A 53,820-nucleotide genomic window follows, 5' to 3' on the forward strand; every position below is an offset into this window, starting at 1 on the left:
GCAATTGCAGGGCCGAACCGAAGAGGCGCTGTTGCAAGCACTCGGCTTTGTATTGCGGTTGTGGCCGGTTTTCTCGGTAACGCATGTTGCCCCGTCTGCCGTTGTTTCGATTGCAGCCTTAACGGGAAGGGGTAACTATCCTGTTACTCAGGGGATAATGGGGGCGCATCACTCCTGAACCGGATTGGTGTAATCGCTTGCGGTGAGGACAATTTCCACCCTTGCAGGCCCGATGACATCTTCCAGCCGGGCGGAGAGAATGTCGCGGAACGTGTCTATGTCTTCGGCACGAACGGGTTTTTCGGGGTCGAGATAGACGGCCACCCAGTGCATGCGCCCTGCCTGAAGGACAGCTGCCCGATGCAGGCGATAGCCTTTTTCGCGGGCAAGGTCCCTGGCAGCCCGGGCGACCTTGGCATAAGTGCTGCTGGGGGCGCTGACGCCGGCAAGATCTGCCAGCGTCGTGCGGAAGGTCGAAAGCGGCTGCCAGATGATCGCCAGGATCAACACCAGAACGATGAGGGCATCGCCGATCGGGACAAATGGTCCGAGAACCGTATCTTCCAGATAGGGCAGCGACAGAAGGGCTGCTCCCGATCCGACGCTGAGCGCGCCGTCGATGAGGGCGGCACGGGCTTCGGTCTTCAGGATGGCGCTGCGCTTGCCGGTTTTCCGGTAGGCACGGTGAAAGTTGAATGCAAGGCCAAGGCAGATGCTGACGATGACGACTGCGTAGACCGCGATCGGACCAAACACCAGTTCCGGGACAATGCCTCCGGAAAAGAAGGTCCAGATTTTCGAGATGGAGACAAAGGCTGCGAAGACCAGCACGCCGATGAGGATGAGGCTCCGGAAGGTGACATAGAGCACCTCGTCGAAATCGTGTCCCCAGGGTCTGGAGCGTGTCGGTGGCAGGCCAACCCTTGCCCCGATACGAGCGGCCGCAATGGCGGAGATGAAGTTGACCGCCGAATACAGCCCGTCCACCAGCATGGCGTCGGACCGGGATACCCAGGCGGTCAGAAGGCCGGCAACGGCCATAAACAGGTTGGCCCATTTGCCGATGACAAGCGCCTTGCGCTCGGTCTCCAGATTTTGGGCCGCGGTTGCCGGCATCGCTTTGTCTAGTTGCCTCTTTTCAGCGAACCGAGCAGGCCCCGAACCAGCGCACGGCCGAGCGAGGAGCCGAGACTTCTGGCTGCGGACTTGAGCCCGGCTTCCAGGGCCGTGTCGCGCTGGCCACGGCGGTTGCTGCGCCGTTCCCGGCTTTCCTGACGCGGCCTGTCATCGCGTCCGAAGTCGGGCAGCTGAAAACCGGATCGCGAGCGCCGGGGCTCGCCATGTTTCCTGGCGTAGCTGTCTTCCTTTTCCTGGCGCCGCTGTTCCTGTCTCTGCGCTTCCTGCGCGCGCCCCATCAGGACTTCGTATGCCGACGTCCGGTCGCGGGTGCGCTCATAAGTGCCAAAGACGGGGCTGGACTGGATCAAGGCCCGTCGTTCGGCCTGAGTGACAGGACCCAGCCGCGAACAGGGCGGACGGATGAGCGTGCGCTGAACAACGGACGGAATGCCTTTGCCTTCCAGGGTCGAGACCAGTGCTTCGCCGACACCGAGTTCCGTGATGACCCGTTCGGTGTTGAGATCCGGGTTGGGACGGAACGTTTCCGCAGCTGCCCTGACAGCCTTCTGGTCGCGCGGCGTGAAGGCACGCAGGGCGTGCTGGATGCGGTTGCCGAGCTGGGAAAGCACGGTCTCCGGTACGTCCAGCGGGTTCTGAGTAACAAAATAGACGCCGACACCCTTGGAACGTATCAGCCGGACTACCTGTTCCACCTTCTCGATAAGTGCCTTGGGAGCATCGGAAAACAGAAGGTGGGCTTCGTCGAAGAAGAACACCAGCTTCGGCTTTTCCGGATCACCGACTTCGGGCAGTTCCTCAAAGAGTTCAGACAGCATCCAGAGCAGGAAAACGCCATAGAGCCGGGGGGCGGACATGAGCTTGTCGGCAGCGAGAATGTTGACGACGCCCCGGCCGTCCGGTGCGGTGCGGATGAAGTCACGGATGTCGAGGGCCGGTTCTCCGAAGAAGTGTTCTCCGCCCTGGCGCTCCAGCACCAGAAGCCTGCGCTGAATGGCCCCGACGGACGCCTTGGAAACGTTGCCGTAGATCGTGGAAAGCTCGGAGGCACGTTCTGCCACGTGGGCAAGCATTGCCCTGAGGTCTTTCAGATCCAGCAGCAGCAGGCCTTCATCGTCGGCCAGCTCGAACAGGACGTTCAGTACACCTTCCTGCGTATCGTTGAGTTCCAGCAGTCTGGCGAGGAGCAGGGGCCCGATCTCGGAAACAGTGGTGCGGATCGGATGGCCTTGCTCGCCGAGCAGGTCCCAGAAAACCGCGGGGAACGCTTCGTAGGTGTATTCGTCGGCGATCCCGACATCGCTGGCGCGTTTTTCAAGAAAGTCCTTGGAAACACCCGCGGTTGCAAGTCCGGACAGGTCGCCCTTGATATCGGCGCAGAACACGGGAACACCGGCCTTGGAAAAGCCTTCGGCAAGGATCTGGAGTGAAACGGTCTTGCCGGTGCCTGTTGCTCCGGCAATCAAGCCATGGCGGTTTGCGAGCTTGAGCGTGAGGGTTTCTTCCCTGGTGCTGGCACCGATGAAAATACTGTCTTTTACCGTCACGATTACCCCCGAATCCCTGCATCTCGCCGCAGCCTAGAGCCTTTCGCTGCCAGATTGAAACATTCTGTTGCCGGGCGGCATTGGACGAGCGTGCGGGCTGCATGCGGCATAGTCGAGCAGAAAAGACATTGCCCATCGACGTGGGCACCTCGAGACTTGTATAGAGAAGCCAAGCGGGCGCCGGATGACAGGGCGTCAGTCATTTGATCAGGAGATTTTCATGGACGAGCTCATCCAGCGGATCATGGCGGCAGCAGGCATCGAGGAAGATGTCGCCAAGAACGCCATCGGCATCATTCTGGGCTTCTTGAACAAGGAAGGTCCGGAAGACAAGATGCAGCTCATCTTCGACGCTTTGCCTGGAGCGAAGGATCTTGTCGATGCGCGTGCGGAAGCCGGTTCCGGCGGCGGGTTTTTGAGCGGTCTTGGAAGCATGATGGGCGGTGGCATGGGCGCCATGGCGGCACTCAATGAATTGACAAATGCGGGCCTCGACATGGATGGCGTGCAAAGTGTTGTCAAAGAACTCGTCTCCTATGCTAAGGAAAAAGCAGGGGACGATGTTGTGAATGAAGTGGTTTCACAAATTCCGGGACTGAGCCAGATCGTCTGACTGTCCCAGGTTCGGTTGCCGGTTGATTAGGGAGTTCTGAGCGCATGTCTTATTCCATCGATGAAATCGAAGGTATCGGCCCAACCTATGCTGCAAAGCTGGGTGAAGTCGGCATCAAGACAACGGAAGCTTATCTGGAGCGTGCGAAGGACCCGAAAGGTCGCAAGGCGCTGGAAGAAGAAACCGGCATCGACGGCAAGCGGATCCTGAAATGGGCCAACATGGCGGATCTGATGCGCATCAGCGGCGTTGGTGAGGAATATTCCGAACTCCTGGAAGCTGCCGGCGTCGACACGGTGAAGGAACTGAAGCATCGCAATGCCGCCAACCTGGCGGAGAAGATGCAGGAAGTGAACGAAGCCAAGAAGCTTGTTCGCCAGGTGCCGAGTGAAAGCCAGGTTACCAAATGGGTTGATCAGGCCAAGGAATTGCCGCCGATGATGACCTACTGAGGCCGGCAAGCTAAAAATGAAATGACAAAAAAGGCGTGCGGAAAGCGCGCCTTTTCCTTTTTGCGATTGGCATTTTGACGTTGTTGCCCGGCGTGCGTGCCTGGCGTGGTCTCATCTGACGCATGTTGTTTTGCATCCGCGCCAGAACAAAAAAGGCGCACCGAAGTGCGCCTGTTGTTAGCCCCTTGAAGCTGTTGGCTGGAGAAGCAGCGTTATACGCTGATCTGGCCGTAACGAAGCGCTTCGACCACGGTGTGGGTCTTGTTGGAAGCGTTCAGCTTGACACTGGCATTCTGCAGGTGAGCATGGACAGTCCGCTGGGAGATGTCGAGCACGTCTGCGATTTCGCCGGCTGTCTTGCCATAGGCCGTCAGTTCCAGCACCTTGCGCTCACGGGTCGACAATGCGCCCGGTCGCTGTCCGGAAATCACGCCAAGTTCGCGCAGGCGCGAGAAGGCAGCAGCTGCAAGAGCTTCCAGGTTGGAAAGATCGTATTTGTTGACCTGAAGAGCAGGGCCGCTTGCAAACACGAATGCCTGGAAAGGATAGAGTTCCGTTACCGGGATGACGAGAACTTGACTTCCTTCCCCGGCTGACGCGAGAAGGTCGGAATGTTCCATGTCACCGGCGGAGATTGTCCAGACGCGAGCCCGGTTTGAACCGAGGCCAAGCATCAAGGCGCTGTCATTTGCAGAAAGCGAAGTGCTTTCAATTCCGTCATTGCGTTGATCTGGCCACCGGAACCGTTGAACGAGGTTGTCGATCGGGCGGTTCGGCATCGGCAGGCCGGTAATGAGGATATGCGTCGCCCCCATGCGGCGAAGGTTCGATTCCAAAATATCGAGAACATGATGGGCGGCATTTGCTTCCGAGATTGCTCTCAGCTTGCTCTTCAATTCCGTTTGATCAAGCATTGTGCACATCCTTTGCGGCTTGGGTGGCCGCGTCTTTGCGGGTGTCCGTACGCGAGCCGGAACATCCGCTGATGGGTGAAACCCGTTCCCGCCAAACCTATTCAGGTAAGTGTCGGATCCGGACGCCGCGCATTTCTTATGAGGGTAGAATTTCCCATGCGTCAGCAGCTATACGCTACAATACAATTGATGATCGTACCAATAGGGAAAACTGGCAAATTTAGCTTATTCCGCCAAAAAATTGACAAGTTGGCGCCTAGAAGAGGCCAAATTGTCTTTCTGAGAAGTGTTTAACGTCTTCGTAAGTGTAAGTCGAAAAACGCAATTTGTAGATAAATTTTTATTTTGCGCGTCTAATTAATTCTACGAGCGAATCGCAAGTCGGAACTGGCTCCCGGTTTCACCTGATTCAACTGTCCGAGACCTTGTGAACTTCAAATCCTTACCCATTCTGCTGAGTTGCCAAGCTTCGGGCCCAGGGACTAAAACGGGGCCAGGGAGTACGTGCGATGCCGAACAGCTTTACTGGACCTGAAAGTTTTTATTCTGCCGACGCGGAGGCCTGGTGGGCTGCCGTCGACAAGGCCCTGAAGGGGAGTGCCCGGCAGAAGCTTTACGGGAAAACCGAAGATGGACTGGATATCGCGCCGCTTTATGAGCGCAGGACAGATAGTCCGGCGCGCGCCCTTCGGGCTGCGGCAGGCGACTGGTCCGTGGTCCAGCGGATCGACATTCCCGATCCTGCCGCCGCAAACGCACAAATTCTGGAAGATCTTGAGGGTGGCGCGAGCGGCCTTGACCTGGTTTTCCGCGGTGCTGCCGCATCATACGGCAATGGCATCCGGGTAGACGATCTATCCGGTGTCGACCGCCTCCTGAAAGACGTCGAACTGGATCTGATTGACCTGCGCTTTGAGGCGGGACGGGAAAATGTCGAAATTTTCGCCTCCATTCTGGCATTGCTCGAAAAGCGCAAGATCGATCCGGCAAGCGTTCGCCTGACCGCCGGGATCGATCCCTATGGCTGGGTGGCAGTCAATGGTGTCGCACTTGCCGACATGGAAAACGCCTACAGGCATTTCCGCGATCTGGTGGTCGCAGCGCATGATTTTGGCAGCCCGGCACGGGTAATGAAGGCCGATGGCCGCATATGGCACGAAGCGGGGGCAACGCCTGCGCAGGAGCTTGCGCTTGTTCTGGCTTCCGCCACAGCTCACATGCGCTTGCTGGAAGGCACGAGACTGGCGCCCGAACAATGGGCTGACAGAATTTCCTTCAGCCTGATCGCGGAAGCCGACCAGATCGGAACGATCGCCAAGGCCCGCGCGATCCGCTCGCTCTGGGCGTCGGTACTGGACGGTGCAGGACTGCCGCAAGCGGCCCTGCCGTTGCATATGTCGACTTCCTACAGAATGCTGACCCGCCGTGATCCCTGGGTCAATCTGCTGCGCAACACGGTGGCAACCTTTGCAGCCGGTGTCGGTGGTGCAGACAGTGTCTGTGTCCTGCCGCATACGCTGGCTGTCGGTTTGCCCGACGGCTTTGCCCGCAGGCTGGCGCGCAATACGCAGTCTATCCTTCTGGAAGAAAGCAACCTAGCGAAGGTGACCGATCCGGCCGCCGGCTCTGGCGCCATTGAAGACCGGACGGATACAGTTTGCGAGGCCGCCTGGAGCCTCTTCCAGGATATCGAGGCGGCCGGTGGCCTGTTCGAGGCGGTGCGCACGGGCCTCGTGCATGATCGTATCGGAGCTGCCAGGGCCGGTCTTGCCAAGAACATCGCCACAAGAAAGCGTCCGATCACCGGCGTAAGCGAGTTCCCGGACCTTGCTGAAAAGCCTGTTGCGGTGCTGAAGTCGAGCAAGGAAGATCTCGCAGGCGTGAGCGCACCGCGTGAGGACCTGCCGGAACCGGGAGACGGCGAGCGCTTTGCGACCCTGCGCAAGCTTGCCCTTCAGGGAGTGCCCCTGAGCGAGCTGGGCATGCGGCTTGACCTTCTGCCGCGCGACTATTCCCTTCCGAAGCTGGAAACGGCCCGGATAGCGGAGCCCTTCGAGCAGCTTCGTAGCAGGTCAGAAGCCTTCGAGCAGGCCGCGTCGACAACGCCAGCGGTATTCCTGGCGTCTCTCGGCAGTCTGGCCCAGTTCTCGGCGAGAGCCACCTGGACGGCAAACGCCTTTGCGGCGGGCGGGTTGAAACCCGTCGGACCGGCTGTCTATGGTTCTCTTGAAGATCTCGTTGAGGCCTTCCGGCAAAGCGGGGCGATGCTTGCCTGTCTCGTCTCCACGGACGATGTTTACGAGGCGCAGGCGGAAGAGGCAGCTCAAGCCCTGAAAACGGCAGGGGTGGATTACCTCTACCTTGCAGGGCGCCCTGGAGACCGGGAAGATGCCTATCGCAAAGCCGGTGTGGACGCTTTCGTCTTTGCCGGATGCGATCTGCTTGCACTCTTGAAGGATGCATTTGACCGGCTGGAGACCCAACAAGGGGTCGAGCCGAAAGATCTGGAGGTCCAATCATGAGCAGGATCCCGAATTTCGCTGACAAGCCGTTCCGGAAAGTCGTGAAGGCTGCGGACGCCGGCTCGCAGGAGAGCTGGCAAACGCCGGAAGACATCGTTGTGCCGCCTGTCTATGGGGCGCAGGATCTTGATGGACTGAAACATCTGGATACCTGGCCGGGCCTGCCGCCGTTTCTGCGCGGTCCTTACCCGACGATGTATGTCCAGCAGCCCTGGACAGTGCGCCAGTATGCCGGGTTCTCAACGGCCGAAGATTCAAACGCCTTTTACCGGCGTAACCTTGCCGCCGGTCAGAAGGGCCTTTCGGTGGCCTTCGACCTTGCCACGCACCGCGGCTACGACAGCGATCATCCGCGTGTTTCGGGTGATGTCGGCATGGCAGGGGTGGCGATCGATTCCATCTATGACATGCGTACGCTCTTTTCCGGCATACCGCTGGACAAGATGAGCGTCTCCATGACCATGAACGGCGCGGTGCTGCCGGTGCTGGCGCTTTACATCGTGGCAGCGGAAGAGCAGGGCGTTGCGCAAAAGGACCTCTCGGGCACCATTCAGAACGATATTCTGAAGGAGTTCATGGTCCGCAACACCTATATCTATCCGCCCAAGCACTCCATGCGGATCATCTCGGACATCTTCAAATACACGTCCCAGAACATGCCGCGCTTCAATTCAATCTCCATTTCCGGCTACCACATGCAGGAAGCGGGGGCGACGGCGGATCTGGAGCTGGCCTACACGATTGCCGACGGCATCGAATATGCCCGCGCCGGTGTCGCCGCCGGCATGGACATCGACCAGTTCGCACCGCGGCTGTCCTTCTTCTGGGCGATCGGCATGAACTTCTTCATGGAAGTTGCCAAGCTGCGTGCAGCGCGCCTGATTTGGGCGACCCTGATGGAAGAAAACTTCCAGCCGAAAAACCCGAAATCCCTGTCGCTGCGCACCCATTCGCAGACCTCCGGCTGGTCACTGACGGCACAGGACGTCTTCAACAACGTCATTCGAACCTGTGTGGAAGCCATGGCGGCAACGCAGGGGCATACGCAGTCGCTGCACACGAATGCGCTGGACGAGGCGCTGGCTCTGCCGACCGATTTCTCCGCACGTATCGCCCGCAACACGCAGCTGTTTCTGCAGCAGGAAAGCGGCACGACACAGGTGATCGATCCCTGGGGCGGTTCCTATTACGTCGAGAAGCTGACGGCAGACCTTGCCGAGAAGGCCATGGCGCACATCCGCGAAGTGGAAGAGCTTGGCGGCATGGCGAAGGCCATCGAGAAGGGCATTCCGAAGCTGCGGATCGAGGAAGCAGCCGCCAAGACACAGGCGCGCATCGACAGCGGTGCGCAAACCGTGGTGGGCGTCAACAAGTTCAAGCCGGAAAGCGAACAGGCGATCGACGTTCTGAAGGTCGACAACGCCCAGGTGCGCGCCGCCCAGATCGACAAGCTCAAGCGCCTGCGTGAAGAGCGCAACGAGGCCGAGACCCAGGCCGCCCTGGAAGCGTTGACCCAATGTGCCGCATCCGGTGACGGCAATCTGCTGGATCTTTCGGTCAAGGCCGCACGGGCCAAGGCAACCGTGGGTGAAATCTCCCTGGCAATGGAGAAGGTGTTCGACCGGCACAAGGCCGAGATCAAGTCGATTGCCGGTGTCTACAAACGGGAGGCCGGAGCCATGTCCGGAACCATCGAGAAAGTCCAGAAGCTGGTGGAAGCCTTTGAAGACAACGATGGCCGCCGACCACGTATCCTGGTCGCCAAGATGGGGCAGGACGGACACGACCGCGGTCAGAAGGTGATTGCTTCGGCGTTCGCCGATCTCGGTTTCGACGTTGATATCGGGCCCTTGTTCCAGACCCCGGAAGAAGCTGCCCGCCAGGCGGTCGAAAACGATGTTCACGTGGTCGGCGTGTCATCGCTTGCGGCGGGCCATCTGACACTGGTGCCGGCTCTGAGGCGGGCGCTGGCGGAAGAAGGCCGGGAAGACATCATGATTGTCGTTGGCGGTGTCGTGCCTCCGCAGGATTATGACGAACTCTACAAGTCCGGGGCAGCGGCGATCTTCCCACCGGGAACCGTGATTGCGGAAGCGGCCATCGGTTTGATCGGCAAACTCAACGAGCAATTGGGATATGGCTCCGCTGAAGCAGCTGAATAAGGCCCGTGTCGGCAGTCGTCAGGTATCCTGGAACTTGCTCACCGGGACCGGTGGTTCCAGGTACATGCCGAAGAGGTAAGGACCCATGCGCCAACGGATTTCCGTAAAGACCCGGGTCAGTTCCTTGTCGTCATCGATCAGCACCCGGTCCGGCACCGGCAGGTCCGGGTCCTGAACGACGATGCCGATGTCGCCGTTCTCAAGGTCGTAAAGCGTGCATTCGCTCAGGTGCGTGCTGTCGAGATTGAGCAGCTTGCCTGATCGCAGCCGCGCTCTTGTTGCAGGCACAGGCCTGCCTTCAAGGGGGGAATTTGATCGAGTCATGGCTAAAGACCGCTCGCTCCGTCGGACCTGTTGAAATTACGGAGGATGTTCTAGGCAGCGTAGCTTGCGCAGGACTGGAAGGTGTTTCGGGTCCGATGACCTTCCGGCCGACACCACCCAGGGCGTGCCGTGTCGCAGGGACTGTTTCCAATTCACGCGGGCTGACATGCTGAAGGACACCATCAAGACCTGGGCAAAGCGCATCAAGCGAGATCTCCATGCCCTTTATCTGGCTGGAAGGGATCCGAGGGTTCCCTGGTATGTGAAGGCCCTGGCCATCGCAACCGCAGCCTATGCTCTGTCACCCATTGACCTGATTCCGGATTTCATTCCGGTGATCGGATATCTCGACGATCTGCTTCTCGTGCCGCTCGGCATCTACCTGGTGGTGAAGCTCATTCCACCGCAGGTGATGGAGGACTGCCGGGTGGAAGCTGACAGGAGATCGGAAAAGCTGCCTGCCAGCAAAATGGCGGCAGTCCTGGTTCTACTGCTCTGGATCGGTACGGCTTTGGCTGCACTTTTGTGGTTCTGGCGGCGTGTTTCTGTCTAATCTTCCGGAGTTTTTTCGGGCTCGTAAATCAGAATGTCGCCGGGTTGGCAGTCGAGCACGTCGCAGATCTTTTCCAGGGTCTCGAAACGGACACCCTTCACTTTTCCGGACTTGAGCAGCGAAACATTCTGCTCGGTGATGCCAATGCGTTCGGCAAGCTCCTTGGACCGCATCTTCCTGCGGGCGAGCATTACGTCCAGTTCAATGATGATGGGCATGAAGGGACCCCCGGCGCTGTCGCTTGCTTATTTTTCGATTTTCTTCTGCGAGCTGGACGGCCTTACGCAAGAGAGAGATGAGCAAAGCATGAGTGTCCCGAGAATCATGCCTGATATTTCACTGCCATCAGCCACGGCGTCAACAATCCTTTGTTCTTGTGAAAGCTTCCGGCGTACAAACGCGACTGGCCGTGGATGACCGGGAGCCTTGTTGCTTGCAAAGGCTGAGAGAAGGTGCGGAGGCTGAAGACATCTGCCCACCTCGGTGCCACCGTGCATGAGGCCGAGTTGCCGGAGACAGGCAACGCCATTGATGTTCAGCATTCGCAACGCTCCATGGTCCACCTCAAATGAACTGCTGGTTCTCGTCTGCAATAAGCGCAGCCTCGCGAAGGATCCAGCCGAACAGCAACATCAAGGCACCAAGGACGAGAAAGAAGATCTCGCCACCATCCAGACTGATGTCGACGGTGCGCTGGCCCGGGGGAAAGTCATAGGTCAGGAGGACCGAGCCGATCGGATCGCTGATCAGGTCGAAGACCGCGAACACGATAAGCCAGATGCCGAAGGAAAACACGTTTGCAAGCGTCTTAGGCGAGAAGAACTCCATCTTCTGAAACCGCTTGAAGACCTGGCGGATGTTCCAGCCCACCGCCAGCAGCAGACTGAAGGCAATGGCTGCCAGTATGGATATTCCGATGCGCTGCACATGCGGAATGTCACCCAGCATGCGTTCGGTATCGGCGACATCAAATGTTTCTTGCGCACCGATCATCAACTCGTTCGGCAGGGCGATACCGATCGTGACGACCACGCCCAGACCAAGCAGGATCAACAGAATGATGGTGACAGCCCATTTCATGAACGCGGATACACGCCGGATCCGCGTCAGTCGCTTCTCCCGTTCCGCCCATTCAAGTTCGCTCATCGGTTACTCCGCATCGTGTCATTGCGGCATCGTATCTAGTTCATCTGTCGGGAAAACACAAATTCAAAAACATTGCTATTGACAAAAAAATTATTGCCATCAATTTTCAAATTATCGTTTTACATTAATTTTTTGAATTTGTGATGCGATGAGATTGTCATACATGAAGTGAGATCACTGATGGTAAGTTCCTTTGCCAATTATGTTTTTCGTGCGCCACCGGCCATCGGGCGCGGTCGCTCCAGGCAACGCCCCGGTGTGATCAGGCGTGTTCTGCGGAGCCACTGGCTGTTGGAGCCTCTGGTTCTGTGCGCCGTTCTTGGTGTGCTTGTCGTTGGGGCGAGTGCTGCCGATCTGGAGACTTTTGACGCTCCTGTCTATTCGCAAGCGCCACAGTCGCTCTGGGCTGGGCCTTATCTCGGCTTTGAAGCAGGTGTTTCGCAGACTGTGACAGACGTCAAATCAGGGGGGCGATCGAAGGATTTTTCAAGGGTCGACGCAGCGTTCGGTCTTTTCGGCGGCTACAACTGGGAAGTTTCCCGCTTCGTCTTGGGTGTCGAAGGCGGTGCGGCCTATCTCGGCGGCCGTGAAAAAGGCAACCATCCGACGCTGGGCACCATCGAGACAGGATCCAAGTGGACGATCAATGCCAAGGCCCGGGTCGGCGTGCCGATCAACAACGTCATGCCTTATCTCAGCCTCGGTATTGCTGCGACAGAACACAGCCTCAAGGCGAACGGGACGGAGAGAAACTCCGTTTCGATTGGTCCGGTGATCGGCGGGGGTGTCGAGGTTGCGGTAACGGATGCGTGGCATCTCAGGGCGGACTACTCGATGACCGGGATCCTGGACGAGAAGGCCGGATATGGCGGTGCGAAGGTAGATCGGACGGCCGGTAACCATCGGCTCATGATCGGGCTCTCCCGTTCGTTCTGATCTGTCTCCTGACAAGCCAACCCTGTCGGGCACATTTGTCCGGCAGCATGGAACGGCTGCGCTTTTCCCACTGAGCGCAGCCGTTTCCCTTTGTCTTTGTTGGCTCTGTTATCCGTAGACTAGGTTCGGCAACCAGGTGATCAGTCCGGGGAACAGCATGCACAATGCCAGTCCAAGCACCTGGAGCGCCAGAAAAGGCAGGGCAGACTTGAAGATGTCTGTCATCGGAATGTCCGCCGGAGCGACGCCTCGCAGGTAGAAGAGTGCGTAGCCGAACGGTGGTGACAGGAAGCTCATCTGCATGTTCACAAGATAGAGAACACCGAACCACAGTACCAGATCGTCCGGGCTGTCGAGCCCGAAGGAGGCTGCTCCGAGCGCCTTGATGATCGGCACGAAGATCGGCACGCACAGGAGCAGGATGCCGACCCAGTCCAGGAACATGCCCAGGACGACAAGCACGATCTGCATGATGATCAGAATGCCCCATGGGCCGAGGCCGGTGGCTTCCAGCGCGCCTTGCACGAACTGCTGACCGCCTTCCAGTACATAGAGACCAACGAAGATGGTCGCGCCGAACATGATCCAGATCACCATGGCCGAAGCCTTCAAGGTGGTCAGCGAGGCTTCGCGCAGTGTCTGCCAATCGAGATTGCGGTGGATGGCGGCCACGACAATGGCGCCGAAGGTGCCGATGCCGGCCGCTTCCACCGGAGTTGCGACGCCGGTGAAGATCACGCCCAGCACGATCACGATCAGCGCGATCGGCGCAGACATGTTCGACAGCAGCCGCACCTTTTCCTTGAACGGAATACGTTCTTCCTCCGGGATCGGCGGGCCTTTTCTGGGGTCGATCATGCAGCTGACGATCACATAAAGGATGTAGAGCCCGGACAGCAGCAGGCCGGGAATGACCGCGCCGATGAAGAGCTCACCAACGGACTGTTCGGCCACGACGGCGTAGATGATTGCCAGGATCGACGGCGGGATCAGGATGCCGAGCGTTCCGCCGGCCATGATCGAGCCCATGGCGATCTTCGGGTCGTAGTTTCGCTTCAGCATGGCGGGAAGGGCGATGATGCCCATCGTGACAACAGCCGCCCCGATGACACCCACCATGGCCGCCAGAACGGTGGAGGCGATGATGGTGGCAGCCGCCAGGCCGCCCTTCACGCCGCCAAGCACCTTGTAGATGACATCGAACATGTCGTTGATGATGCCAGCCCGTTCCAGCATCGATGCCATGAATATAAACAGCGGGATTGCCGATAGCTGGTAGTTGGTCATCAGCGGAAAGATGCGCGACGGCACGATGTTGAGCGCCCGCTCGTCACCCAGGACGAACAGGAACACACAGGCGAGCCCTCCCGTAACGAAGGCCAGCGGCAGCCCTGCCATCAAGAGGACCAGCAGCGAGCCGAACATGATGAGTGTCAGCCACTCGATTCCGATTTCAAGTCCCATCGATCAAGCCCTGCCCATCACTGCGCGGATGTCCTGCGCGAATTTGGAAATTCCCTGGAGCACCAGCAGCAACCCGCCGAGCACCATGACCCACTTCATTGGCCAGAGCGGCACTTCCCATTCGTTGAAGCTGATTTCGCCCCAGCGGATGTTCGGATCGGTCCATTGGGCCAGGTTCCAGCTTGCAACGACATCGCTGAAGCCGATTTCACCGCGTGCCCAGTCAGATACCAGCGAGTTGCCGGAGGGAACCGCGATGGCATCGAAGGCGAAGATCCACGAAGTCACCAGCAGGGTGCCGGCGAAGATGAAGAAGAAGACGGATGTCAGTAGATCGACAATTGCCTTGCGGCGCGGCGACAGCGGCGCATAGAAGACATCGACCCGTACGTGGGATTCCGTCAGCATGGCGTAGGAACCGGCGATCAGGTACTGCATGCCGAACATGAGGTACATCGCCTCGTGAGCCCAGTTGGTCGGGCTGCCGAAGACGTAGCGGCTCATGACCTCGAAGTAGTAGACAAGAACGGCGATCACCGCCCAGTAGCTGACAAACTCGCCACAGTAGAGCGAGAGCCGGTCAATCCAGCCGGTCCAGCCGGAAGAGACGTGATCCGCATCGTCCTTGCGCTCGGCTTCTTCCAGCTCCTTGAGCTTCTTTTCCGCCTCGCTGAGTTCCGGGTCCGGTGGCAGGTTTTCGTTTGCTTTGGAAACCAGCCGGGGCAGGAGGAGTGCGTCGACCGCCACACCTGCAAGCAGGAGCCAGAAGGCGTACTTGGCAACATTGCCCCAAAAATCGAGGGTTTCGCGAGCTGTTACGGCAGCCGGGCGGGCGGTCTCCAGAGTTGCCTCGGCCTCGGCAACCCGGGTCTTGCCCTGTTCGACACGTTGTTCGGCGCGCTGGACATCCCGTTCCGCGCGGCGCTTGGCAAAGCTGCCTTCTTCGGCCTGCGCTTCCGCCTCGGCGAGCTTTTGGCGCAAGGCAGGAAGATCGGCCTCTGCGGTCTTCACCCTTTCGCCTTCGCGCTCGAGCGTCCGCTCCGCCTGTCGCACTGCGTTGGCCATGTCCGAGACAACCGCGCGCGCATCCTGGCTCTGCGCGTTGGCGTAGAGGATCAGCACGAAGACCGGGATATAGACCAGCCCGATCAGGCTTTTCAGGTAAAGCCGATGCAGGCCCAGGATGCCGCCGGTGACAAGAATGAAATAGCCGAGCACCAGCGAGTAGCGCCGTTCAGTCGGCTTCGGCCGCTTGGCAAGGGCAGCGGCGATCAGCGGAAAGATGATCAGCCCCAGCCAATAGGCCCAATGCGGCAGGGTAAAGTCCAGATGAGGCATGCCTCTCCCTTCCCCAGGGGAAACAAGCCCCTGTTGAGTTGAACAGGACCCGCGCGGCTGGCCGCGCGGGTCCGTTTCCCGAGACGTCGTCTGGGATCAGAGGTCGAGTTCGAGGCCTTCGACCTGCTCCGGCGTGACGTAGCCGAGTGAACCGGACATCATGTAGTCGAGCTGAATCTTGAAGAGGCGCGCGCTGTCCTTGTCCCGGTTCGCATAGTTGAACCAGATCGGAACGGCGACTTCGGTCATCAGTTCGACATCGTCCTGGCTGAGCCGGGTGATTTCGGTGCCGTCGGCCTCGAACTTCGCCCAGGCTTCCTGGTCTGCCTTCTGGATGGCTGCATGGTGCATGTCGGAATAGACGTGTGTTTCCATCTCGACGAACTGCTGCATCTGCGGGCTGAGCGCATTCCAGGCATCCATGCCGACGGTGATGTCCATAAGGTCGACCGGCTGATACAGCGACATGAAGCCCGGAGGGCCCATTGAGATGTATTTGGTGACCTGGCTGAAGCCGAGGGCATAGTTGACCGCCGGACCGACATAATCGGCGACGTCGATGGTGCCTTTTTCAAGTGCGGGGAAAATCTCCGATCCCGGAAGCACCGTCGTTTCCGCGCCGATCTCTGTGAAGACTTCGGCGACCATGCCACCCGGCAGGCGCATCTTGCGGCCGCGGAAGTCATCGATGGAGCGGATCGGCACTTTGGAATGGATGATGTTGGGGCCGTGATGCACCGGTCCGACAAACATCATGTTCTGTGCGGCGTAGAGTTCACGGGCGATTTCGAGACCGCCAAGGGAATAGTAGAACACGTCCCATTCGTGCGGGTTGCGCATACCGAGCGGATAACTCGTCAGGAAGGTGGCCGCGGGGATGATGCCCTGCGCATAGATCGTGAACGGGTTGACCGCGTCCAGAACGCCGTTCTTGACGGCGTCGAACAGCTGGAAATCGCCCACGACGTCGTTGGCGCCGAATGGCTGGAAGGCGAGCTCCCCGCCTGTCTTTTCGGCAATAGTTGCGCACCAGTCCTTGAAGATCTGCAAACCGGCGCCGCCTGGCCAGGACGTCTGGATTTTCCAGGTCGTCGTCTGGCCTTGTGCCGAAGCGATATGCGGCGCAGCGAGTGTCGCTGCTCCGACCGTGCCGGCACCTGCGAGCGTCCGCAGGGCCTGCCTGCGTGTCGTAAGTTGTTTCATGGTATCCTCCCAAATAGGTCTGGGAGCAAATGAGCGCTCGCGCGGGGAGTGTTTCAACGCCCCTTCTTCTTCGCGGAGACAAACCAGCTGTTTGTGTTCTTAAGCAGTTGTTTTGTAACTGGTTCGGGATGACCTCGAGGAAGTCTGTCGCTCTTCTTTTCCTCCCAACCAAGGGAAGGATATTACACTTACAGAATCCTGCAACCTTGCCGGACGCTCAAAACATCTTTTCTTTTTTGGAAAAAATGGCCGGAACTGTTTTGAAAATAGAGAAACACAAAGCTAGCGCTGTCTCCTCTTCCTGAAGGGAAGTGGTGTCAGGTCAGCCGAGTGTGGCGAGCCCTGTCAGATCCGCCAGAACCGCCTTGGGAGAAAGGTCCGGATATTCGTCAGGCATGCCCATCCGGTTCATCCACACGGTACGGAACCCGAATGCGGTAGCACCGGCAATATCCCAACGGTTTGAAGACTGGAAGGAAACCTCTTCCGGATAGATCCGGAAATGGGTCGTGACCATTTCATAGACCTGCGGATCGGTCTTGAAGGTTCGAAGCGCGTCGACGGAAAAGATCTCGTCGAAAAGTTCCGTCAATCCGGCGGCCTTGGCGGCAGCTTCGAGCATGGCCGGAGATCCGTTGGACAGGATCGCGATTTTAGCGCCGGTTGCCTTGAGGTTGGTCAGCACCTGCGGCACTTCCGGGTAACAATCAAGTTCCCAATAGGCGCTGAGAAGATCTTCGCGCAACGACTTGTCAGCGGAAGGCACCAGGGCGAATGCGGTGTCCAGGCCTTGCTGGGTCAGTTCCCAGAAGTCCAGATACTTGCCCATGAGGGCGCGCACCCAGGAATATTCAAGCTGCTTTTCCCGCCAGAGAGACGACAGTCTCTGGGCATCCGGTCCGAGCTTCTCCGCATGTTTGCGGACGGCGGCATGCACATCGAACAAGGTTCCATACGCATCGAACACGTAAGCTGCATGCGCCATCTTCAAGACCTCCAAGCCCTTTCACGAAACCGCGGAAGAGAACAGCCTGCGGCCTCCTGCGTCAAGCGCAGCTATCTGCGACAAAGGTCGCAGGCAGGACTTATACAACAATTGTGCCCTGCTATTGGACTGGAGGCAGGGTGATTGCGCCATCCTCTTCCACCGGCCAGAACGGGTTATAGGCAATCTCGAGCAGGTGACCGCCGGGGACTTCCACGTAAGAGGAATACCCGCCCCAGAAGGCTTTCTGGGGTTCCTTGACCGATCGGGCGCCCGCGGCGAGCGCTTTCAGGAAGCTTGTGTCCACCTCTGCTTCCGACCTGCCGTTCCAGGCGAGCGTCACCGCACCGGTGGGGTTGCCGGTGACAGAGCGTCCGATTTCCTCTTCCAGGGAGGCGCGGCCATAGAGGGCAAATACACTGCCGGGAACCTGGAAAAAAACCACTTCGGGGCCCGGCGAGGAATGAACCTGCCATCCCAGGCCGTCTTCGAAGAAGCGGCGTACCTCGACAACGTCTTCAACCACGAGCGTCGTCACGGAAATGCGCTGTTCCATCCTGAACTCCCAAAATTGCCACAGGAACATATAGTGAACTTTGTGTGACGAGAGTCAATGGTTCGAGGGCGGGGGCATTGTTTCCAAGCCAGGGGTCGGTGAGGGGATCCACATCTTGTCATTGCAGAACCCGACTTGAAAAATTGATGTCGCTCAAGTGGGTGTTTTGGTGATTTTTATCCTGATTTCACCGTATCTTGCGAAGAATGACAGCAACTTTCCTCAATTTCGCGGTAAGCTATTGACCTGCCGGGATGAGCGGTGTTGTTTCGGCGGACAGACTGCACAACCGCAGCGCAGAAAAGGGAAGAGACATGAGCGGATGGAGTGACACCTGGACCTGGATCGACGGGACTTGGCACGAGGGCAATCCGCCGATCATGGGCCCGCGCACACATGCTTCCTGGCTCGGTTCCAGCGTTTTTGACGGCGCCCGCTTCTTTGAAGGTGTGATGCCGGACATCGATCTCCACTGCAAACGCGTCAACGACAGTGCCGTGGCGCTGGGCATGAAGCCGACCATGAAGGTTGGTGAAATGGTCGAGCTCACCAAGGAAGGCTGTGCCAAATTCGGTGGTGACCAGCAGATCTACGTCAAGCCCATGTACTGGGTCGAAAGTGACGGACCCGGGGTGATCGTGGGCGATCCGGACAGCACGCGGTTCTGCCTGTGCCTGTTCGATGCGCCGATGGCACCCAAGGATGCGGCGATGAGCATCACGCTGTCTCCATTCCGCCGTCCGACTGTTGAATGCATGCCTGTCAATGCCAAGGCCGGCTGCCTTTATCCCAACAATGCGAGAGCGATGCTGGAGGCCAAAGGGCGCGGCTTCGACAACGCGGTCGTTCGCGACATGCTGGGCAATGTCGCTGAACTGACATCGGCCAATATCTTCATGGCCAAGGAAGGCAAGGTACACACGCCGGTTCCCAACGGCACCTTCCTGAACGGCATTACCCGTCAGCGCGTTATTCAGCTGCTGCGGTCCGTTGGCTATGACGTTTTCGAGCGCACCATGGACTATGGCGAATTCCTGGAAGCCGACGAGATCTTCTCGACCGGGAACTACAGCAAGGTAACGCCGGTCAAGCGGATCGAGGAACGCGACCTGCAGCCGGGTCCGATCGCGGCTCGCGCAAGAGAACTCTACTGGGAATTCTCCCACGCCTGAGTGGGGAGTGTCATCTGACGACCAATGCCGCGGCTATCACAAGCGCCGCGGCGGCTGCCAGGGATGAAGCCGTAAAGGACCCGGTCAGATGGTGCATCTGGCCGGCAACCCAAGGCCCGGCCATCTGCCCGACGCCAAAGCTTGCCGTCAGTACCGCAAGCATCTGACGGATTGCAGCCGGTCCGTCCCGGCTGACTTCGCGCCGTGCCTCCATCAGGCCAAGGGCGGTGATACCCATGAAGGTTGCCCCGAGGAGCGCTGCGCCGAAAAGGAAGAGCGCAGGCGCTTTGCTCACCGCCGTCAAGGCAACCCCTGCCGCTTCCAGCACACAGGCAAGAGCGAAGCCCTTTCGAGTGCCCATGCGTGCGGCAATCCTGTTCCAGACGTAAATCGAAGGCGCAGCGCACAGCCCAACTGTCAACCAGACGAAGGCTTCGGTTGATTGAAGCGCCGGATTGGCGCGTGCGATCGTATTGACGAAAGTCGCGGTGATGACATAGCCGAAACCGAACAGGCCGTAGGCCAGGATCAGGCGGATGCGGCTGGCAGAGCCAAACGGAGATGCCTGGGCTTCGTCGGGGGAGCTTTGCGCAGGTGTGGTGACTGGCTGGGGAGACGGCTCGGACGGCACCAGAAATGCAGCCACCAGAAGAAAACAAAGCGTGGCAGCGCCACTGGCCAGCCAGAGCCCACGCCAGTCTGCCCCCAGATGCGCCAGAAGGGCGACCAAAAAAGCGGAAAAGGCAATGCCGCAGCCGACCCCGGCAAAGTGGAGGGCGCTCAAGCCGCCGCGACCGGCTGCCGTCAGCCGCTCCAGGATCAGGCTGGTTGAAAAGACCAGCGCAAAGGCGCTTGCGACCCCGCTGGCGAAGCGGATCAACAGAAACACAGACAGGGAAGTGGTCAGCGCCATAGCGGCACTGGTCAGGGCGCTGGCAAGAAGCCCGCCGAGAAACCACAGCCGGGGATTACCGGGCAGGGACCTTGAGGCGCCGGCAAGAGCTCCGGCCAGATATCCGAGAAAATTTGCGGACGCGATCAGGCCGGCATCATCAGGCGGCAACTGCAGGCCGTCGGTCATGAAGGGCAGGATCGGGGTATAGACGAACCGGCCGATGCCCATCGCGGCAGCAAGGGCGAGCAGACCACCGAAAGCCAATGCGGCAGGAGAGCGCGAGATGGGTGACATGGGGTTCCGGTCGTGAGGCGATAGGTGAAAACTGACAAGCAGTCGTTGCTATCTTGCACGATCGCTCTGCTTTGTCATTTCAAGGAACGCGTTGAAGTAGGGTTGGTGCAGGGCAGGGTGAAGGCCAACAGTTTCCGGTGCGCACAACAGCGGCGACAAGACGAGTATTGGTGCGTATTGCCTTCCGCAGGGCATTGGTTCGCATCGACTGGACCTTGGAACCGGGAAACCGGGTCATGCTGGCCTTATCGATACCGTCGCAATGATCTATGCTCCAGCGTAGCAACTGTTCGGGTAGCCGCAGGCCTTGTCGTTACACCATGAAATCCAGTTGTTGTAGCATTCGCCAAGAGCACTGCTGTTTCAGAGGCTGGCCTGAGAGGTGGTAGTGGCAGAAGGGAAATGTTTCTTGAGAAAAGAAGTTGTATTTTCTATTTATTATCTAATAATGTCTAGATCTAAACTCGATAATGATCGAAGTTATTTTCGTATTCTTATATAATTCTAACTTTTTAAATTTTTTTTCGTTAAAAATAACGGAGCTTTTCTTTCAAAAATTACTGATCACATTCCCGTGAGTGGCGCAACTGCAGCCGTGTGGACGCGTTCCCCTCGTGGGAAGTGTCAACGGCAGATCGTACGTCCTAAAATAAAAAGAAAAAATTTCTTTATTTTGGGGATCGGCGCTTGCCGTGACGGCCCAGCAATCCTATTTTGCCGCTCGACGCGGCCGTTCCTGCATTCCTTCATGAAGCAGGAACGTCGCCGCCGGTCACCGACCTTTTAAGGAGTTTGTCATGTCTTTCGAATTGCCTGACCTGCCGTATGCATATGACGCGCTGGCCCCTTACATGTCTGCTGAAACTCTCGAGTTTCACCACGACAAGCACCACCAGGCCTATGTCACAAAAGGCAACGAGCTGCTCGCCGGCAGCGGCCTGGAAGGCAAGTCCCTGGAAGAAATCGTGAAGGAAAGCTTCGGCAAGAACGCTCCGCTGTTCAATAATGCCGGTCAGCACTACAACCACATTCACTTCTGGAAGTGGATGAAGAAAGACGGTGGCGGCAGCTCGCTTCCGGGTGCGCTGGCTTCCGCTATCGACAGTGATCTTGGTGGTTTCGACAAGTTCCGCGCCGACTTCATCGCCGCAGGTGTTGGCCAGTTCGGCTCCGGCTGGGCCTGGCTCGCAGTCAAGGACGGCAAGCTGGAAATCATGAAGACCCCGAACGGTGAAAACCCGCTGGTACACGGCGCAGCGCCGATTCTCGGCTGCGATGTGTGGGAACACTCCTATTACATCGACTATCGCAATGCGCGTCCGAAGTACCTCGAAGCTTTCATCGACAGCATGGTCAACTGGGACTACGTGCTGGAAATGTACGAAGCTGCAACGAAGTAATTCGGGAAACATCCCGTTTTGCGAAACCCCGGCCTGAACAGGCCGGGGTTTTTTGTTTGGCTGTTTCGTCAGCGTTGACGCTGTGTTCACCGAACATGGCGCACATCACGCGACCGTGATTTTCAGACCGAGCGGTACATGGGCTGTACTCGCACTGGTGAATCATTGCCGAAGGCAATTTCCACGAGAGGGAGAGAACGATGCGAATGATCAAATCGGCTGTTGTATTGGGTCTTGCGGCCGGGATTGGCCTTGCCGGTTCCATTGCTCAGGCGTCTGACGATCCGATTGCGACCCGGCAGGCCATCATGTCGTCGGTCGGCGCGGCGGCCGGGCTCGGTGGAGGCCTGATGAAAGGGGAGATCGCCTATTCTCCTGCTGCCGGTAAGGCTGCCATCGCAACGATGAATGCAGCAGCCCTGACATTCGGAGACTATTTCCCTGCAGGTTCCGATCAGGGTGAAACCGGTGCCGCTGCCGCCATTTGGGAAAATCCGGACGGATTTTCCGCTGAGCTGGCCAAGTTTGCGGACGCGACTTCAAAAGCCTTCGAAGCATCCGGCAAGGACGGTCCTGCGGATGTCGAGGCTTTCAAGGCTGCGATGGGCCCCGTGTTCGGCTCTTGCAAATCGTGCCACGAAACTTACCGTAAGAAAAACTGACCGGCGGCACTCCGGGGTCTACCGCACACAGACTGCAACAGGCAGGCTCCAGACTGTGAGACAGATCAGCGGCTTTTCACCCTGTCCGGGTTGAAGAGCCGCTGTTTTGGCGTTTCGGTGCCAGGAAGACCCAGGGAGACCTCATGAAAAAGGCTGTCATCGTCCTCGTCGTTCTTGCCGTTGTTGCGGCAGGTGCGGGTTGGTTCCTGTCCGCGCCGACGAAGCTGAGCGAAGCCCAGCTTGCCGCCATTGCCCAAGGGGATGCGTCGCAAGGGGAACTTGTATTCTGGGCCGGCGGCTGCACGTCCTGCCATGCGGCCAAAGATGCTGCGGGAGACGAAAAGCTGAAGCTTGGCGGAGGCCTTCGCCTGGAGACGCCGTTCGGGGTGTTTGTTGCCCCGAACATTTCGTCCAGCACGGCAGACGGTATCGGAGCCTGGTCGCTTGCTGATTTCGCCAATGCCATGACGCATGGCACATCACCGGACGGGCAAAACTATTACCCGGCGTTCCCTTACACTTCCTATGCCCGCATGTCTGGCGAAGACATTGGCAATTTATTTGCCTTCATGAAAACGCTGCCGTCCGTCAACGGCAAGACGCCACCTCATGAGCTCGGCTTTCCGTTCAATATCCGTCGGGGGTTGGGGCTGTGGAAACGGCTGTTCCTGGATCCGTCACCCGTCATAGCCGCCCCTTCAAGCGGGAACGAGGTCGACGCTGCCCTTTGGGACCGCGGGCGATATCTGGTGGAAGGGCCCGGCCACTGCGGTGAATGCCACACGGCTCGAAATCTTGCAGGGGGACTGGATCTGGCGAAATGGCTTGGTGGCGCACCGGCTCCCACTGGTGAAGGCCGTATTCCGGACATTACGCCGGTAGACGGTGGTTTCGGCAGTTGGAGCGCAAGCGATATTGCCTATTATCTGGAAAGCGGCTTCACGCCTGAATATGATTCCGTCGGTGGTGAAATGGTGCATGTTCAGGAAAACATGGCCAAGCTTCCTGCCAGTGATCGTGAAGCGATCGCCGCCTACCTGAAAGCTATCCCGCCCGTTGCGCCGACAGCCAACTGACGACATCACGCGGACCTTTTGTCATTCCATGATTCAATCGCAGCAAATTTCGATCGTACCCGTTTCAACCGAAAACGACCTGGCGCCGATCCGGCACCTGTTTCGTGCCTATGTCGACTGGCTCGGCATCGACCTTTCCTACCAGGGCTTTGAAGAAGAGCTTGCAGGTCTGCCGGGGAAATACGCGCCGCCGTCCGGGGCGCTTTTCCTGGCAAAGGATGAGGAAGGCTCGGTTCTCGGTTGTGTTGGCCTGCGGGCGTTCGGAAAAGACGGTGCGTGTGAAATGAAGCGGCTTTACGTCCTGCCGGACGGACGCGGCAAGGGTGTTGGTGGTGCGCTGGTGGAGGCTGTAATCGCAGCGGCGGTTGACGCCGGCTACCGGGAGATGCTGCTGGACACGCTGCCAAGCATGACGGGTGCCATCAAGCTCTATGAAGCCGCGGGGTTTGAGCAAGTTGGCGCCTATTACGATACGCCGATCCTGGAGACGGTTTTCTTCAGAAAGCAACTGAACGGGTAAACAACTGACGCTTTCAAACAAAACCACCTGCGAGCAGGTGGTCAAGTTTCGCTTTTTATTATTGGGTCGTTTTGGCCGTGCACAGTTATTCGAGAAATTGGAACGCGTATCTCCAGAAAGTTGTAGAGCCGGTCCATTGCTATTCAACTAAGGGATAATACGTATTTCTCAATCCGGTTGCAAGTCGTTCATCGATCAGGTTGCAATGATCGCTTCAACTTCGACCCTCAGCTGTGGGTGAAACAGTGCGGCAACACAGACCAGCGAGCTAGCAGGAACCTCATTTTCATAGAGTTCTGCAAGGGCTGACCGGATTTCAGGCAAGTCGGTCATGTCGGTGACGAACACGGTTACTTTCACCAGATCTTTCAGTGATCTTCCGTAGTAGGCGGCGATAGTGTTCAGTTGAGCGAACACTGCCCTGATTTGCGGGCCGGCCGAATCGGCCTGAGCAGGTGTGCCGAAAGCTGTGAAACCGGATGTATAGACTGTCTGTCCATGCCGAACGGCGTGAGTATAGGGGCCTGCCGGCAGGCCCAGTTCCTCGAAATTCTGTCGGGCAAGAGGCATCGTTTTTCCTTTTCTGATTACGGCAGGCGGGCTGAAAGGAACAGCGTTGCCTTTTGCACGGGCGGGCCAAGAAAGAAGGCGATGACGGCAGCGGCGGGCCATGCCAGGCGAAAGGCATTCATCCATTGCCAGAAGAACCTGTCGCTCCAGCCGAGGTTCAGGAATGTGACCCAGCACGACATCAAGAGCGACAGACCCAGCGACATCAGCAACGTCGCGATCAATCGGTTCTTCATGACTGACTACCTTTTGATCGCTTCGCTGGTGCCGATTTCGCCCAGTTCTTCAATGTAGCTGACCTGTGTCAGGTTCTGCGCGAGATAGGCCTTGGTGTGCGGCATTTCGAAATGGGCAGCCAGGGCGTCCTTGTCTGTCCAGCTCTCCCAAAGGGTGAACTTGTCGGGATCCTGCAGGTTCTGCCGGATTTCAAAGAAATTGCAGCCGGGTTCGTGTTGGGTTTCTGCCACAAGTCGGCGCAGTTCCGTCTCTGCCCTGGTCCGCTCCGCACCCTGTTGCAGTTCGATACCAGCGCTGATGAAGTAATTGCCCATGAGTGTCTCCGTTGCGTTTAAGGACGAAGACAGACTTATTGATTTCTCTAATCTCAATCTATATCGAATAATGAGAGTTTAAATTTTGAAAATGAAATCATGCTCGATGACATCGCCTTGTTTGTTCATATCGCGCGCAATCGAAGCCTGGCAAAGGCTGCCGCGCATCTCGGATTGCCTGCGGCAACGGTGACCCGGCGCCTGGCGAAGCTGGAGGAAACCATAGGCACGCAGTTGGTCTTCCGCTCCGCGCGGAAGTTCGATCTGACGGTGGCGGGTGAAGCGTATTTCGAGGCCTTTGCCGACCTGGTTCAAACCGCTGAGACGACATTGGACGGGTTAAGCACCGATCTGCACGGTCTTCGGGGAGCGTTGAAGGTGGCGGCGCCCACCAATATTTCCATCGGCATCCTGCAGCCCATGTGGTCGGAATTTCTCAAGACCTTTCCGGAGATCCAGCTGACGCTGACGCTCAGCAACGAGAACAAGGATCTGCTGGAACACAGGGTCGATATTGCCCTCCGAGCCGGACCCCAGACCGATGAGCGGCTTTACCAGAAGCGTCTCGGGGTGGTGGCAACGGTTCTCGTTGCGGCGCCTGCTTATCTCGAACAGGCGGGTGCCCCGGAAAGTCCGGACCAGATCGGCCGGCACAAGGTGGTGCGGGTGTCCACGCTTCCGCAATGGCAACTGACAAATCGGGAAACGGGCTGCCGCGAGACCGTGCCTGTCGATGCGCGTGTCGTTGTCGATGACATCAGTCTTGCCCGGCAGCTGGCCGGCGACGGTCACGGGCTCGCTCTGTTGCCTGCGAGTGAGATTTCCGATGACCTGATTTCAGGTCGCCTCAAACCTGTGCTCGCAAACTGGCAAGGCCAGCAACGGGATATCTTTGCGGTATGGCCCACCGGGCGGCTGCTCAATGCCCGGGCGCGCTGCCTGCTTGATTACATGGAACCGTTCATGGCAGCGCTTCCCGTGTTTCAGGGGACTGTCGTCCAGCGTGATCCTGCAAGATCTGCTTGATGTCCTATGCAGTGTAGGGATTGCAGCGGATGTAGCGCGGCTGATCGATGTAGCTGGACATGACCGCAAGCCATGCGTTGCATTCGCCTTGAGTCTTGAAGCAACCAGCCTGGGAAATGATGTATTTCTGGCTGAAATTGAAGACCTTGCCACCGGCAATGCCTTTCCAGCCGCTGCCGGTAAAGGTGCGGCAGTCATAAGCTGTGTTGTAGGTGCTGGGAATGTCCTGCCGGTTCTTGGTGAATGTGGGGGAGAACAGCAGCGTTTCCACCACGTTGCCGCCGGTCGTGTCGTAGGACTGGCATGCGGCAAGGCTCAGCGTGGCGGCCATGACCGGAACCAGGCGCAACCCCTTTTTCAGCCCATCAGCAAGGCGGTGCGGAAGTGTGTGGTAGCAGGTCATCACGGGCTCCAGTGAACAGCATCGGTACGGTCCAGGACCGTTCAATTGATTGATTTGCAACAACTCTCACATGAGCCGAAGACTTGGTCAAAATCAAGTCACGTTCGCTCGGGTGGTACCCGCAAGGGCGTGTGAAAGGAATTTAGGTTCCTGGGCGTGCGAACTGCTCCGCACGCCCGGAAAATCCTCGGGTCTGACGAGGTGTCAGGCCTTGTCGGTCACCAATAGGGCAAAGGCCTGGGTTTCGGCGACTTCCTTCAGCCGGTCGAAACGGCCGGAAGCGCCGCCATGACCGGCTTCCATGTTGGTTTTCAGCATCAGCAGCTTGTCACCTGTGCCGGTTGCCCGCAGCTTGGCAACCCATTTGGCCGGCTCCCAGTAGGTCACGCGTGGATCGGTCAATCCGCCTACCGCCAGGATGGCCGGATAGGCCTTTGCCTCGACGTTGTCATAGGGCGAGTAGGACGCGATGTAATCGTAGGCTGCCTTGTCCGTGATGGGGTTGCCCCATTCCGGCCATTCCGGCGGCGTGAGCGGCAGCGTGTCGTCCAGCATGGTCGACAGAACGTCGACAAACGGAACTTCGGCAATGATGCCGCCGAATTTTTCCGGTGCCAGATTGGCAATCGCCCCCATCAGCATGCCGCCGGCCGAGCCGCCCTGAGCGACGATGCGGTCGTGCGAGGTGAAGTTTTCCGCAACAAGATGGTCTGCCGCGGCTATGAAGTCGGTGAAGGTATTCTTCTTGTTCTCGCGCCGCCCATCCTTGTACCAATGGAAGCCCTTGTCCTTGCCGCCGCGAATATGGGCGATGGCGTAGACGAACCCCCGGTCGACCAGCGACAGGCAGTTGGTGTTGAAGCTCGCCGGAATGGTGATGCCGTAGGAACCATAGCCGTAAAGCAGCAGAGGTGCGGAGCCGTCGAGCCTGGTGTCCTTGCGGTAGAGCACAGACACCGGCACGGTTTCGCCGTCGGCTGCGGGAGCCATCAACCGGCGGGTGACGTAGTCGTCCGCATCATGGCCGGAAGGCACTTCCTGTTCCTTGCGCAGAATACGCTCGCGGGTCTCGACATTGTAGTCGAAGGTCTGCGACGGCGTTGTCATCGAGGAATAGGTGAAGCGGATCGTGCTCGTGTCGAACTCGTAGCCGCCGCCAAGGCCGAGCGAATAGGCTTCCTCGTCGAAGGCGATGGAGTGCTCGATGTTGTCTGCAAGCCGTCGGATCACGATGCGCGGCAAGCCGTCTTCGCGCTCCAGCCGCGTCATGAAGGACTTGTAGACGCAATGCGACAGGATCAGGCATCCTGCCTTGTGGGGCACAAGATCGGACCAGTTTTCGCGGCCGGGAGTGCCTTTCGGCGCAGTGACGATTTTGAAGTCCTCGGCGCCGCCTGCGTTGGTCAGGATGTAGAGTGTGTCGCCGTGATCGTCGATCGAGTACTCGATACCGGTCTCGCGCTCTGCGACAAGCACCGGTTCGGCGGTCGGGTCGGTGGCCGGGATCATCCAGACTTCGGACGTCTCGTGATCATGAATGTCGATGACGATGGTGTCGCCGGACTGGGTCTTGCCGACGCCCATGAAGAAGCCGGCATCCTTTTCCTCGTAGACGAGAACGTCGCTCGCCGGGTCGGAACCGACTTCGTGACGGAAGAGTTTCGAGGGCCGGTGGTTGGCGTCGAGGCGAACGTAGAAGACATAGCGGCTGTCTTCCGAGAAGACGCCGCCGCCGCCCGTGTCCTCGATGGCGTAGTCGAAATCCTTGGCAGACTGGGCGTCGCGCAGCTTCAGTGAATAATATTCCGAGCCCTTGTCGTCATAGGCCCAGGCGATGAGCTTGTGATCCGTCGACTGGCTGACGCCGCCGATCCGGAAATATGCCGTTCCTTCGGCTTCCTTGTCGCCATGGAGAAGAACCGTTTCCGCGCCGCCGTCACGCGGGGTGCGAAAGAAAACCGGTTGCTGGCCGCCGGTTTCATACTTGAGGCCGTAAGCGAAGGGCCCGTCGGGCGCAGGAACCGAGCTGTCGTCTTCCTTGATGCGGCCGCGCATCTCCGCAAAAAGCTTCTCCTGCAGAGCCTTCGTCGGTGCCATCTGCGCTTCGTGATAGGCATTTTCCGCTTCCAGATAGCTGCGGATGTCGGCATCCAGCACGGACGGGTCCTTCATGACCTCCTGCCAGTTGTCCGCCCTCAGCCAGGCGAAGTCGTCCTGGCGGGTAATGCCGTGGGTCTCAAGGGTGAGGGGGCGCGCTGCGGCGCGCGGGGGAAGGGCATCCTGTTTCATGGATCGGAGGTAAGATTTTTGAGCCTTGAAGGCAAGGGTCAATACTGCCGAGGCGGCTGGGTGTTTCCGCTTCCAGGCAATCCTGTCGTGCTTCCAGACAAGAGCAGCGACCCGCAAAAGTCTTTGACATTTTTCAGGCGTTCGCGCACTTAGGAAGAGATGGTTCCCGACTCCGAACTCCGGACCGGGATTAAAAGGGAACACGGTGCGACGAGCCCGAAAGGCTGCAAATCCGTGACTGCCCCCGCAACTGTGAGCGGTGAGCAAACCTGAAAGCGCCACTGGGGAGACCCCGGGAAGGATCAGGCAAGCAATGACCCGCAAGTCAGGAGACCTGCCATTTCACCTTAAACCTTAACCCGGGCGGGGTGCCCCGGAGGAGTGAGTGACATGGCCAATCGGCACCTGCCGGCAAAGTTGCACATTCGGTTCCTAACTGCCCCGCGAAATCGCGGAGGGCGATATGAACCGGAAATTTTCTGCTGAATTCTCAAGACTTGCCAACCTCCTGACCGAGGCTGATCCGCTGGCGACGCGCGCAGCACGCGCGATGGTTCCCGATGGGCTGCAAAAATCTGTTGTCAGCAAGAACATGGGTAATGTAATAACATTACATGATGATTGTGCCAAACGTACCCGATCCGGCCGTGCCCTGTGCAACGAGGAAAGCAATGCCTTTGCTTTTCCGCAGCCTCCTGTCGGTTCACTGGCAGAAGCCGTGGAGGCGCGTCATGAGCAATGATCCGCACAAGATATTTGTCTGCACGACCTGTCGTCACAATGGGCAGACTTGCCATCCCGGATATGGGCTGATCTGCAAGCTGAAGAGTGCAATGGCACAGGCAGTGCCTGTCGTTGGAGACGAATTCGAAATCAGTGGAACAGCCGACATGGAGAGCTGTTCGAGACCTTGCACGCTGGCATTCAAGGCCACCGACAAGGCGATCTACCTCTTTGGGGACATTGAGGACGATACGGACATCGACGACCTGGTCGACTACGCCAATCGGTATCGCCAGATTGAAAATGGATGCGAGGTGACCGAGGAAAGCCACGGCAAGCGCTGGAGCGCATCGCAAGGCCGGCTTCCGGCAGCGATGATCGTTTCGGAAGCTGACGGGACGGCGTTCTCATGACGGGGATCGATCTGTTTGTCCGGGAGGTCAGCTGGAAGACGGGGCAGGGCAAAACCATTCTGCATCCGCTCAGCTTCGGTCTGCCTGCCGGTGAGGTTCTTGGAATTGCCGGCGCCAATGGTGCCGGCAAATCCACCCTGTTGCGGCTGCTCTATCGCTTCCTGAAACCGAAAACGGGCGAAATCCTTCTGGATGGCACGGATCTCTGGCACATCAGTGCCAGGGAGGCCGCCAAAACGATCGCCGCCGTGCTTCAGGAGCAGCCGACCGACTTTGCCTTGTCCGTGCGCGAGATCGTCACACTCGGTCGGCGTCCCCATGCAACCGGTATTGCCGGCGCAGGCAAGCGGGACGCCGAGATCGTCGATGACTGTCTCGGGAAAATGGATCTGCTGTCCTATGCAAAAAGAGCCTTCGGCACATTGTCAGGGGGGGAAAGGCAACGGGTGATGGTGGCCCGGGCGCTGGCGCAAGAACCAAGGCTTCTGGTGCTGGATGAGCCGACGAACCATCTGGACATCCGTCATCAGCTCGAGATCGTCGAGCTGATTGCCGATCTGGACATTACCATTGTCACCAGCCTGCACGACCTCAACCTGGCAAGCCGTGTCTGCGACAAGGTCTTGCTGTTGCATGAGGGCCGACTGGTTGCCCAGGGAATGCCGGAGACGGTGCTGACCCCCGGCAACATTGAGCAAGCCTATTCGGTACAGGTCCGTCTGGAGCAACTGTCTGCCAGCCGCGAGCGCTACCTGACCTTCCATCTTTGAATTTCTGGAGACTTAATATGAAAAAAATTGCCCTGGGCCTCGCGCTCACCTTTCTGTCTGTACCGGCAATTGCGCAAACGACGGTGGAAAGCTGCAACCGCACGGTGACCTTCGACACGCCGCCCAAAGCAGCCGTTTCGAATGACGTCAACCTGACCGAGATGATGCTGGTACTTGGCCTGCGCGACCGCATGGTTGGATATACCGGCATTTCAGGCTGGAAGACGCTGGACGCGGAAATGCGTGAGGGCGTTGCCGAACTTCCCGAACTCGCGTCGAAATATCCGAGCAAGGAAGTGCTGATCGGGGCCGACGCCGATTTCTTCTTCGCCGGCTGGAACTACGGCATGAAGGTGGGTGGTGAAGTGACGCCTGAAACGCTGGAGCCGTTCGGCATCAAGGTCTACGAGCTGACCGAATCCTGCATTCATATCGGCGACAAGCCGAAGGCGTCTCTGCAGGATCTCTATAACGACCTCCTCAACCTCGGAAAGATCTTCGGTGTTGAAGACACCGCGCACGATCTTGTTGCGGCCTACAAGCTGGAGCTGGACCGGATCGCGGCAACGGTGCCTGCTGGTGAAGAGCCGCTGCGGGTCTTTGTCTACGACAGCGGCGAGGACAAGCCCTTCACCGCCGGACGATATGCCATGCCGACAGCGCTTATCGAGGCAGCCGGCGGCGTCAACGTGATGGACGAATTTGAAAAGAGCTGGGCGACCGTCGACTGGGAAACCGTGGTGGAAAAAGACCCGGACATGGTCGTGATCGTCAACTACGGCGAAGTGACGGCTGACCAGAAACGCGACTTCATGAAACACAATCCCGCCCTGGCCAATATTGCAGCCGTCAAGAACGACCGTTTTGTCGTGCTGGACTATGTCGAGGCAACCCCGGGGCCGCGGAACCTCAAGGCCATCGGAAAGCTCACCGAAGCGTTCTGGGGAGAGTGAGCCTTGCAGAAGATGCTTCGAACTGTCGTTGCAGGCAGAAACGATAGACCGGCATGAGCCTGCTCACGGCCAAAAGCGCTGGCCTGCGCCGGTTGCGGGGGAATGGGGTATTGCTTCTGGCCGGCGTGCTGGTGTTGGCTATTTCCATTGTAGCCGCCATCGGTGCAGGTGCGGTGCCGATCCCGGGCAGCACTGTCTTCAAGGTCCTCGTCAACGGCGTGGTGCCCGGCTATTTCGACGTGGACTGGTCCAAGGGCCGGGAGGCTATCGTCTGGGAAATCCGGTTTCCGCGGGCGCTGCTGGCCGGGTTTGTCGGTGCCGGTCTGGCCGTTGTCGGGGCCGCCCTGCAATCTGTCACGCGCAATCCCCTGGCCGATCCGCATCTGCTCGGCATTTCGTCCGGTGCAGCGGCTGGCGCCATTCTTGCGCTGTTGCATACTGGTCTTTTCCTGGGGCTGATGACCGTTCCGCTGATGGCATTCGCCGGAGCATTGGCGGCAACTTTTCTGGTGCTCGGGGTGACGCGGTTTGCATCTGCAACCAGTGCCGACCGGCTGGTGCTGGCCGGTGTGGCCGTGTCCTTCATAATCATGGCGATCGCCAATATCCTGATTTTCCTGGGCGATCCGAGGGCAACGCATACGGTTGTCTTCTGGATGCTGGGCGGTCTCGGTCTTGCCCAATGGGCTCAGCTGCCGTTTCCGCTTGGCATTTTGCTGCTGGTGGCGCCGTATTTTCTGCTGCGGTCTGCCGATCTCAATGCGATGACCATCGGCGATGAAACAGCGTCGACGCTCGGCATTCCGGTTGCCCGGTTCCGTCTCACGGTATTTGTGCTGGGAGCTCTGATCACCGGTGTGATGGTAGCCTTTTCAGGCATCATCGGTTTTGTCGGGCTGATGGTGCCGCACATTGCCCGCTTCCTGGTAGGGGGCAATTATAGCCGGGTTCTGCCGGCATCAATGATGCTTGGCGCAATCTTTCTGATCTGGGCGGACATCATCGCACGAACGCTCCTGTCCCCCGAGGATATGCCTATCGGCATTGTCACCGGGCTGATTGGCGGCATTTTCTTCGTGCTCCTCCTGCGCTCCCGCACGGGTCAGGCACACTAGACCCTCGCACGGACCGCTTTCGGCCGTTCAGCCGGTCCTGGTTGAACGGCCGCTGGTCAGAGCGAGGCTCAAGGTTCGTTGTGGCAGATCTCGACGGTTTCCATCAGGCAGCATTCGTATAGTGTTGCTTTATCGAGACCAAAACGGACCCACATGGACAAACTTCCCACCAATCTTGCGGAATTCACCCACATCCGGATCATTATCGGCATGGTGATCGGGTTGGGTGTTGCGCGGCTGCTCAATGGCCTTGCGCGGTATGTTCAGCATCCCCAACGCGAAGAGATCTACAGCGTGCACCTTGGGTGGTCGTTGTTCATGCTTTTGTCCGTCGTTCACTTCTGGTGGTTCGAATTCGCACTTGGCCGCATTCAGGTCTGGACGTTCGAAAGCTATCTGTTCGTCATCGCCTTTGCCGCACTCTATTTTTTTATTACCGCCGTGCTTTATCCGGACAAGATGGGCGAATACGCCAGCTACAAGGATTATTTTCACGCCAGGCAGACCTGGATCTACGGCTTGCTTGCCCTGATGTTCGTGCTCGACATCGTGGACTCACGGCTGAAGGGGATCGATTATTTCAACGATCTTGGAACCGCGTATCTGGTGCGTCAGATCGTGATGATCGTGCTGGTGCTGGCCGCGACGAGGATCCGCAAGTCCGCTTATCACATCGGTCTCGTCAGCGTTGTCCTGCTGTCGCAGATCTGGTTGATCACCAGCAACTTCAGCGTCCTGAAGTAACTGGCGTCCGCTGGCCGTTCATCGGAACCTCGGCCTCAAGCGGCTGCGCCCGTCGGCCTCATCTTGCCGCGCATGAAGATGAAGATCATCACTGCCATGTTAAGGAAGTTCCAGGCGATACCGTTCAGGAACGCGGCCTGGTAGGAGCCTGTGAGGTCATAGATCCAGCCGGACAGCCAGCCCCCGAGGGCCATGCCGAGAATTGTCGCCATGATCACCAGTCCGACACGCTGTCCAGCTTCGCGGGCCGGCAGGTATTCTCGCACGATCACGGCATAGCTGGGCACGATGCCGCCCTGCGACAGACCGAAGATGAGGGACACGAGGTAGAGCGAAGCCAGGCCGTTGAAGGGAATGAACAGGAACAGCGCCGCACATTGCAGCACGGAACCGATCAGCAGGGTCATGACACCGCCGATCTTGTCGGCAATATATCCGGATGCCAACCGGCTGATGACACCGGCACCGGTCATCAGTGCGATCATGTCCGCTCCGGGGGCAACGCCATAACCCAGATCGACGCAATAGGCGACGATGTGAACCTGTGGCATCGACATGGCGACGCAGCATGCTAGACCCGCGACCACGAGAAGAGCCTGCAGGACGGCAGGCGGCAGGCCGGTGTCCTGGCGACCGAAACGGGCCGTGGCCGCACCGGTGCTCAGGGATGTGTCCGGAGGCGGCCGGCGCAGCAAAAGGGCCAGCGGCACCATGGCGACAAGGCAGATGACGCCGATGAGGATATAGGTCTGGCGCCAGTCGGACGTCGCAAGGCTCCACTGGATCAGCGATGGCCAGAGCACACCGGCAAGATAGTTTCCGCAGGCGGCGCAGGCGACCGCAAAACCGCGCCGTTTCAGGAACCAGTGGGAGATATCGGCGATCAGCGGGCCGAATGTGGCCGCGGTGCCCAGACCGATCAGCAGACCCTGCGCCAGAGAGAAGCTCCAGACATCCGGCGCAAAGGCGGCCAGAACGAAGCCGGCACCGAGTGATAGAGCAGAGCCTATGACGGGTATGACAATACCGTAGCGGTCGACGACGCGGCCAAGCAGGTAGTTGCCCGCAGCAAACCCGAACATCGTCGCGGTGTAGGGCAGGGACGCTCCGGCACGATCGATCCCGAAATCCGTCTGGACGGCGGGCAGAACGATGACAACCGCCCACATGCCGGCACCACCAAGGGTGCTCAGCAAAATCGAAATCGCCAACCGGAACCAGGCGTAAGGCCCGTCCTGGACGTATGGATCGGATGCGTTGGCAAGGGACATGATCGGGTACCGGGAAAGTGCAGAACCATCTGCCTAACAGGTTCGCCGATGGGGAACCAACAAATATCCTTGAACCAACCGACCACAAATTCAAATGATTGCACGAAGGCGGAGAGGCCGCCTTCGTGCCGGAGCAGATGTTTAGCGGACGTCAGGCGTTCGCTTTCAGGCTTTCGGAGATGAAATCACTCAACGAGCGGGTCGGATGACCGATCAGGTCCTCCAGGGCCGTGGAAGTCGTGAAGAGCTCGCCTTGAGACGCGCCTCTGTCGGAATCAGCGAGGACATTTGCAAAGCCTTCCGGCAGACCTGCCTGGACCAGGATGCCGGCATAGGTTGCTTCTGGCAGGTTGTTGAACGGTATCTCACGGCCGGACTGGCTGGAGAGCTCTGCTGCCAGGTCGGCAAGACTGAACGCAGGTGATCCGCCAAGTTCCAGTGCTCGCGTGCTCAGGTCGCTGCCGGCAACGGTGCGGGCTGCGGCTTCCGCGTAATCTTCGCGTCCAGCGGCGGAAAACTTGCCGTCACCGCTTGCGCCCGCAACGGCACCATGGGCAAGGGCAGCCGCTACAGTGCCGCCGAAATTCTCGATGTACCAGCCGTTGCGCAGCACGGCATGGGCAATGCCGCTCTCTCGCAGCATCCGTTCCGTCTCGGCATGTTCCACACCCAGCTGGAGGCTGGACTGCGGAACGTTGAGAAGGCTGGTGTAGACGATGAAACGGACGCCGGCTGCCTTGGCTGCATCGATGACGGCCTTGTGCTGCGGTGCGCGCTTGCCGACCTCCGATCCGGAGATCAGCAGAAGACGCTCAACACCTTCCAACGCAGCCGGCAGGGTGGCGCTATCATCGTAATCAGCCTTCACCACCGAAACCTGGTCCGTGGCAAGATCGCCCGCTTTTTCCGGTGAGCGGACAAGCGCGCGAACTGGCTCGGCGGTGAGGCCGGCAAGATGTTTGAGGACAAGACGGCCCAGCTGACCATTGGCACCCGTGACTGCGATCATTGTGTTTCTCCTTGAAGGTTGATCGTTCGAAAATACATCGGATGCTGCCCATGTAGACGGATCACTTACTTTTTGTTAGTACGTACAAAAAGGTTAGTTTTGAGATTTATCGGATCTCGGACAAAAAACTGGAAAACAGGATGAGTGATACGGCAGAAATAACCCCCAAGTGCGTGCTGAACAGCGGCGCGCCCTTGTCCGAATTGATGCAGCAGGGGGAACTGCTCAACCAGAACTGTCCATCACGCGAAATCCTGCGGCATCTCACGAGCCGTTGGGGCGTGTTGGTGCTGATTGCGCTTCTGGAAAAAGATCAGCGGTTTTCAGAACTTCGCCGCACCGTCGGCGGCGTCAGTGAAAAGATGCTGGCGCAAACGCTGCAGACTTTGGAGGCCGACGGGTTCGTCAACCGGTATTCCCACCCGGTCGTGCCACCGCATGTCGATTACAGCCTGTCCCCGATCGGCCGGGAAGCTGCAGAGAAAGTGCGAGAATTCGCTGACTGGATCGAGGTCAATATTGCCAGGATCCTGTCCGCCAAGTCCGGCCACGAGGAGGCCGTGGCAGCGGAATAACGATTTGAGGCGTTTTTCCGGCCCTTGATGGGGAGATGAACCGTCAGTGGGTATAGCGGTCGACGATCTGCCAGTATCTCGGATCGCGCCACACCCTGGAGACGGCAGCCGACAGCCGGCCTCTGATCTGCGGATCGAGATCCTTGTTGGCGGCCAGCCACTGGATGCCGTGGGTAACCGGAGCGCCGATGACGAGACTTCCCGGGTCGTATCCCTGCTGGCGGAACATGTAGCTCGCCCGAACAGACATGGTGTACCAGGCATCGATCCTGCCGGTTTTGAGCATGACGCTCATCTGTTCGGCTGATGGTATTTCCTCAACATTGCGAACACCGAACCGCTGGAGGATCTGGCTGCGCTGGCTGCCGAGATGCACCCCGATGACCTTGCCGCTCTCAATAGCCTTTTCAAAGGTATCCAACGGCTGGTCGAGCGTTACGAATGCGCTTTCCGTATAAAGCAGGGGTGCGATGTACTGGAACTTCTCACTGCGGTTCCTGGAATAGGCAGCAGTGAAGAGAAGTGAACCGGGCGTGTTTTCAGCCAGCAGCTGCGCGCGCCTCCAGGGGGCGAAGCGGATCTTGATATCCAGGCCGGCCTCTTCTGCAACGAGCTCCATGAGCTCGACTGCAATGCCCTTCTCCTGCTCATTGATGGAGAGAGGGGGCAGATATCCGGTGAATGCGACAAGCTCTTCTGCGGCGGCTGGTGAAGACAGGACCGGTTGGCCGGCAAGTCCCAAGCCGAGGCCGAAAACCAGTGCGCGCACGCAGGTGCAAGCAAAACTCCGTAGTACAGACAAGTCCCACCCCGATGTTCTTGAAGTTTGTGATGCTATTATTATCAGGGGTGTGTAACTGAAATCTAAAACTGGAAACTGTTCTTGAAACGGCTTTTTAATGCATGCATTAGATCTGCCCGCCCCGAAGCTGTAGCCGAGGCGGGCAGATGAACGGTCTATTCCGACTTGGCGGGTGGCCGGCCGCCGTGAACGAAATTCATGGCATGGCCATTGAGGCAATAGCGCAAGCCTGTCGGCGGTGGCCCGTCCGGGAAGACGTGACCCAAATGCGCGTCGCAACTGCTGCAACGGATTTCGGTTCGGATCATGCCATGGGACTGGTCTTCAAGTTCCCGGATCGCATTCGGGTCGACTGCCTCGAAAAAGCTGGGCCAGCCGCAGCCGGAATCGAATTTTGTATCCGACATGAACAGCGGCGTTTCGCAGCACACGCAATCGTAACGGCCGATGAGCTTGTTGTCCCAGTAGGGACCGGTGAAAGGGCGCTCGGTGCCGGATTGACGGGTCACATAGAACTGCTCGGGTGTAAGCTGCTCCATCCATTCGGCGGTGGTCTTCCTGATGGGGGGAGATGCTTTTTCGTGGCGGGTGGTTTCGTCGCTCATTCGGCATTCCTTATTTGATGTTTTTCCCAGAAATAGGGGCGTGCACAGGTTGCTGCAAGCCGGAGCAGATAACGGTTTCGTCAATCGTCACCTGCGGAGCCAGGCCGTGTTTTATCCGTTCATGGATAGGAAGGTGCTCTTGATTGTCGCCGTGAAAGGTCCGGGGCTAGCGAGCCAGGTGGCTTAAGGACGTCTTCACCCGGTTACCGCCTTCCTGTCTCGCCTGAAAAACGCAGTTTTCGGCAGCGGCGAGGAGAAATTCCGAGCTTTCCGAGACCCCCGTCTGTTCCACGACCGCGCAAGCCGCACCGACGGAGGCCGTCATGACGCCATTGCCGGCGGTATTTTCCGGGTTGGGAATGCCAAGGTCCTGAATGGCTACGTGCAGGTACGCGCTGATAGTCTCGGCGCCCATTTCGTGAGTTCTTGGAAGGAGGAGAGAAAATTCCGCCGTTGCCGTTCGTGCGGCGATATCTGCCGGACGGCGCGCGGTCTCCTTCAGGGTATCGGCTACCCTGGTCAGGCAATCCTCGGCAGCGCTCGGTCCGAACCGCTCCACCAGAGCTTCGAAACGGTCGAGAGACACCTTGATCAGACTGGTGTGGGTCTTTTCACGCAAGGCGATTGCCCATTCCCGTTTCAGGCCATCCTCGAAGGCACGGCGGTTGAGAAGTCCGGTGAGCGGATCCGTCTGGGTTGCCGCATCCAGCAGGCTTTCCAGCTCCTTGCGTTTGGAAATGCTGCGGAAATAGACCGCGAATGCGTAAGGCTTGCCGGCGGCATCTTCCAGAAGATGCGTGGTCACCTCCGCCCAGACCATCGGGCCGAAGGCGGAACGGAGCTGAAGATCGGCATGGGGAAGGGGGGCGTCGGCATCGCCGCTGCCGGAAAGGATCCGGTGCAGAAGATCTGCATCGGTGTTCGGGCTGGCCAGATAGACCAGGTCGCTCAGGTGATCGACCAGTTTGTCCGCACTCCATCCGAACATGCGCTCGGTTGCGGGAGAGATGAAAGCGGGCGTGCCGTCCAGACCGATCAGAACAATGGCTTCATTGCCAAGTTTGACGAGCGTTTCAAAGTCGATGTTGGACGGTCGGAGCAGATCCGTTCCCGAAGGCGTATCCCTATTGCTACCCAACACCATCTTCTGTGCCTCGCTCGAATTCCGTGGCAACGCATTCCCGAATTGAAACTGAACGGTATTCACGCTTTGAAATCAAGTGGCAAGCTGCCTTTCTTGGGTGCAGACGGAGGTGGTTTGACCCGAGTGTGAATGTTGTCGGGTGTATTGCGGGCGCGGATACCTCAAGTTTCGGCCGTGATACGTTTTCAGCACAGAAAAAATCTGTGAGATCCCCACTTGTCAGTCCTGCCCCTGACAAAAGCGCTCATGTGACGCGGGTGAATTTACCTAAAATCGACAGACATACGCTTGAACACGTAAATTCAACTGCCTAAGACATGTCATAACCCATCGGGACCGTTATTATCCGGCGGATCGGGGCTGATTCGAGCAGGCCCGTTTCCGTCGTTTCTTTAAAAACCGTGACGAAAGATCAGCATGACGCCAGCCTTGATCGACGACACCACTCTCTATGCCGTCCTCGCGCCCTTTGCTGCGGCTGTGGTTGCGCCTTTTCTGACCCGCTGGTTCAAGCACAATGCGGCCTGGCTGCTTGCTATCGTGCCGGCCTTGATCTTCCTGCATTTCACAGGGTTCGTCGAACCCGTGTCAAAAGGGGAAAGCTTCGTTGCGGCAAAGGCCTGGGCGCCCAGCTATGGTGTGAACTTTTCCGTCTATGTCGACGGATTGTCGACGCTGTTCGCCTTGCTGATTTCAGGCATCGGAACCTTCATTATCCTGTATGCCGGCGGCTATCTCAAAGGCCACCCGCAACAGGGCCGGTTCTTCTCGTTCCTGTTGATGTTCATGGGGTCGATGCTCGGCCTCGTGCTCGGCAACAACCTGATTTCCCTGTTTATCTTCTGGGAACTGACGTCGATCACGTCTTTCCTGCTGATCGGCTTCGATCACCTGCGCGCCGCGTCCCGCCGGGCCGCGCTGCAGGCGCTCGTGGTCACGGGCGGCGGCGGTCTGGCCCTGCTGGCCGGTTTCATCCTGATCATCTCCGCCACGGGCGAAATCGAGATGTCGGTGCTGCTGGCCTCCCCGGACATCATCAAGGATACCACGCTCTACGTGCCGATCTTCTTCCTGGTTCTGGGCGGCGCCTTCACCAAGTCGGCGCAGTTTCCGTTCCATTTCTGGCTTCCCAACGCCATGGAAGCGCCGACACCTGTTTCCGCCTATCTGCATTCGGCAACCATGGTGAAGGCCGGCGTCTATCTGTTGATGCGCATGCATCCGCTGCTGGGGGGGACAGAACTCTGGACAACGGTCCTGCCGCTGTTCGGTGGCATAACACTGCTGGTGGGCACGGTCCTGGCGGTGCGCCAGACCGACCTGAAGCTGATGCTTGCCTACACGACCGTGGCATCGCTCGGGCTTCTTGTCATGTTGACCGGGACCAGCCAGGAAAAGGCGCTCGAAGGCGCTGTCCTCTATCTTCTCGCGCACTCCCTGTTCAAGGGCGCGCTCTTCATGGTTGCCGGCACGATCGATCACGAAGCCGGTACGCGTGACATCACGAAGCTGGGCGGCTTGCGTTCGGCCATGCCGATCACGTTTGCAGCTGCCTGTCTTGCGGCGCTTTCCATGGCCGGCCTGCCGCCTTTCATCGGCTTCATTGCCAAGGAAGTACTTTATTACGGCACCTGGGGCTGGCTGGAACTCGGTCTGCCCATCACCATCACTGCTGTCATCGGCAATGCCTTGATGCTGGTGATTGCCGCCGCGGTTGCCATCAAGCCCTTCCTGGGTCCGAAAGTGGAAACGCCGAAACATGCGCACGAGGGACCTGTTCTGCTGTTCGCAGGTCCGGTGTTCCTGTCTGTGACCGGCCTCGGGCTGGCCCTGATTGCGCATACGACTGGTGAACTGTTCATCGGACCGACCCTGTCTTCGCTTCTCGGCAAGACGACGCAAATCGAACTTCATCTGTTGCCGACGTCGATCAACGCGCCGCTGCTGCTGTCGCTGGTCACCATCGGTCTCGGGATTGCTCTGTTCACTCAGATCGACCGCCTGCGCGGGCTGATCGGCTCTGTCCTGACAACGATCGGTTGGGGACCGGACAAGGGGTTCGACCAGTTCGTGGCCGGTATTGTCGGATTGTCCTGGCGGATCACCCGCCTGCTGCAGTCCGGCAAGATGCAAACCTACATGATGCTGACCTTCATCTTCACGGGCGCTGCCGTGTTGTTGCCGGGCTTCCTGACGGACAGCCTGCCGGCAATGCCGAAGATGCCCGACTATCGCTTCTATGAATGGGGCATCCTGCTGATCGCTTTCTTCGGATTGATCGCCGTACTTGTCGCCAACACCCGCCTGACAGCCATCGTGTCTCTTGGCATCCAGGGCTTTGCAGTTGCCTTGATCTTCATGATGTTCGGCGCGCCGGATCTGTCCTTCACCCAGTTCATGGTGGAGACGCTGTCGGTCGTCATCCTTGCTCTGGTCATGACCAGACTGAACCTGTCGCCCAGTGACCACCGGCATGGTCTTGCCGCGATTGTCACGGGGATCGTCGCGATCGGTGTCGGTCTCGGCTTGACGCTGACGCTGCTTGCAATCACGCAGCAGCCCTTCGACAGCCGCTTGTCCGACTTCTTCGCCCAGTTCAGCCGCTCCATTGCCCATGGCCGGAATATCGTCAACGTGATCATCGTCGACTTCCGCGGCTTTGATACGCTGGGTGAAATCGCCGTGGTGGTTCTGGCCGGGCTTTGTGTTCTGGCGCTCATCCGGGTGCGGACGAAGCCTGAAAAACCGATCGAGAAACCGAAGACGGTCGAACCGCCCACACCGGCCCAGACTGGGGAGGCTCACTGATGCGTACGATCATCTTCCGCACCATTGCGCCCTATCTGTCCGCGCTGATGGTCCTGTTTTCGGTCTTCGTGCTGCTGCGCGGCCATAACGAGCCGGGTGGTGGATTTATCGGCGGCCTGATTGCCGCATCGGCGTTGGCGATTTTTGGTATCGCCTGCGGTGTTGCTTCCGTTCGCCGCGCCATCGTGTTCCACCCGATGGGGGTATCCGGTTTCGGACTGTTCCTGGCGGCTGTGGCAGGCATCCCGTCGATATTCAAGGCGCAGGCCTTCATGACCAGCCAGTGGCTGGAGGTGCATGTTTTCGGCGTGGAGATCGCCTTGTCGACGCCGTTGTTCTTCGACATTGGCGTTTACCTGGTGGTGGTGGGTGCCATCGGCTCCATTGCACTGGCGCTTGAAGAAAGGGAGGCCGACTGATGGAAACCGGCGTTGTCATCCTGATTGGCCTGTTCTTCACCGTGGCCGTCTACCTGATGCTGTCCAAGCAACTTGTGCGCATTCTTCTGGGTATCGCCATTCTGGGCAATGCCGTGAACATGCTCATCTTCACCAACGGGCGCCTGACGCGCGAGGTTCCGCCGCTCATTCCGGAACATCTCTATGCTCCGGAAACCGCGACGGCCAATCCGCTGCCGCAGGCGCTGGTGCTGACGGCAATCGTCATTTCCTTCTCGTTCTTTGCGTTCCTGCTGGTGCTGGCCTTCCGGGCCTACCAGGAACTTGGCACCGATGAAGTCAACGAAATGCGCATCGCCGAACCCGAACACGACCAAACTCCGCCGCAAGGGTACTAAGCTACATGGCCGGTTCTTCCGTTTCCGTCGATCTTTCCCAGGCCATGGTCACTACGCCCGTTGCGGCGGGTGACTGGCTGGTGGTCGCGCCTTCGCTGATCACAATCCTGGGCGGTGCGCTGTGCCTGATGCTGCGCAAGAACACCGATCTGCAGCCGAAAGTCGGCATAGGTTTCCTGGCACTGCTGGTGCTGGCCAACCTTGCACTGCTGATCCGGGTGCTCGATCATGGTGTCATTACCATGGTGATGGGCAGCTGGCTGCCGCCGTTCGGCATTGCCTTCACAGTGGATACGCTTGGTGTCACGCTGTCACTGATCGGCTCAATCGTGGCCTTCTGTGCGGGTGTTTTCGGCGCAGCCACCGTTGACAGCACAGGACGCAGATATGGGTTTTATCCATTCCTGCTTCTGCTGATGACAGGTGTTTGCGGCGCGTTCCTGACCGGGGATGTGTTCAACCTCTATGTCTGGTTCGAAGTTCTGCTGATTTCGTCCTACGGGCTTCTGGTCCTCGGTAACGACAGGATCCAGCTTGACGGCGCGGTCAAATACGGTGTCCTGAACCTGATCGGCACGAACCTTTTCCTGATCGCGACAGGTCTGCTTTACGGAATTTTCGGCACGCTCAACATGGCAGACCTTGCCATGAAGGTTGCCGCCCTGGAAAATCCGGCTTCCGGCACACTGGCAACGGTTGCCGCGCTCTATTTCCTCGCCTTTGCCATGAAAGCGGCCGCGTTCCCGGTCAATTTCTGGCTACCTGCGTCCTACCACACGCCCAACGTGGTGGTGTCGGCGGTCTTTGCAGGCCTTCTGACCAAGGTTGGCGTTTATGCGCTGATCCGCATCTTTGTTCTGATCCTGCCGGCCTCCCGCGGCTATATGGCCGATGTGATCGCGCTGGTTGCCATCGCCACCCTGCTGACAGGGGCGATCGGAGCTCTGGCGCAAAGTGAAGTGCGGCGGCTGCTCGGCTATGTGGTCATTGCCGGCATCGGGTCGATGCTCGCCGGTGTTGCCGTTGGTTCGACGCTGGCAGTCTCGGGTGCCATTTTCTACGCGGTCCATTCGATCATCGTCATGACGGCACTTTATATGGCAGCGGGCATCATGAACATGATGGGCGGTTCCTACGACCTGAGGCAGCTGGGTGGGCTCTATCAAAAGAGTGCGGTGTTCGCAGCCGTGTTCCTGGTACTTGGTTTTGCCGTTTCGGGTCTGCCACCATTCTCCGGTTTCTGGCCCAAGGTCATTCTTGTGGATGCGGCATTCGCAGACGGCCGGACCTGGCTGGGTGCTGCCATTCTTGTCAGCGGGTTCCTGACAACCATGGCGATGGGCCGGGTCTGGATCTTCGCCTTCTGGCGCGGTGGACCTGAAGGCACTACTGACGGGCAGGCCGTTGCCGTGACGGGCGAGGGCGGCGCGCAACTTTCTGGAGCCGCAGTCTGGTTGCCACTCGGCATCCTAACTGCGCTTGTTGTCTATTTCGGCCTGCAGCCGGAATGGATGCTGGAGCTTTCAACGCGAGGGGCAAGCGGCATTGTTGAACCGCTCGGCTACCTGCGTTCAGTCTTTGGGGGCCAGGGATGACCAGTCTCTTTCTCATCAACATTCTTCTGATGCTGGCTTGGGGAGCTGTCACGGGCAGCTTCTCTGAAGTCAATCTGGCCTTCGGTTTCGTGCTCAGTTTCGGCGCGCTTTACCTGATCCGGGAACAGGTTGGTACTGCCGCCTATTTCCAGCGGGTCTCCAAGGGCTTCGGTCTGGCTGTGCTCTTCGTCTATGAACTGGTGCTGTCGGCCTGGCGGGTTGCGATCATCGTGCTCAAGCCGAAGATCAAATTGCAGCCGGGCATCATCGCGTTTCCGCTGACAGTGGACAGGGACTTCGAAATCACGATGCTGGCCAATCTGATCACCCTGACGCCGGGCACATTGTCCGTTGATGTCTCCGACGACCGGAAGACGCTTTATGTGCACTGTATCGACGTGCCTGACCCGCAAGCCACGATCGACGACATCAAGAACGGTTTTGAACGCAAGATCCTGGAGGTGTTCAGATGACTCCGTTTGAGACCTTTTCTTCCGGTTTCCTGGAAATCAGCGTCAAGATCGCGCTGGCTCTGCTGACGATTTCCTTCATCATCATCGTCGTGCGGACGGTCAAGGGACCGAGCCTTCCGGACCGTGTTGTCGCCCTGGACATGCTGGTCGCGGTGGGGATCGGCTTTATCGCGGCCATCGGCGTTTCCACCGGCTTTTATCTTTACATCGACATTGCGATTACGCTCGGCCTCGTCGGCTTCCTGGCAACCGTCGCTTTCGCACGCTTCGTCCTGAACCGCGGCCTTGCCGGCGACAAGACGATCATGGACGAAGTCGAAGAGAGCATTAAGCGCAGGGAGGCGGGACAATGAATGCTGCCGTTGAAATCATCACCGGTATCATGCTGGTCGTCGGTGCTTCCTTCGCACTGGTCGCATCGATCGGTATCATCCGTCTGAAAGATGTTTACATGCGAATGCATGCGGCCTCCAAGGCGGGTACTCTGGGGTCGGGAGTGATGTTGCTTGCGCTGGCAGTTCATGCTGGCGATCTGGCCGTTGTCACACGGGCAATCGCCGGAGTCGTATTCTTCCTGCTCACCGCCCCAATTTCGGCTCATTTGTTGGCAAAAGCTGCATACGCAGCCGGCTACCGTCCCTGTGCCGATACCAAGGAAGATGCCCTTGCAAAAACTGTCCGGCCGAAAAGCTGAGGCATGGTGTGCGGCAATGGTCCTGAAAGACAGATTTCCTGACAATACTATCGGTTCATTGTCGAAATAGGTGCGTTAGGTATAGCCAATATTTGTACAATTTGATTTTTATTGCTTCTGATCGATTTTTATTTGAATTACGGGGTTGTCGTTCAACGAAAGCGGCGATATAAGGCTGTGACGATTGCCTGCAAAGTAGAATCGTTTTTGATTTCTGGGCCCGCAAGTAACTGAATTTCTAGTTCCGCTTTCGGCAGACATTTTTTGCAGGTAAACCACAAAGCTAATTTTGAAATCAGTAGAGAACGGGTGAAATATGACTGACAGTCCGGTGGATGCGAATCTGATTGATCTTACGGCAGACATCGTCTCAGCCTATGTGAGCAACAACACCGTTGCGTCAACAGATCTGCCAGGCCTGATCAACGAAGTTTACGGCGCGCTGCAGAGAACTGCCAGCACTTCCACCGAGCCGGAGCCGGAGCCGCTGAAGCCTGCTGTGCCGGTGAAGAAGTCGGTCATGCCGGACTACATCATCTGCCTGGAAGACGGCAAGAAGTTCAAGTCGCTGAAGCGCCACCTGCGCACGCACTACAACATGACCCCGGAAGAGTACCGCGAGAAGTGGGACCTGGGTGCCGATTACCCGATGGTTGCACCGAACTATGCGGCTGCCCGTTCGGAACTGGCCAAGAAGATGGGCCTCGGCCAGCAGCGCAAGCGCTCCAAGTAAATCCTTCGGCCCAGATCGAAGTACAAAAGAGCTGCCCATGGGCAGCTCTTTTTTTGTTTTGTGATGGAGATCTTCAGTTAATTGCGGATGACGCTCGGTGTGAGCGCAACTGAAGCACTTGCCGAAAGAGCAGAGTGATCAAATTGAAGGGCTCTCAGGCTGCTGCCAGAGCTCCTTGCGCGTCGCTGCGGATGCGTCCGACCATCGATTTGAGACCGTTGGAGCGCTGCGGCGTCAGGTGCTCCTGCAGACCCAGTTTGGCAAAAATACCTTCGACGTCGGTGTCAAGAATGTCCTGCGCGGTCTTGCCGCTGAACAAAGAGGTGACGATGGCTACGAGCCCTTGCACGATAAGCGCATCGCTGTCACCCCGGAAGCTGAGCACAGGTGTGCCGTCGCCCGTCTTGTCGATGGAGGTGATCAGCCAGACCTGCGACACACAACCGCGCACCTTGTTGGCATCGGTCTTTTCGGCGTCGGCAAGATCAGGCATCTCCTTGCCAAGGTCGATGAGGTATTTGTAGCGATCTTCCCAGTCGTCGAGAAAATCAAACGTCTCAAGGATTTCGCTCAAGGTTGTGGTCATGGCACCGGTCTTTGAAGGTCTTGTCCGCCTTCATATAACTCGTGAGCGGCAAAGTGCAAATGCCGGCAGGTGCGAGAGAGGGGGGAGAATAAAGATACGCCGCAGATGAAATGGGCAGCTTTCCATCTGCGGCGCAGCGGAACAATCCGCTGAAGTGAAGCCGTCTTTGCGTTGCTGCCGTGCAGCAGCGCTCCAGCGGGGGCGCAATCGGCCGTTTTCAGATCCAGGAGGTCGTAGGATCTTGAACGACCAGTGTGCTCAGGTCTTTTGGCCTGAGCGTGGTTTGGGCCGTGGCACCGGCCCAAGCACTGCCTCTTTGGAAGAGACGTTATCAAAGACCGGCTGCCAAGATGGTGTGCCGGCGAAAACCTGGGGTTCCTGGCCTGAAGATTGGCCGGACGTCGTGCCAGCACTCGATACGGGCGTCGAGCCGGTCACCAGCTGTTCGCTTCCCGATTTCTCGGCAATCTGCGTGTCGAGAAACTCATAGACAATCCGAGCGCCGTCGCGTGCGCGGCTGCCGATTGCCGTCAGTGCATCGCCTCCCGTTTCGCAGGCCTGCGGATTGCGTCCGCAAAAGCCGCCGATGTCCGACATCGTTGCCTGTGCCGCCAGGAAGGCCGACACCGGATCGATGTTTTCCGTCGAAGTGTCTTCCTGATCTGACCCGAGGGGAATCAGGACGAGCACCAAGGTGAGCCAAAAGGCCGTCCTCAAGAGAAAGAACATGTCGCTACCCATAGTCTGTTCTGTCTTGCGTGCCTTTGTGCCGTTGGCACGCTTGTTATGGGGGCACATTACCAGCGACATGAGAATCCCCGGTTGAGCGGGAAAAGCCAATTTTCATAAAATAAATCAGGTATTTAAATCGTATTTTCTGAAATATTGATTCAAATTTTAGCTAATTCCGGTCAAGATATTGAGGCCAATGGGTTTTTCGGAAAAAAACGCAATTTGGATTCATCCTTTATCGTTCCTTAAGTGCTGCAACCGACAATGGCCGTACAAAAGGTGCGAGCGGATGTTTCCGCGATTGTTGTGTGGTAGAGTAGATTGCGTAACCTTCTGAAAAACATGCAAAATATCTGGGGGCATTGGGTGGCTCGCGTGGATGGAATGATTCATCCCGAAGCTGCTTCCGATCCTTTTCTTGCACCGTTGCATCGTTCGTTTCTGCTCAGCTGTTTCGTCAGCGGCGCTGCGGCTCTGGTGGTACTGCCACTGCATCTGGCGCTGGCCGGGCCGCCTCAGGCAGCCACTCTTCTCGCGCTCGCCTGGATGCTGAGCCAATGGCCTCTGGCGCTTTATCTGTCCCAGTCGGGGGCGCTGTCCAAGGCTGCCGGTCTTTCTGCTTCCCTGTTCGCGGTGTTTGTTGCCGGCGTCTGCGCGGTTACCGGCGGTGCGCTGTCCTTTGCGCTGGCTTGGTTGCTGGTGCCGCCGATGGAGGCTGCGCTCGCAGCAAGCCGGCGGACGGCACTCGCCGTGACGGGGCTTTGCGGTGCCCTGGTCCTTGCCCTGATGTTTGTTCCGCTGCCTGTCCCTTCGGCTTCCGGATTTCCAGGGCTGGCGACGCCGTTTGCGACGCTGGCGGCTCTGCTTTATGTCGGTTTGCTGTCGCTCCGCATCGCGCTTGACCGGTCTCTTGCGCAAAAAGTTGTGAGGGCAACGGAGGAAAGACGCCTCCAGATCAGTCAGAGTGTCTCCGACATCTATTGTGAACTCGGGTCTGACGGTGGCCTCAAGGTCATTGGCGGCCCGGTGAAGGATGTGCTCGGGCACCTGCCGGTGGAAAGCGGGGAGGACTGGCTGTTTCCGCGCCTTCACGTTGCGGACCGGCCGCTTTATCTGACCTGTCTTTCCGAAGCCCGTTTGAGTGGCGCCACAAGAACCTTCGAGGCACGTTTGAGGGTTGGCGCAAATCGTCCGGGTGAAGCAGGGCAGGCCGACTACCGGCGTCTGGAAGTGCAGCTGCGCGCCAGCCGGCAGAGCAGCCCGTCTTCTGAACACGGTGTGGCACTTCTGCTAACGCTTCGTCCTCTTGAACCCATCGAGCCCTCGGCAGGCAAGACCGCGGGATCCGCCACAGACGGAAGCGCACGCGCGGACCGAATTTCGCGGGACATGCTTGAAACGGCGGGCGTTGAGGCTTCGCAGGCGCTGTCGGACATTCTGGCGCAATCCGAACGTCTTGAGCGCCTGGGGCGTGATACCTCCGATCCTGTGCTCAAATTGGCGGTGCAGTCCCTGCGGCAAAATGGTGAACGGGGCCTGGCCTCGCTCACTGCGGCTCTGGATCTGGTTCCGGCCGACAGATCTCCCGGCGAACCGGAGATTACCGGTGTTGATGTCGAAGCCTGTCTCGTTCAATGCATGGACATGGTCGCAAGGGTGGCCTTGCGTCGCGGTGTTGCTCTGGAAATGGAGCCCGGCCAGGACAGTCCGCTGGTTGCTGCCGACAGAAAATTGCTGCGGCAGGCACTGTGTTTCCTGCTGGTGGATATGGTGGAAACTTCCGAGGCTGGCGCCGTGGTGAGCGTTGGTGTCGATCTCGGTACAGGCTACACTAACTATGTGTTTTCGGTGAAGAACCGCCAGTCCAGCCTTTGCTGGAGCGCCGAGGCCGCGGCAACCGTGCTGGGCGTTTCCAGGGCCCTTCTGGAGCGCATGGGCGGCAGCCTGACTGTTCAGACCATTCTGGGACAGGGGGAAAGCGTGACTGTGACCCTGCCGCTTCGGACGCAAGCGCAGCAGTGCGCCGGTAGGACCGGCGAGGTGCTCCGTGTCGAGCAATTGGCAAGATCGGCATAGGCGCAATGGCAAGAGCAAAGAAAACGACAAAGCAGACCAAGGCGCAGCAAGCAAAGTCGTCGGAATCCCTGATGGCGAAGGCCGGTCATATGGCGCTCGACAATCCAGTCGCAGCGGGTGGTACTGTGGTGATGGGGCTGACGGCATGCCTGATCGTGGCCAATGCGGTCGGCCTGCAGCCTGGCCGGCATCCGGCGCCGCTGTTCACGACACGAGATCGACCGGATACCATGCAGCTGCCGGAACCGGATGGCAGAAGTCCCGGGCTTCAGGTGCAGGAGATCTCCACCCTTGTGCTCGACCTGCAGATTTCCCTGCGCAAGATCGGCCTGTACGAAGGCCCTCTGGACGGACTGAACGGCCCGGCGACCGAGCGTGCCATCCGTGGTTTTGAACGTCACGCCGGACAGATCGAGACCGGAGAGGCAACGGAAGCGCTGCTTGCTCTGGTGTTGATGCAGGGAGAAAGCCCCGTAACGTCCGTGAATGGTCCCGTGCCTCGTCCGAAGCCCGGGTTCTCGGGTACGACAAGACAAGACAGCGCTGAAGTTCTTGATGCCGGTGCCGACGACAGTGCCGATGCCGGTGTAGAGTCCGATCCGAAGTTGATGAAGATCCAACAGGCATTGTCCGAACTCGGCTACGGTCCGCTGAAGGCGGACGGCGTGATGGGAGCCAATACCACCGCTGCCATCAGGCGGTTTGAATTTGACAGGGGCCTGCCGTTGACGGGGGAACCCGGCACCAAGGTCATCGAGCGCCTGGAAATGGTCAGTGGCCGGTCGCTGTCCGGCTAGATTGCCGGACGGCAAGTTGCCGCGTGAGCGCAACTGTCGTAGAGCAGGGCCTTCCTTCTCCATCTTCGGGAGTGCCGGCGGGTTCGGCAGAGGCGGTCAGCATGCGGGTTACATCTGAGTTTTTCGTCAGTGCACTGGTCCGGCGCGTATTCGGCGAGGGCGGCTTTGCAGCTGTTTCCAGGAAAGGGGCGCCCGAAGCCGGTGCGGTCTTTATCTGTGTGGACCGTCTTGACGGTAGCTTCGACTTCTATGGCCCGGCGCCGCAAGCCATGTTCAGCAGTCTGCCGCAGGGGCGCTTGTTCGAAAGTGTCTTCGAACGGGTGGACAGGGAAACGATAGACGCGCGGCTGGTAAGCGAAGCGCGAATGGATCCGGACTATTGGCTGGTGGACATCGAAGCACGCGACGGCAGGATTGACCTGCCATTGGTGCAGGATGAGCCGAAGCCCGACACAAACCTCTACCGCTTTTAGTACAGATTTAAATATGGGCGTTCAGCCCTCCCGCAACACAGTGCTTGAGCGGGTATTCTCAGGAACGGTTCGACTTGCGAGTGGTTTCGGCTTGAACGAAACCAAACTTCTGTCCGTCCGTTGTCGCCGCATCGCGGCGCGAACCTTCCTGATATTGCGAGTCAAGCTGTGCAGATACGGGCTGAGTGACCTGGTCATGCAGGATCCACTGTCCGACCAGCACCTCGGCAGCGCCCTGGCTGAGCGTGCGATGGAGGCGCAGCAGGCCGCGCAGTCTTTCCAGTGACAGGTTTTCACCCAGCATGCGGATCATCACGGTCGTGACTTCGGATGCCGACATACCAAGCGCTTTCAATGCAACGGTCAGACCTTCGGCCTGATCGTCATGCATCAGCAGATCGCAAGTGGTCTGCGGCAGTCCGAGCCCCTGGCCCAGGAGATCCGCAAAACGGGACCGCTGCTGGAAAAGGGCTTCGCTCACCAGTGCGTCCCGCAATTTGAGGCGCGCGGTGTCCGTGCGTCTGTCGGTTGCGGAACCAGGGGTTTGTGCCTGTTTGACCAGGCTGGTCATCTCCGCCGCGGCGATCGCTTTCGATTTGAGCGGAGCTGGTAAATGCAGGAATTGTCCCATAAGTCCATCCGGGTTTAATGCGTCCTGACCTGCCAATTCTAAACCAAGAGTGGCAACGATGTCACTACGACAACTGAGTTTTGCCTGATGAGCTTGTGTCAGGGTGACGTCTTCCCGGTCGAGAAGGATACGGATTACAGGGGCTCCGGCGTGTTCGCACAATGTCGTGATCACCGATTCGCGCAAGGATGGCCGGTTGGCGACCGCTTTGCGGAGGGAATCCGGACCTGCCTCCGCAACCTTCAAAAGGAGATCCACAGAAAGCCTCGGACTGTAACGAAGGGCCGGATAGGCCGTCAGTTCGTCTTCGTCGGATGCGAGCTGCGTCAGGAGGTCGTCGGGAATTTCCGGATGCGCAGCCAGCAGATTTGCGATCCGGCGCCTGTCCGGCAGTGAGGTTTTAGGCAGGAAGTTTGACGCCAACTCCAGAAAAATGCGTTTTTCTTCAACATCATGCCGAGTGCGTCCGGCAAACAGCTCACTTGCGGCCAGAAGGACGCCACGATCCTCGCCCTTTGTGGACGCGGATTTGTCCGGTGAAGCGGAATTCGGCAAAGGCTGACTGAAATGTTGAGTTTGGCGCATGACACCCGTCTACAAAATACGAAAGACCGGACCACCGGAGGAACTTGCTTCGTTCAAATTGCAGGAAAAGCGTTAGCATGCTGTTAACCCTGACAGCTTCTTAATGAAGAGCAGGAAGTAATGCGTCGCCCGTTTGACCGTTCCCCGCCGGTAATACGCCGTCAGGGGAGATCGGAACCGAAGGAGGAGACGATGGGCACCTTGTTGGACTTTACATCAGCTCAACGCCCCGCAGCACGTGTGGGCTATCGTTCCAATCAGCGCCGTATGGCAAGCCGAGAGACCTTTGGAGAAGTTATCCTCTTCCCAGGTGTCCGGTACGAGCGCCATGACCTTGATCTTGCCGCACGAATCGCGACCATCGGAAAAGCGGCCGGACCTGCTGGCTCCGACAAGGACTGACGGTCCAAGCCTCTCCAGCCGCGCAGGAGAAGTTTCTTTTTAGCGGCCTGGAGAAGCGCCCGATGGGCAAAGGCAAAGCGGAACAATCCGCCACCGCATCCCTCGCGGAGAGCGGTCGCAGATCAGGGCAGGGCGCCATTGCCGTCGCTGCCGTGCTGATTGCCGTCAGCCTTGCTGCCTGTACGCGCCCGACAGGGGATTTTGATCGTGCCAGGCCATCCGTCATTCATGACAGGGTGATGCCGGCGGCGGGCGACGAAGCAGCGCGCCTGCGCGGTGATCCGGTTTCCAAGTTCAACTACACGAACGACGAAAAGCTGATGCGCAACCGCGGCTGGACGCTGATCCGTCCGCCATGGACCAAGGACTGGATCGGCGGGACCATGGTTGAGCTGTCGCGAACACGCGTTCTTCCGGAAGTTGAGGGGCGTGTGCCGCCTGATCTCTATCTGATCTATCTGCGCTCAGACAAGTTCCAGTCTTCCGATGCCCGCTACGACAAGATTGCCGCTGACGCATCCGGCGATGCGGAGCTGGTGATGCCTTTCTGCGAAGTGGCCTTGCGTGTGAAGGCCGCGGATGACGAGCGGCTGCGAGTTCTGCAGAACAAGCCGGTGAAGTCCGAGGAAACCTATGAAGGTGCGAAGGCGCGCGTCTGGGAAAACCGGGTGATGATCAAATGGGTCGGTCAGGCACTGCGGTATCGGATCATCGCCTACAAGAAGGCGCTTGACGGACTGGAGATCGAAACGCCGACCCGCGATCGCGTCTGGAAGGTCAATAACGCCATTCGGGAACTGGAAGGCCAGGTTCGCATTGCCGAAGCCGGTTGCGATCCGGACAAGCGTTATGGGGACGACAAGCCTGTTCGCAGGTCCCGGATCTATACCGGGTGGGGAACTGAACGCGCGCCGGTCGTGAAATAGCCCGCTTCCGAATTTCAGGCCTGAATTCTGACATTTTATTGAGTGCTATATTCTGCCCACGTCAGATCTACTGATGCGCGGATACATTTTCGGCTGTAGAGGCGGAACTGCTTTTCCACAGGCTGGAGGCGCGATCGTTCAAGGTCTGAAAAAACATCTTTGAGAAGACTTCTGGACGGGTTCTTTTACAAGAAACCTATGAGAATTTATTTCGTAAGCTAAGCGTATTCAAAATTTTTAAACGATACCGCTCAGCGTTATTTTTTTACGAAAACACAACAGCCAAAATCTCGTTTTACTTGATCTGCTTCACTTTTTGTCAAATTGACTTGCCTTAAGGGCATGCGCGCATAAGTTTTTTTTATTGCAATGCAAAAAAATGTGAACACTGAAAAAAGAGACGTGATCACAAGCTCTTAGCCTAATTTTGGTCGTTTTTCCGGCAAAAGGATGTCTTTGAAGGGGTTTTGTGGCTTGCCGTTCTTCAGGCGTCGAACTAAACCGTTTAGTTTACAGGGTAGTCACTCCCGGGAACCTGAAGGTGGTCGAATGAGTCCGAACATCACGCTTCTCGTCAAAGAAGCGCTCTCTCATCAACATGCCGGACGCATTGGAATCGCGCTCAGCATGTTTGAGGAGATACTGAAGCTCGACCCCAAAAATCCGCAGGCAAATTTTT

59 protein-coding genes and 1 riboswitch (2 of these 60 only partly in view) are annotated in these 53,820 nt (G+C 58.3%); of the genes, 33 read left to right on the plus strand and 26 right to left on the minus strand.

The genetic code is table 11. From position 1 onward, the window contains the following. The 3 genes from ACYQ6M_RS07225 to ACYQ6M_RS07235 form a co-directional block, all read right to left on the minus strand. Positions 1-37 carry the start of a mechanosensitive ion channel family protein gene (locus ACYQ6M_RS07225; RefSeq protein WP_460072970.1) on the minus strand. The gene continues 1,856 nt to the left of window position 1, outside the view, so only the first 37 of its 1,893 coding nucleotides appear in the window; the start codon lies at positions 35-37; the stop codon falls past the left edge of the window. A 131-nt stretch (positions 38-168) separates the two neighbouring features. Then, the gene (locus ACYQ6M_RS07230) at positions 169-1,116 is read right to left on the minus strand and encodes a cation diffusion facilitator family transporter (protein ID WP_460072972.1); all 948 of its coding nucleotides are present in this window, start codon (positions 1,114-1,116) and stop codon (positions 169-171) included. 8 nt (positions 1,117-1,124) lie between these two features. After that, the gene (locus ACYQ6M_RS07235) at positions 1,125-2,684 is read right to left on the minus strand and encodes a helicase HerA-like domain-containing protein (protein WP_023000966.1); all 1,560 of its coding nucleotides are present in this window, start codon (positions 2,682-2,684) and stop codon (positions 1,125-1,127) included. 220 nt (positions 2,685-2,904) lie between these two features. Between ACYQ6M_RS07235 and ACYQ6M_RS07240 the strand changes: the two genes are divergently transcribed. Next, the gene (locus ACYQ6M_RS07240; RefSeq protein WP_055656631.1) at positions 2,905-3,297 is read left to right on the plus strand and encodes a DUF2780 domain-containing protein; all 393 of its coding nucleotides are present in this window, start codon (positions 2,905-2,907) and stop codon (positions 3,295-3,297) included. A gap of 44 nt (positions 3,298-3,341) precedes the next feature. Then, complete coding sequence (locus ACYQ6M_RS07245) at positions 3,342-3,749, plus strand: DUF4332 domain-containing protein (protein WP_023000968.1); 408 nt, start codon at positions 3,342-3,344, stop codon at positions 3,747-3,749. A 212-nt stretch (positions 3,750-3,961) separates the two neighbouring features. Here the strand turns inward: ACYQ6M_RS07245 and ACYQ6M_RS07250 are convergent, their stop codons facing one another. Beyond that, positions 3,962-4,663: a helix-turn-helix domain-containing protein gene (locus ACYQ6M_RS07250; protein ID WP_006939443.1), complete on the minus strand. Its 702-nt coding sequence runs from the start codon at positions 4,661-4,663 to the stop codon at positions 3,962-3,964. Between the two features lie 509 nt (positions 4,664-5,172). Between ACYQ6M_RS07250 and ACYQ6M_RS07255 the strand changes: the two genes are divergently transcribed. Further along, positions 5,173-7,185: a methylmalonyl-CoA mutase family protein gene (locus ACYQ6M_RS07255; RefSeq protein WP_460072975.1), complete on the plus strand. Its 2,013-nt coding sequence runs from the start codon at positions 5,173-5,175 to the stop codon at positions 7,183-7,185. Then, positions 7,182-9,347, plus strand: coding sequence for a methylmalonyl-CoA mutase (gene scpA / locus ACYQ6M_RS07260; RefSeq protein WP_023000970.1), 2,166 nt, complete (start codon positions 7,182-7,184; stop codon positions 9,345-9,347). The genes ACYQ6M_RS07255 and scpA overlap by 4 nt, the downstream gene beginning before the upstream one ends. Before the next feature lie 18 nt (positions 9,348-9,365). Here the strand turns inward: scpA and ACYQ6M_RS07265 are convergent, their stop codons facing one another. Next, positions 9,366-9,635, minus strand: coding sequence for a hypothetical protein (locus tag ACYQ6M_RS07265; RefSeq protein WP_077292599.1), 270 nt, complete (start codon positions 9,633-9,635; stop codon positions 9,366-9,368). Positions 9,636-9,837: 202 nt separating this feature from the next. Here ACYQ6M_RS07265 and ACYQ6M_RS07270 point away from each other — a divergent pair, with 202 nt between their 5' ends. Next, on the plus strand, positions 9,838-10,224 hold the full coding sequence (locus ACYQ6M_RS07270; protein ID WP_460072978.1) for a YkvA family protein: 387 nt from the start codon (positions 9,838-9,840) through the stop codon (positions 10,222-10,224). On the opposite strand, the gene ACYQ6M_RS07275 is transcribed toward ACYQ6M_RS07270, so the two are convergent. Beyond that, the gene (locus ACYQ6M_RS07275; RefSeq protein WP_023000973.1) at positions 10,221-10,442 is read right to left on the minus strand and encodes a helix-turn-helix domain-containing protein; all 222 of its coding nucleotides are present in this window, start codon (positions 10,440-10,442) and stop codon (positions 10,221-10,223) included. The two genes, ACYQ6M_RS07270 and ACYQ6M_RS07275, sit on opposite strands and share 4 nt — an antisense overlap. A gap of 346 nt (positions 10,443-10,788) precedes the next feature. Beyond that, positions 10,789-11,370, minus strand: a complete 582-nt coding sequence (locus ACYQ6M_RS07280; protein ID WP_460072981.1) for a DUF2975 domain-containing protein — start codon at positions 11,368-11,370, stop codon at positions 10,789-10,791. Positions 11,371-11,550: 180 nt separating this feature from the next. Here ACYQ6M_RS07280 and ACYQ6M_RS07285 point away from each other — a divergent pair, with 180 nt between their 5' ends. Then, positions 11,551-12,306 carry an outer membrane protein gene (locus tag ACYQ6M_RS07285; protein ID WP_168684074.1) on the plus strand — a complete coding sequence of 252 codons (756 nt, stop codon included), beginning with the start codon at positions 11,551-11,553 and terminating at the stop codon, positions 12,304-12,306. A gap of 108 nt (positions 12,307-12,414) precedes the next feature. On the opposite strand, the gene ACYQ6M_RS07290 is transcribed toward ACYQ6M_RS07285, so the two are convergent. The 5 genes from ACYQ6M_RS07290 to ACYQ6M_RS07310 all read right to left on the minus strand — a co-directional run bounded on the left by ACYQ6M_RS07290 (position 12,415) and on the right by ACYQ6M_RS07310 (position 17,852). Beyond that, positions 12,415-13,770, minus strand: a complete 1,356-nt coding sequence (locus tag ACYQ6M_RS07290) for a TRAP transporter large permease (protein WP_023000976.1) — start codon at positions 13,768-13,770, stop codon at positions 12,415-12,417. 3 nt (positions 13,771-13,773) lie between these two features. Then, positions 13,774-15,108 (minus strand): TRAP transporter small permease subunit, encoded by a 1,335-nt coding sequence (locus ACYQ6M_RS07295; protein ID WP_023000977.1) that lies wholly within the window; start codon positions 15,106-15,108, stop codon positions 13,774-13,776. Between the two features lie 96 nt (positions 15,109-15,204). After that, complete coding sequence (gene dctP, locus ACYQ6M_RS07300) at positions 15,205-16,311, minus strand: TRAP transporter substrate-binding protein DctP (protein WP_023000978.1); 1,107 nt, start codon at positions 16,309-16,311, stop codon at positions 15,205-15,207. A gap of 322 nt (positions 16,312-16,633) precedes the next feature. After that, on the minus strand, positions 16,634-17,296 hold the full coding sequence (locus tag ACYQ6M_RS07305) for a haloacid dehalogenase type II (protein ID WP_023000980.1): 663 nt from the start codon (positions 17,294-17,296) through the stop codon (positions 16,634-16,636). A gap of 121 nt (positions 17,297-17,417) precedes the next feature. Then, complete coding sequence (locus ACYQ6M_RS07310; protein WP_460072985.1) at positions 17,418-17,852, minus strand: VOC family protein; 435 nt, start codon at positions 17,850-17,852, stop codon at positions 17,418-17,420. A 314-nt stretch (positions 17,853-18,166) separates the two neighbouring features. On the opposite strand from ACYQ6M_RS07310, the gene ACYQ6M_RS07315 reads away from it, so the two are divergent. Beyond that, entirely contained in the window at positions 18,167-19,024 is an 858-nt protein-coding gene (locus tag ACYQ6M_RS07315; RefSeq protein ID WP_055656627.1) for a branched-chain amino acid aminotransferase, read from the plus strand. Positions 19,025-19,034: 10 nt separating this feature from the next. Here ACYQ6M_RS07315 and ACYQ6M_RS07320 read toward each other — a convergent pair whose 3' ends face one another. Then, the gene (locus tag ACYQ6M_RS07320) at positions 19,035-20,213 is read right to left on the minus strand and encodes a YbfB/YjiJ family MFS transporter (RefSeq protein ID WP_460072987.1); all 1,179 of its coding nucleotides are present in this window, start codon (positions 20,211-20,213) and stop codon (positions 19,035-19,037) included. Positions 20,214-21,010: 797 nt separating this feature from the next. Between ACYQ6M_RS07320 and ACYQ6M_RS07325 the strand changes: the two genes are divergently transcribed. The 4 genes from ACYQ6M_RS07325 (at position 21,011) to ACYQ6M_RS07340 (ending at position 23,871) form a co-directional block, all read left to right on the plus strand. Beyond that, complete coding sequence (locus ACYQ6M_RS07325; protein ID WP_023000984.1) at positions 21,011-21,613, plus strand: superoxide dismutase; 603 nt, start codon at positions 21,011-21,013, stop codon at positions 21,611-21,613. A 200-nt stretch (positions 21,614-21,813) separates the two neighbouring features. Next, on the plus strand, positions 21,814-22,275 hold the full coding sequence (locus ACYQ6M_RS07330; RefSeq protein ID WP_370199026.1) for a c-type cytochrome: 462 nt from the start codon (positions 21,814-21,816) through the stop codon (positions 22,273-22,275). A gap of 143 nt (positions 22,276-22,418) precedes the next feature. Next, the gene (locus ACYQ6M_RS07335) at positions 22,419-23,351 is read left to right on the plus strand and encodes a c-type cytochrome (protein ID WP_460072990.1); all 933 of its coding nucleotides are present in this window, start codon (positions 22,419-22,421) and stop codon (positions 23,349-23,351) included. A gap of 28 nt (positions 23,352-23,379) precedes the next feature. Beyond that, positions 23,380-23,871 carry a GNAT family N-acetyltransferase gene (locus tag ACYQ6M_RS07340; protein ID WP_370199028.1) on the plus strand — a complete coding sequence of 164 codons (492 nt, stop codon included), beginning with the start codon at positions 23,380-23,382 and terminating at the stop codon, positions 23,869-23,871. Positions 23,872-24,066: 195 nt separating this feature from the next. Here ACYQ6M_RS07340 and ACYQ6M_RS07345 read toward each other — a convergent pair whose 3' ends face one another. The 3 genes from ACYQ6M_RS07345 to ACYQ6M_RS07355 are packed head-to-tail and all read right to left on the minus strand — an operon-like array spanning position 24,067 to position 24,992. Continuing rightward, entirely contained in the window at positions 24,067-24,441 is a 375-nt protein-coding gene (locus tag ACYQ6M_RS07345; RefSeq protein ID WP_023000988.1) for a RidA family protein, read from the minus strand. Between the two features lie 17 nt (positions 24,442-24,458). Beyond that, a complete protein-coding gene (locus ACYQ6M_RS07350) occupies positions 24,459-24,677 on the minus strand; it encodes a DUF2798 domain-containing protein (protein WP_023000989.1) in 219 nt (72 codons plus the stop codon). A gap of 6 nt (positions 24,678-24,683) precedes the next feature. Then, positions 24,684-24,992: a putative quinol monooxygenase gene (locus tag ACYQ6M_RS07355; RefSeq protein ID WP_023000990.1), complete on the minus strand. Its 309-nt coding sequence runs from the start codon at positions 24,990-24,992 to the stop codon at positions 24,684-24,686. A gap of 99 nt (positions 24,993-25,091) precedes the next feature. On the opposite strand from ACYQ6M_RS07355, the gene ACYQ6M_RS07360 reads away from it, so the two are divergent. Beyond that, the gene (locus tag ACYQ6M_RS07360) at positions 25,092-26,018 is read left to right on the plus strand and encodes a LysR family transcriptional regulator (protein ID WP_460072993.1); all 927 of its coding nucleotides are present in this window, start codon (positions 25,092-25,094) and stop codon (positions 26,016-26,018) included. A gap of 4 nt (positions 26,019-26,022) precedes the next feature. Here ACYQ6M_RS07360 and ACYQ6M_RS07365 read toward each other — a convergent pair whose 3' ends face one another. Further along, positions 26,023-26,421 (minus strand): hypothetical protein, encoded by a 399-nt coding sequence (locus ACYQ6M_RS07365; RefSeq protein WP_460072995.1) that lies wholly within the window; start codon positions 26,419-26,421, stop codon positions 26,023-26,025. 204 nt (positions 26,422-26,625) lie between these two features. Beyond that, positions 26,626-28,710 (minus strand): S9 family peptidase, encoded by a 2,085-nt coding sequence (locus ACYQ6M_RS07370; protein WP_460072997.1) that lies wholly within the window; start codon positions 28,708-28,710, stop codon positions 26,626-26,628. Between the two features lie 143 nt (positions 28,711-28,853). Further along, positions 28,854-29,066: riboswitch (cobalamin riboswitch) on the plus strand. Between the two features lie 107 nt (positions 29,067-29,173). Between ACYQ6M_RS07370 and ACYQ6M_RS07375 the strand changes: the two genes are divergently transcribed. The 6 genes from ACYQ6M_RS07375 (at position 29,174) to ACYQ6M_RS07400 (ending at position 33,428) form a co-directional block, all read left to right on the plus strand. Continuing rightward, on the plus strand, positions 29,174-29,452 hold the full coding sequence (locus ACYQ6M_RS07375) for a hypothetical protein (RefSeq protein WP_152506271.1): 279 nt from the start codon (positions 29,174-29,176) through the stop codon (positions 29,450-29,452). Beyond that, positions 29,442-29,846 (plus strand): DUF1636 family protein, encoded by a 405-nt coding sequence (locus tag ACYQ6M_RS07380; RefSeq protein ID WP_031269287.1) that lies wholly within the window; start codon positions 29,442-29,444, stop codon positions 29,844-29,846. The genes ACYQ6M_RS07375 and ACYQ6M_RS07380 overlap by 11 nt, the downstream gene beginning before the upstream one ends. Next, on the plus strand, positions 29,843-30,616 hold the full coding sequence (locus tag ACYQ6M_RS07385) for an ABC transporter ATP-binding protein (RefSeq protein WP_152506272.1): 774 nt from the start codon (positions 29,843-29,845) through the stop codon (positions 30,614-30,616). The genes ACYQ6M_RS07380 and ACYQ6M_RS07385 overlap by 4 nt, the downstream gene beginning before the upstream one ends. A gap of 17 nt (positions 30,617-30,633) precedes the next feature. Then, positions 30,634-31,569 (plus strand): ABC transporter substrate-binding protein, encoded by a 936-nt coding sequence (locus tag ACYQ6M_RS07390; RefSeq protein WP_460073000.1) that lies wholly within the window; start codon positions 30,634-30,636, stop codon positions 31,567-31,569. A gap of 53 nt (positions 31,570-31,622) precedes the next feature. Next, positions 31,623-32,684 (plus strand): FecCD family ABC transporter permease, encoded by a 1,062-nt coding sequence (locus ACYQ6M_RS07395; protein WP_062488452.1) that lies wholly within the window; start codon positions 31,623-31,625, stop codon positions 32,682-32,684. Between the two features lie 153 nt (positions 32,685-32,837). Continuing rightward, positions 32,838-33,428: a hypothetical protein gene (locus ACYQ6M_RS07400; RefSeq protein WP_023000998.1), complete on the plus strand. Its 591-nt coding sequence runs from the start codon at positions 32,838-32,840 to the stop codon at positions 33,426-33,428. A 35-nt stretch (positions 33,429-33,463) separates the two neighbouring features. Here ACYQ6M_RS07400 and ACYQ6M_RS07405 read toward each other — a convergent pair whose 3' ends face one another. Continuing rightward, entirely contained in the window at positions 33,464-34,699 is a 1,236-nt protein-coding gene (locus ACYQ6M_RS07405) for an MFS transporter (RefSeq protein WP_023000999.1), read from the minus strand. 151 nt (positions 34,700-34,850) lie between these two features. Next, on the minus strand, positions 34,851-35,708 hold the full coding sequence (locus ACYQ6M_RS07410; protein ID WP_023001000.1) for an SDR family oxidoreductase: 858 nt from the start codon (positions 35,706-35,708) through the stop codon (positions 34,851-34,853). A gap of 140 nt (positions 35,709-35,848) precedes the next feature. Between ACYQ6M_RS07410 and ACYQ6M_RS07415 the strand changes: the two genes are divergently transcribed. Next, entirely contained in the window at positions 35,849-36,283 is a 435-nt protein-coding gene (locus ACYQ6M_RS07415; protein ID WP_023001001.1) for a winged helix-turn-helix transcriptional regulator, read from the plus strand. 43 nt (positions 36,284-36,326) lie between these two features. On the opposite strand, the gene ACYQ6M_RS07420 is transcribed toward ACYQ6M_RS07415, so the two are convergent. The 3 genes from ACYQ6M_RS07420 to ACYQ6M_RS07430 form a co-directional block, all read right to left on the minus strand. Then, entirely contained in the window at positions 36,327-37,085 is a 759-nt protein-coding gene (locus ACYQ6M_RS07420; RefSeq protein WP_208984195.1) for a substrate-binding periplasmic protein, read from the minus strand. A gap of 155 nt (positions 37,086-37,240) precedes the next feature. Next, positions 37,241-37,690, minus strand: coding sequence for a peptide-methionine (R)-S-oxide reductase MsrB (msrB, locus tag ACYQ6M_RS07425; protein WP_023001003.1), 450 nt, complete (start codon positions 37,688-37,690; stop codon positions 37,241-37,243). 166 nt (positions 37,691-37,856) lie between these two features. Next, complete coding sequence (locus ACYQ6M_RS07430; protein ID WP_075282418.1) at positions 37,857-38,834, minus strand: GGDEF domain-containing protein; 978 nt, start codon at positions 38,832-38,834, stop codon at positions 37,857-37,859. A 417-nt stretch (positions 38,835-39,251) separates the two neighbouring features. Here ACYQ6M_RS07430 and ACYQ6M_RS07435 point away from each other — a divergent pair, with 417 nt between their 5' ends. From ACYQ6M_RS07435 to ACYQ6M_RS07470, 8 genes are all read left to right on the plus strand, one after another. Further along, complete coding sequence (locus tag ACYQ6M_RS07435) at positions 39,252-41,642, plus strand: putative monovalent cation/H+ antiporter subunit A (RefSeq protein ID WP_460073005.1); 2,391 nt, start codon at positions 39,252-39,254, stop codon at positions 41,640-41,642. Then, on the plus strand, positions 41,642-42,061 hold the full coding sequence (locus ACYQ6M_RS07440; protein ID WP_460073007.1) for a Na(+)/H(+) antiporter subunit B: 420 nt from the start codon (positions 41,642-41,644) through the stop codon (positions 42,059-42,061). The genes ACYQ6M_RS07435 and ACYQ6M_RS07440 overlap by 1 nt, the downstream gene beginning before the upstream one ends. Then, positions 42,061-42,438: a Na+/H+ antiporter subunit C gene (locus tag ACYQ6M_RS07445; protein ID WP_023001007.1), complete on the plus strand. Its 378-nt coding sequence runs from the start codon at positions 42,061-42,063 to the stop codon at positions 42,436-42,438. The genes ACYQ6M_RS07440 and ACYQ6M_RS07445 overlap by 1 nt, the downstream gene beginning before the upstream one ends. Before the next feature lie 5 nt (positions 42,439-42,443). After that, positions 42,444-44,033: a Na+/H+ antiporter subunit D gene (locus ACYQ6M_RS07450; protein WP_023001008.1), complete on the plus strand. Its 1,590-nt coding sequence runs from the start codon at positions 42,444-42,446 to the stop codon at positions 44,031-44,033. Next, entirely contained in the window at positions 44,030-44,506 is a 477-nt protein-coding gene (locus ACYQ6M_RS07455; RefSeq protein WP_023001009.1) for a Na+/H+ antiporter subunit E, read from the plus strand. Before ACYQ6M_RS07450 ends, ACYQ6M_RS07455 begins: the two co-directional genes overlap by 4 nt. Next, entirely contained in the window at positions 44,503-44,859 is a 357-nt protein-coding gene (locus ACYQ6M_RS07460; RefSeq protein ID WP_023001010.1) for a cation:proton antiporter, read from the plus strand. Before ACYQ6M_RS07455 ends, ACYQ6M_RS07460 begins: the two co-directional genes overlap by 4 nt. Next, positions 44,856-45,200: a monovalent cation/H(+) antiporter subunit G gene (gene mnhG, locus ACYQ6M_RS07465; protein WP_023001011.1), complete on the plus strand. Its 345-nt coding sequence runs from the start codon at positions 44,856-44,858 to the stop codon at positions 45,198-45,200. Before ACYQ6M_RS07460 ends, mnhG begins: the two co-directional genes overlap by 4 nt. Positions 45,201-45,516: 316 nt before the next feature. Beyond that, on the plus strand, positions 45,517-45,933 hold the full coding sequence (locus tag ACYQ6M_RS07470; RefSeq protein WP_006939826.1) for a Ros/MucR family transcriptional regulator: 417 nt from the start codon (positions 45,517-45,519) through the stop codon (positions 45,931-45,933). A 154-nt stretch (positions 45,934-46,087) separates the two neighbouring features. On the opposite strand, the gene ACYQ6M_RS07475 is transcribed toward ACYQ6M_RS07470, so the two are convergent. Beyond that, positions 46,088-46,519 (minus strand): SufE family protein, encoded by a 432-nt coding sequence (locus ACYQ6M_RS07475; RefSeq protein WP_023001012.1) that lies wholly within the window; start codon positions 46,517-46,519, stop codon positions 46,088-46,090. Positions 46,520-46,777: 258 nt separating this feature from the next. Next, positions 46,778-47,329, minus strand: coding sequence for a DUF5330 domain-containing protein (locus tag ACYQ6M_RS07480; RefSeq protein WP_460073011.1), 552 nt, complete (start codon positions 47,327-47,329; stop codon positions 46,778-46,780). A 297-nt stretch (positions 47,330-47,626) separates the two neighbouring features. Between ACYQ6M_RS07480 and ACYQ6M_RS07485 the strand changes: the two genes are divergently transcribed. The 3 genes from ACYQ6M_RS07485 to ACYQ6M_RS07495 all read left to right on the plus strand — a co-directional run bounded on the left by ACYQ6M_RS07485 (position 47,627) and on the right by ACYQ6M_RS07495 (position 50,597). Next, positions 47,627-49,327: a hypothetical protein gene (locus tag ACYQ6M_RS07485; RefSeq protein ID WP_460073013.1), complete on the plus strand. Its 1,701-nt coding sequence runs from the start codon at positions 47,627-47,629 to the stop codon at positions 49,325-49,327. Positions 49,328-49,398: 71 nt separating this feature from the next. After that, a complete protein-coding gene (locus ACYQ6M_RS07490) occupies positions 49,399-50,124 on the plus strand; it encodes a peptidoglycan-binding domain-containing protein (RefSeq protein ID WP_209009245.1) in 726 nt (241 codons plus the stop codon). 101 nt (positions 50,125-50,225) lie between these two features. After that, a complete protein-coding gene (locus ACYQ6M_RS07495; RefSeq protein WP_460073015.1) occupies positions 50,226-50,597 on the plus strand; it encodes a DUF1491 family protein in 372 nt (123 codons plus the stop codon). Between the two features lie 58 nt (positions 50,598-50,655). Here ACYQ6M_RS07495 and ACYQ6M_RS07500 read toward each other — a convergent pair whose 3' ends face one another. Then, on the minus strand, positions 50,656-51,813 hold the full coding sequence (locus ACYQ6M_RS07500) for a DUF2336 domain-containing protein (RefSeq protein ID WP_460073017.1): 1,158 nt from the start codon (positions 51,811-51,813) through the stop codon (positions 50,656-50,658). A gap of 192 nt (positions 51,814-52,005) precedes the next feature. Here ACYQ6M_RS07500 and ACYQ6M_RS07505 point away from each other — a divergent pair, with 192 nt between their 5' ends. The 3 genes from ACYQ6M_RS07505 to ACYQ6M_RS07515 form a co-directional block, all read left to right on the plus strand. Further along, positions 52,006-52,215, plus strand: coding sequence for a hypothetical protein (locus tag ACYQ6M_RS07505; RefSeq protein WP_031269292.1), 210 nt, complete (start codon positions 52,006-52,008; stop codon positions 52,213-52,215). Between the two features lie 62 nt (positions 52,216-52,277). After that, on the plus strand, positions 52,278-53,141 hold the full coding sequence (locus ACYQ6M_RS07510) for a hypothetical protein (protein ID WP_055654906.1): 864 nt from the start codon (positions 52,278-52,280) through the stop codon (positions 53,139-53,141). 549 nt (positions 53,142-53,690) lie between these two features. Further along, positions 53,691-53,820, plus strand: the beginning of a protein-coding gene (locus ACYQ6M_RS07515) for a tetratricopeptide repeat-containing sulfotransferase family protein (RefSeq protein WP_167579592.1). It continues 1,553 nt past the right edge of the window; 130 of the gene's 1,683 nt are visible here — the first part of the coding sequence; it begins with the start codon at positions 53,691-53,693; its stop codon lies beyond the right edge, outside the window.

The organism is Roseibium sp. ROS1, assembly GCF_054658215.1.

What these genes read in the sequence shown, in the direction of transcription:
- ACYQ6M_RS07320 (WP_460072987.1), bottom strand. Translation starts at nt 20,213, where the DNA reads ATGTCACCCATCTCGCGCTCTCCTGCCGCATTGGCTTTCGGTGGTCTG.
- ACYQ6M_RS07370 (WP_460072997.1), bottom strand. Translation starts at nt 28,710, where the DNA reads ATGAAACAGGATGCCCTTCCCCCGCGCGCCGCAGCGCGCCCCCTCACC.
- ACYQ6M_RS07410 (WP_023001000.1), bottom strand. Translation starts at nt 35,708, where the DNA reads ATGATCGCAGTCACGGGTGCCAATGGTCAGCTGGGCCGTCTTGTCCTC.
- ACYQ6M_RS07490 (WP_209009245.1), top strand. Translation starts at nt 49,399, where the DNA reads ATGGCGAAGGCCGGTCATATGGCGCTCGACAATCCAGTCGCAGCGGGT.
- ACYQ6M_RS07255 (WP_460072975.1), top strand. Translation starts at nt 5,173, where the DNA reads ATGCCGAACAGCTTTACTGGACCTGAAAGTTTTTATTCTGCCGACGCG.
- ACYQ6M_RS07395 (WP_062488452.1), top strand. Translation starts at nt 31,623, where the DNA reads ATGAGCCTGCTCACGGCCAAAAGCGCTGGCCTGCGCCGGTTGCGGGGG.
- ACYQ6M_RS07460 (WP_023001010.1), top strand. Translation starts at nt 44,503, where the DNA reads ATGACTCCGTTTGAGACCTTTTCTTCCGGTTTCCTGGAAATCAGCGTC.
- ACYQ6M_RS07415 (WP_023001001.1), top strand. Translation starts at nt 35,849, where the DNA reads ATGAGTGATACGGCAGAAATAACCCCCAAGTGCGTGCTGAACAGCGGC.
- ACYQ6M_RS07315 (WP_055656627.1), top strand. Translation starts at nt 18,167, where the DNA reads ATGAGCGGATGGAGTGACACCTGGACCTGGATCGACGGGACTTGGCAC.
- ACYQ6M_RS07455 (WP_023001009.1), top strand. Translation starts at nt 44,030, where the DNA reads ATGACCAGTCTCTTTCTCATCAACATTCTTCTGATGCTGGCTTGGGGA.
- ACYQ6M_RS07510 (WP_055654906.1), top strand. Translation starts at nt 52,278, where the DNA reads ATGGGCAAAGGCAAAGCGGAACAATCCGCCACCGCATCCCTCGCGGAG.
- ACYQ6M_RS07450 (WP_023001008.1), top strand. Translation starts at nt 42,444, where the DNA reads ATGGCCGGTTCTTCCGTTTCCGTCGATCTTTCCCAGGCCATGGTCACT.
- ACYQ6M_RS07400 (WP_023000998.1), top strand. Translation starts at nt 32,838, where the DNA reads ATGGACAAACTTCCCACCAATCTTGCGGAATTCACCCACATCCGGATC.
- ACYQ6M_RS07380 (WP_031269287.1), top strand. Translation starts at nt 29,442, where the DNA reads ATGAGCAATGATCCGCACAAGATATTTGTCTGCACGACCTGTCGTCAC.
- ACYQ6M_RS07505 (WP_031269292.1), top strand. Translation starts at nt 52,006, where the DNA reads ATGGGCACCTTGTTGGACTTTACATCAGCTCAACGCCCCGCAGCACGT.
- ACYQ6M_RS07385 (WP_152506272.1), top strand. Translation starts at nt 29,843, where the DNA reads ATGACGGGGATCGATCTGTTTGTCCGGGAGGTCAGCTGGAAGACGGGG.
- msrB (WP_023001003.1), bottom strand. Translation starts at nt 37,690, where the DNA reads ATGAGCGACGAAACCACCCGCCACGAAAAAGCATCTCCCCCCATCAGG.
- ACYQ6M_RS07245 (WP_023000968.1), top strand. Translation starts at nt 3,342, where the DNA reads ATGTCTTATTCCATCGATGAAATCGAAGGTATCGGCCCAACCTATGCT.
- dctP (WP_023000978.1), bottom strand. Translation starts at nt 16,311, where the DNA reads ATGAAACAACTTACGACACGCAGGCAGGCCCTGCGGACGCTCGCAGGT.
- ACYQ6M_RS07330 (WP_370199026.1), top strand. Translation starts at nt 21,814, where the DNA reads ATGCGAATGATCAAATCGGCTGTTGTATTGGGTCTTGCGGCCGGGATT.
- ACYQ6M_RS07340 (WP_370199028.1), top strand. Translation starts at nt 23,380, where the DNA reads ATGATTCAATCGCAGCAAATTTCGATCGTACCCGTTTCAACCGAAAAC.
- ACYQ6M_RS07250 (WP_006939443.1), bottom strand. Translation starts at nt 4,663, where the DNA reads ATGCTTGATCAAACGGAATTGAAGAGCAAGCTGAGAGCAATCTCGGAA.
- ACYQ6M_RS07280 (WP_460072981.1), bottom strand. Translation starts at nt 11,370, where the DNA reads ATGAGCGAACTTGAATGGGCGGAACGGGAGAAGCGACTGACGCGGATC.
- ACYQ6M_RS07305 (WP_023000980.1), bottom strand. Translation starts at nt 17,296, where the DNA reads ATGGCGCATGCAGCTTACGTGTTCGATGCGTATGGAACCTTGTTCGAT.
- ACYQ6M_RS07285 (WP_168684074.1), top strand. Translation starts at nt 11,551, where the DNA reads ATGGTAAGTTCCTTTGCCAATTATGTTTTTCGTGCGCCACCGGCCATC.
- ACYQ6M_RS07240 (WP_055656631.1), top strand. Translation starts at nt 2,905, where the DNA reads ATGGACGAGCTCATCCAGCGGATCATGGCGGCAGCAGGCATCGAGGAA.
- ACYQ6M_RS07295 (WP_023000977.1), bottom strand. Translation starts at nt 15,108, where the DNA reads ATGCCTCATCTGGACTTTACCCTGCCGCATTGGGCCTATTGGCTGGGG.
- ACYQ6M_RS07440 (WP_460073007.1), top strand. Translation starts at nt 41,642, where the DNA reads ATGCGTACGATCATCTTCCGCACCATTGCGCCCTATCTGTCCGCGCTG.
- ACYQ6M_RS07435 (WP_460073005.1), top strand. Translation starts at nt 39,252, where the DNA reads ATGACGCCAGCCTTGATCGACGACACCACTCTCTATGCCGTCCTCGCG.
- ACYQ6M_RS07335 (WP_460072990.1), top strand. Translation starts at nt 22,419, where the DNA reads ATGAAAAAGGCTGTCATCGTCCTCGTCGTTCTTGCCGTTGTTGCGGCA.
- ACYQ6M_RS07355 (WP_023000990.1), bottom strand. Translation starts at nt 24,992, where the DNA reads ATGGGCAATTACTTCATCAGCGCTGGTATCGAACTGCAACAGGGTGCG.
- ACYQ6M_RS07310 (WP_460072985.1), bottom strand. Translation starts at nt 17,852, where the DNA reads ATGGAACAGCGCATTTCCGTGACGACGCTCGTGGTTGAAGACGTTGTC.
- ACYQ6M_RS07445 (WP_023001007.1), top strand. Translation starts at nt 42,061, where the DNA reads ATGGAAACCGGCGTTGTCATCCTGATTGGCCTGTTCTTCACCGTGGCC.
- ACYQ6M_RS07290 (WP_023000976.1), bottom strand. Translation starts at nt 13,770, where the DNA reads ATGGGACTTGAAATCGGAATCGAGTGGCTGACACTCATCATGTTCGGC.
- ACYQ6M_RS07475 (WP_023001012.1), bottom strand. Translation starts at nt 46,519, where the DNA reads ATGACCACAACCTTGAGCGAAATCCTTGAGACGTTTGATTTTCTCGAC.
- ACYQ6M_RS07375 (WP_152506271.1), top strand. Translation starts at nt 29,174, where the DNA reads ATGAACCGGAAATTTTCTGCTGAATTCTCAAGACTTGCCAACCTCCTG.
- ACYQ6M_RS07405 (WP_023000999.1), bottom strand. Translation starts at nt 34,699, where the DNA reads ATGTCCCTTGCCAACGCATCCGATCCATACGTCCAGGACGGGCCTTAC.
- ACYQ6M_RS07430 (WP_075282418.1), bottom strand. Translation starts at nt 38,834, where the DNA reads ATGGTGTTGGGTAGCAATAGGGATACGCCTTCGGGAACGGATCTGCTC.
- ACYQ6M_RS07365 (WP_460072995.1), bottom strand. Translation starts at nt 26,421, where the DNA reads ATGACCTGCTACCACACACTTCCGCACCGCCTTGCTGATGGGCTGAAA.
- ACYQ6M_RS07270 (WP_460072978.1), top strand. Translation starts at nt 9,838, where the DNA reads ATGCTGAAGGACACCATCAAGACCTGGGCAAAGCGCATCAAGCGAGAT.
- ACYQ6M_RS07275 (WP_023000973.1), bottom strand. Translation starts at nt 10,442, where the DNA reads ATGCCCATCATCATTGAACTGGACGTAATGCTCGCCCGCAGGAAGATG.
- ACYQ6M_RS07325 (WP_023000984.1), top strand. Translation starts at nt 21,011, where the DNA reads ATGTCTTTCGAATTGCCTGACCTGCCGTATGCATATGACGCGCTGGCC.
- ACYQ6M_RS07480 (WP_460073011.1), bottom strand. Translation starts at nt 47,329, where the DNA reads ATGTCGCTGGTAATGTGCCCCCATAACAAGCGTGCCAACGGCACAAAG.
- scpA (WP_023000970.1), top strand. Translation starts at nt 7,182, where the DNA reads ATGAGCAGGATCCCGAATTTCGCTGACAAGCCGTTCCGGAAAGTCGTG.
- ACYQ6M_RS07500 (WP_460073017.1), bottom strand. Translation starts at nt 51,813, where the DNA reads ATGCGCCAAACTCAACATTTCAGTCAGCCTTTGCCGAATTCCGCTTCA.
- ACYQ6M_RS07345 (WP_023000988.1), bottom strand. Translation starts at nt 24,441, where the DNA reads ATGCCTCTTGCCCGACAGAATTTCGAGGAACTGGGCCTGCCGGCAGGC.
- ACYQ6M_RS07350 (WP_023000989.1), bottom strand. Translation starts at nt 24,677, where the DNA reads ATGAAGAACCGATTGATCGCGACGTTGCTGATGTCGCTGGGTCTGTCG.
- ACYQ6M_RS07230 (WP_460072972.1), bottom strand. Translation starts at nt 1,116, where the DNA reads ATGCCGGCAACCGCGGCCCAAAATCTGGAGACCGAGCGCAAGGCGCTT.
- ACYQ6M_RS07470 (WP_006939826.1), top strand. Translation starts at nt 45,517, where the DNA reads ATGACTGACAGTCCGGTGGATGCGAATCTGATTGATCTTACGGCAGAC.
- ACYQ6M_RS07390 (WP_460073000.1), top strand. Translation starts at nt 30,634, where the DNA reads ATGAAAAAAATTGCCCTGGGCCTCGCGCTCACCTTTCTGTCTGTACCG.
- ACYQ6M_RS07495 (WP_460073015.1), top strand. Translation starts at nt 50,226, where the DNA reads ATGCGGGTTACATCTGAGTTTTTCGTCAGTGCACTGGTCCGGCGCGTA.
- mnhG (WP_023001011.1), top strand. Translation starts at nt 44,856, where the DNA reads ATGAATGCTGCCGTTGAAATCATCACCGGTATCATGCTGGTCGTCGGT.
- ACYQ6M_RS07360 (WP_460072993.1), top strand. Translation starts at nt 25,092, where the DNA reads ATGCTCGATGACATCGCCTTGTTTGTTCATATCGCGCGCAATCGAAGC.